This is a genomic window from Candidatus Nanohalobium constans (genome assembly GCF_009617975.1).
Classification (GTDB): Archaea; Nanohalarchaeota; Nanosalinia; order Nanosalinales; family Nanosalinaceae; genus Nanohalobium; species Nanohalobium constans.
In genome coordinates this window covers 1-56,742 of record NZ_CP040089.1, presented here as the reverse complement: position 1 = coordinate 56,742, position 56,742 = coordinate 1, and the positions used below count along the sequence as shown (strand labels likewise).

Annotated in this window: 58 protein-coding genes and 1 tRNA gene (1 of these 59 only partly in view); 22 read left to right on the top strand and 37 right to left on the bottom strand. The window is 43.9% G+C overall.

Translation table 11 applies throughout. The features are described 5' to 3' along the window. A protein-coding gene (locus LC1Nh_RS00295; protein ID WP_153549705.1) for an acetate--CoA ligase family protein crosses the window boundary here: on the bottom strand, nt 1-1,096 show its 5' portion. Its footprint begins 941 nt before the window's first position; the window shows 1,096 of its 2,037 coding nt (coding positions 1-1,096); its start codon is at nt 1,094-1,096; its stop codon lies beyond the left edge, outside the window. 111 nt (nt 1,097-1,207) lie between these two features. On the opposite strand from LC1Nh_RS00295, the gene LC1Nh_RS00290 reads away from it, so the two are divergent. Next, nucleotides 1,208-1,357 (top strand): hypothetical protein, encoded by a 150-nt coding sequence (locus LC1Nh_RS00290; RefSeq protein ID WP_153549704.1) that lies wholly within the window; start codon nt 1,208-1,210, stop codon nt 1,355-1,357. Here the strand turns inward: LC1Nh_RS00290 and LC1Nh_RS00285 are convergent. Next, nucleotides 1,320-1,658, bottom strand: coding sequence for a hypothetical protein (locus LC1Nh_RS00285; protein WP_153549703.1), 339 nt, complete (start codon nt 1,656-1,658; stop codon nt 1,320-1,322). The genes LC1Nh_RS00290 and LC1Nh_RS00285 overlap by 38 nt on opposite strands. A gap of 275 nt (nt 1,659-1,933) precedes the next feature. Between LC1Nh_RS00285 and pdhA the strand changes: the two genes are divergently transcribed. From pdhA to LC1Nh_RS00260, 5 genes are read left to right on the top strand one after another with little or no spacing between them, the layout of a single operon-like run. Continuing rightward, nucleotides 1,934-2,986 (top strand): pyruvate dehydrogenase (acetyl-transferring) E1 component subunit alpha, encoded by a 1,053-nt coding sequence (gene pdhA / locus LC1Nh_RS00280; RefSeq protein ID WP_153549702.1) that lies wholly within the window; start codon nt 1,934-1,936, stop codon nt 2,984-2,986. 1 nt (nt 2,987) lies between these two features. Next, nucleotides 2,988-3,956: an alpha-ketoacid dehydrogenase subunit beta gene (locus LC1Nh_RS00275; protein ID WP_153549701.1), complete on the top strand. Its 969-nt coding sequence runs from the start codon at nt 2,988-2,990 to the stop codon at nt 3,954-3,956. A gap of 10 nt (nt 3,957-3,966) precedes the next feature. Continuing rightward, nucleotides 3,967-5,361, top strand: coding sequence for a dihydrolipoamide acetyltransferase family protein (locus LC1Nh_RS00270; RefSeq protein WP_256727660.1), 1,395 nt, complete (start codon nt 3,967-3,969; stop codon nt 5,359-5,361). Next, complete coding sequence (gene lpdA / locus LC1Nh_RS00265) at nt 5,362-6,768, top strand: dihydrolipoyl dehydrogenase (RefSeq protein WP_153549699.1); 1,407 nt, start codon at nt 5,362-5,364, stop codon at nt 6,766-6,768. It begins immediately after the preceding gene. A 44-nt stretch (nt 6,769-6,812) separates the two neighbouring features. Continuing rightward, nucleotides 6,813-7,616 carry a DsbA family protein gene (locus LC1Nh_RS00260; protein ID WP_153549698.1) on the top strand — a complete coding sequence of 268 codons (804 nt, stop codon included), beginning with the start codon at nt 6,813-6,815 and terminating at the stop codon, nt 7,614-7,616. A 27-nt stretch (nt 7,617-7,643) separates the two neighbouring features. Here LC1Nh_RS00260 and LC1Nh_RS00255 read toward each other — a convergent pair whose 3' ends face one another. Genes LC1Nh_RS00255 through LC1Nh_RS00245 form a run of 3 tightly spaced genes read right to left on the bottom strand, consistent with a single transcriptional unit; the run spans nt 7,644 to nt 13,032 of the window. After that, nucleotides 7,644-7,832 carry a hypothetical protein gene (locus tag LC1Nh_RS00255; RefSeq protein ID WP_153549697.1) on the bottom strand — a complete coding sequence of 63 codons (189 nt, stop codon included), beginning with the start codon at nt 7,830-7,832 and terminating at the stop codon, nt 7,644-7,646. 6 nt (nt 7,833-7,838) lie between these two features. Next, nucleotides 7,839-9,083 carry a sodium:calcium antiporter gene (locus tag LC1Nh_RS00250; RefSeq protein ID WP_153549696.1) on the bottom strand — a complete coding sequence of 415 codons (1,245 nt, stop codon included), beginning with the start codon at nt 9,081-9,083 and terminating at the stop codon, nt 7,839-7,841. A gap of 37 nt (nt 9,084-9,120) precedes the next feature. Beyond that, a complete protein-coding gene (locus LC1Nh_RS00245) occupies nt 9,121-13,032 on the bottom strand; it encodes a DNA polymerase domain-containing protein (RefSeq protein WP_153549695.1) in 3,912 nt (1,303 codons plus the stop codon). Between the two features lie 217 nt (nt 13,033-13,249). Here LC1Nh_RS00245 and LC1Nh_RS00240 point away from each other — a divergent pair, with 217 nt between their 5' ends. Both LC1Nh_RS00240 and LC1Nh_RS00235 read left to right on the top strand, forming a co-directional pair. Continuing rightward, nucleotides 13,250-13,447 (top strand): histone family protein, encoded by a 198-nt coding sequence (locus tag LC1Nh_RS00240; protein ID WP_153549694.1) that lies wholly within the window; start codon nt 13,250-13,252, stop codon nt 13,445-13,447. A 64-nt stretch (nt 13,448-13,511) separates the two neighbouring features. Then, nucleotides 13,512-14,267, top strand: a complete 756-nt coding sequence (locus LC1Nh_RS00235; protein WP_153549693.1) for a ribonuclease H-like domain-containing protein — start codon at nt 13,512-13,514, stop codon at nt 14,265-14,267. Between the two features lie 573 nt (nt 14,268-14,840). Here the strand turns inward: LC1Nh_RS00235 and LC1Nh_RS00230 are convergent. Then, nucleotides 14,841-15,317: a hypothetical protein gene (locus LC1Nh_RS00230; RefSeq protein WP_153549692.1), complete on the bottom strand. Its 477-nt coding sequence runs from the start codon at nt 15,315-15,317 to the stop codon at nt 14,841-14,843. A 71-nt stretch (nt 15,318-15,388) separates the two neighbouring features. On the opposite strand from LC1Nh_RS00230, the gene LC1Nh_RS00225 reads away from it, so the two are divergent. Further along, on the top strand, nt 15,389-16,675 hold the full coding sequence (locus LC1Nh_RS00225) for an archaellin/type IV pilin N-terminal domain-containing protein (protein ID WP_217907046.1): 1,287 nt from the start codon (nt 15,389-15,391) through the stop codon (nt 16,673-16,675). Between the two features lie 96 nt (nt 16,676-16,771). After that, nucleotides 16,772-17,266 (top strand): nucleotide exchange factor GrpE, encoded by a 495-nt coding sequence (locus tag LC1Nh_RS00220; RefSeq protein WP_153549690.1) that lies wholly within the window; start codon nt 16,772-16,774, stop codon nt 17,264-17,266. A 35-nt stretch (nt 17,267-17,301) separates the two neighbouring features. Here LC1Nh_RS00220 and LC1Nh_RS00215 read toward each other — a convergent pair whose 3' ends face one another. Then, nucleotides 17,302-18,030 (bottom strand): class I SAM-dependent methyltransferase, encoded by a 729-nt coding sequence (locus LC1Nh_RS00215; protein ID WP_153549689.1) that lies wholly within the window; start codon nt 18,028-18,030, stop codon nt 17,302-17,304. Between the two features lie 120 nt (nt 18,031-18,150). Between LC1Nh_RS00215 and dnaK the strand changes: the two genes are divergently transcribed. Continuing rightward, the gene (gene dnaK / locus LC1Nh_RS00210; protein ID WP_153549688.1) at nt 18,151-20,067 is read left to right on the top strand and encodes a molecular chaperone DnaK; all 1,917 of its coding nucleotides are present in this window, start codon (nt 18,151-18,153) and stop codon (nt 20,065-20,067) included. Between the two features lie 76 nt (nt 20,068-20,143). Here dnaK and LC1Nh_RS00205 read toward each other — a convergent pair whose 3' ends face one another. Further along, on the bottom strand, nt 20,144-20,755 hold the full coding sequence (locus LC1Nh_RS00205) for a hypothetical protein (RefSeq protein WP_153549687.1): 612 nt from the start codon (nt 20,753-20,755) through the stop codon (nt 20,144-20,146). A gap of 97 nt (nt 20,756-20,852) precedes the next feature. On the opposite strand from LC1Nh_RS00205, the gene dnaJ reads away from it, so the two are divergent. After that, the gene (dnaJ, locus tag LC1Nh_RS00200) at nt 20,853-21,923 is read left to right on the top strand and encodes a molecular chaperone DnaJ (RefSeq protein WP_153549686.1); all 1,071 of its coding nucleotides are present in this window, start codon (nt 20,853-20,855) and stop codon (nt 21,921-21,923) included. On the opposite strand, the gene LC1Nh_RS00195 is transcribed toward dnaJ, so the two are convergent. Together LC1Nh_RS00195 and LC1Nh_RS00190 are read right to left on the bottom strand one after the other, a co-directional pair. Next, nucleotides 21,920-22,552: a hypothetical protein gene (locus tag LC1Nh_RS00195; RefSeq protein ID WP_153549685.1), complete on the bottom strand. Its 633-nt coding sequence runs from the start codon at nt 22,550-22,552 to the stop codon at nt 21,920-21,922. The genes dnaJ and LC1Nh_RS00195 overlap by 4 nt on opposite strands. A 57-nt stretch (nt 22,553-22,609) precedes the next feature. Next, nucleotides 22,610-22,762: transfer RNA gene (locus tag LC1Nh_RS00190), tRNA-Thr, on the bottom strand. Nucleotides 22,763-22,945: 183 nt separating this feature from the next. Here LC1Nh_RS00190 and LC1Nh_RS00185 point away from each other — a divergent pair. Continuing rightward, the gene (locus LC1Nh_RS00185) at nt 22,946-23,644 is read left to right on the top strand and encodes a DUF5794 domain-containing protein (RefSeq protein ID WP_153549684.1); all 699 of its coding nucleotides are present in this window, start codon (nt 22,946-22,948) and stop codon (nt 23,642-23,644) included. Here LC1Nh_RS00185 and LC1Nh_RS00180 read toward each other — a convergent pair. After that, a complete protein-coding gene (locus LC1Nh_RS00180) occupies nt 23,641-24,021 on the bottom strand; it encodes an FxsA family protein (protein WP_217907045.1) in 381 nt (126 codons plus the stop codon). The genes LC1Nh_RS00185 and LC1Nh_RS00180 overlap by 4 nt on opposite strands. A gap of 53 nt (nt 24,022-24,074) precedes the next feature. Here LC1Nh_RS00180 and LC1Nh_RS00175 point away from each other — a divergent pair, with 53 nt between their 5' ends. Both LC1Nh_RS00175 and pepF read left to right on the top strand, forming a co-directional pair. Beyond that, nucleotides 24,075-25,112 (top strand): M42 family metallopeptidase, encoded by a 1,038-nt coding sequence (locus tag LC1Nh_RS00175; RefSeq protein WP_153549682.1) that lies wholly within the window; start codon nt 24,075-24,077, stop codon nt 25,110-25,112. 12 nt (nt 25,113-25,124) lie between these two features. Then, nucleotides 25,125-26,906: an oligoendopeptidase F gene (gene pepF / locus LC1Nh_RS00170; RefSeq protein ID WP_153549681.1), complete on the top strand. Its 1,782-nt coding sequence runs from the start codon at nt 25,125-25,127 to the stop codon at nt 26,904-26,906. On the opposite strand, the gene LC1Nh_RS00165 is transcribed toward pepF, so the two are convergent. After that, nucleotides 26,903-28,012, bottom strand: a complete 1,110-nt coding sequence (locus tag LC1Nh_RS00165) for an aminopeptidase (RefSeq protein WP_153549680.1) — start codon at nt 28,010-28,012, stop codon at nt 26,903-26,905. The two genes, pepF and LC1Nh_RS00165, sit on opposite strands and share 4 nt — an antisense overlap. A 56-nt stretch (nt 28,013-28,068) precedes the next feature. Here LC1Nh_RS00165 and LC1Nh_RS00160 point away from each other — a divergent pair, with 56 nt between their 5' ends. Next, entirely contained in the window at nt 28,069-29,556 is a 1,488-nt protein-coding gene (locus tag LC1Nh_RS00160; protein WP_153549679.1) for a carboxypeptidase M32, read from the top strand. A gap of 7 nt (nt 29,557-29,563) precedes the next feature. Here the strand turns inward: LC1Nh_RS00160 and LC1Nh_RS00155 are convergent, their stop codons facing one another. Genes LC1Nh_RS00155 through thpR form a run of 6 tightly spaced genes read right to left on the bottom strand, consistent with a single transcriptional unit; the run spans nt 29,564 to nt 34,790 of the window. After that, nucleotides 29,564-30,766, bottom strand: a complete 1,203-nt coding sequence (locus LC1Nh_RS00155) for an ABC transporter permease (protein WP_153549678.1) — start codon at nt 30,764-30,766, stop codon at nt 29,564-29,566. Beyond that, nucleotides 30,763-31,971, bottom strand: coding sequence for an ABC transporter permease (locus LC1Nh_RS00150; protein WP_153549677.1), 1,209 nt, complete (start codon nt 31,969-31,971; stop codon nt 30,763-30,765). The genes LC1Nh_RS00155 and LC1Nh_RS00150 overlap by 4 nt, the downstream gene beginning before the upstream one ends. Nucleotides 31,972-31,978: 7 nt before the next feature. Then, on the bottom strand, nt 31,979-33,172 hold the full coding sequence (locus LC1Nh_RS00145; RefSeq protein WP_153549676.1) for a COG1361 S-layer family protein: 1,194 nt from the start codon (nt 33,170-33,172) through the stop codon (nt 31,979-31,981). 6 nt (nt 33,173-33,178) lie between these two features. Next, on the bottom strand, nt 33,179-33,880 hold the full coding sequence (locus LC1Nh_RS00140; RefSeq protein ID WP_153549675.1) for an ABC transporter ATP-binding protein: 702 nt from the start codon (nt 33,878-33,880) through the stop codon (nt 33,179-33,181). A 38-nt stretch (nt 33,881-33,918) separates the two neighbouring features. Next, on the bottom strand, nt 33,919-34,260 hold the full coding sequence (locus LC1Nh_RS00135) for an OB-fold nucleic acid binding domain-containing protein (protein ID WP_217907044.1): 342 nt from the start codon (nt 34,258-34,260) through the stop codon (nt 33,919-33,921). Continuing rightward, nucleotides 34,257-34,790 (bottom strand): RNA 2',3'-cyclic phosphodiesterase, encoded by a 534-nt coding sequence (thpR, locus tag LC1Nh_RS00130; RefSeq protein ID WP_153549673.1) that lies wholly within the window; start codon nt 34,788-34,790, stop codon nt 34,257-34,259. Before thpR ends, LC1Nh_RS00135 begins: the two co-directional genes overlap by 4 nt. Nucleotides 34,791-34,845: 55 nt before the next feature. Here thpR and LC1Nh_RS00125 point away from each other — a divergent pair, with 55 nt between their 5' ends. Both LC1Nh_RS00125 and LC1Nh_RS00120 read left to right on the top strand, forming a co-directional pair. Continuing rightward, nucleotides 34,846-35,106: a PRC-barrel domain-containing protein gene (locus LC1Nh_RS00125; RefSeq protein WP_153549672.1), complete on the top strand. Its 261-nt coding sequence runs from the start codon at nt 34,846-34,848 to the stop codon at nt 35,104-35,106. Nucleotides 35,107-35,193: 87 nt separating this feature from the next. Beyond that, nucleotides 35,194-35,622, top strand: a complete 429-nt coding sequence (locus LC1Nh_RS00120; RefSeq protein ID WP_153549671.1) for a hypothetical protein — start codon at nt 35,194-35,196, stop codon at nt 35,620-35,622. Here the strand turns inward: LC1Nh_RS00120 and radA are convergent. The 4 genes from radA to LC1Nh_RS00100 all read right to left on the bottom strand — a co-directional run bounded on the left by radA (nt 35,619) and on the right by LC1Nh_RS00100 (nt 39,245). Continuing rightward, the gene (radA, locus tag LC1Nh_RS00115) at nt 35,619-36,575 is read right to left on the bottom strand and encodes a DNA repair and recombination protein RadA (RefSeq protein WP_153549670.1); all 957 of its coding nucleotides are present in this window, start codon (nt 36,573-36,575) and stop codon (nt 35,619-35,621) included. The genes LC1Nh_RS00120 and radA overlap by 4 nt on opposite strands. Before the next feature lie 20 nt (nt 36,576-36,595). Next, nucleotides 36,596-37,597 (bottom strand): OB-fold nucleic acid binding domain-containing protein, encoded by a 1,002-nt coding sequence (locus tag LC1Nh_RS00110; RefSeq protein WP_153549669.1) that lies wholly within the window; start codon nt 37,595-37,597, stop codon nt 36,596-36,598. A gap of 196 nt (nt 37,598-37,793) precedes the next feature. Next, entirely contained in the window at nt 37,794-37,991 is a 198-nt protein-coding gene (locus LC1Nh_RS00105; protein WP_153550820.1) for a histone, read from the bottom strand. A gap of 1,044 nt (nt 37,992-39,035) precedes the next feature. Next, on the bottom strand, nt 39,036-39,245 hold the full coding sequence (locus LC1Nh_RS00100) for a hypothetical protein (protein WP_153549668.1): 210 nt from the start codon (nt 39,243-39,245) through the stop codon (nt 39,036-39,038). Between the two features lie 231 nt (nt 39,246-39,476). On the opposite strand from LC1Nh_RS00100, the gene LC1Nh_RS00095 reads away from it, so the two are divergent. Then, nucleotides 39,477-39,827: a hypothetical protein gene (locus LC1Nh_RS00095; protein ID WP_153549667.1), complete on the top strand. Its 351-nt coding sequence runs from the start codon at nt 39,477-39,479 to the stop codon at nt 39,825-39,827. Here the strand turns inward: LC1Nh_RS00095 and LC1Nh_RS00090 are convergent. Together LC1Nh_RS00090 and LC1Nh_RS00085 are read right to left on the bottom strand one after the other, a co-directional pair. After that, a complete protein-coding gene (locus LC1Nh_RS00090) occupies nt 39,820-40,335 on the bottom strand; it encodes a signal peptidase I (protein ID WP_217907043.1) in 516 nt (171 codons plus the stop codon). The genes LC1Nh_RS00095 and LC1Nh_RS00090 overlap by 8 nt on opposite strands. A gap of 75 nt (nt 40,336-40,410) precedes the next feature. Next, nucleotides 40,411-41,265, bottom strand: coding sequence for a hypothetical protein (locus tag LC1Nh_RS00085; protein ID WP_153549665.1), 855 nt, complete (start codon nt 41,263-41,265; stop codon nt 40,411-40,413). Between the two features lie 432 nt (nt 41,266-41,697). On the opposite strand from LC1Nh_RS00085, the gene LC1Nh_RS00080 reads away from it, so the two are divergent. Then, on the top strand, nt 41,698-42,792 hold the full coding sequence (locus tag LC1Nh_RS00080; RefSeq protein ID WP_153549664.1) for a hypothetical protein: 1,095 nt from the start codon (nt 41,698-41,700) through the stop codon (nt 42,790-42,792). After that, nucleotides 42,789-43,373 (top strand): hypothetical protein, encoded by a 585-nt coding sequence (locus LC1Nh_RS00075; protein ID WP_153549663.1) that lies wholly within the window; start codon nt 42,789-42,791, stop codon nt 43,371-43,373. The genes LC1Nh_RS00080 and LC1Nh_RS00075 overlap by 4 nt, the downstream gene beginning before the upstream one ends. Here the strand turns inward: LC1Nh_RS00075 and LC1Nh_RS00070 are convergent. From LC1Nh_RS00070 to LC1Nh_RS00060, 3 genes are all read right to left on the bottom strand, one after another. Then, nucleotides 43,370-43,738 (bottom strand): VOC family protein, encoded by a 369-nt coding sequence (locus LC1Nh_RS00070; RefSeq protein WP_153549662.1) that lies wholly within the window; start codon nt 43,736-43,738, stop codon nt 43,370-43,372. The two genes, LC1Nh_RS00075 and LC1Nh_RS00070, sit on opposite strands and share 4 nt — an antisense overlap. Nucleotides 43,739-43,795: 57 nt before the next feature. Next, the gene (locus LC1Nh_RS00065; protein ID WP_153549661.1) at nt 43,796-44,116 is read right to left on the bottom strand and encodes a hypothetical protein; all 321 of its coding nucleotides are present in this window, start codon (nt 44,114-44,116) and stop codon (nt 43,796-43,798) included. A gap of 63 nt (nt 44,117-44,179) precedes the next feature. Continuing rightward, entirely contained in the window at nt 44,180-44,566 is a 387-nt protein-coding gene (locus LC1Nh_RS00060) for a CopG family ribbon-helix-helix protein (protein ID WP_153550819.1), read from the bottom strand. A 52-nt stretch (nt 44,567-44,618) separates the two neighbouring features. On the opposite strand from LC1Nh_RS00060, the gene LC1Nh_RS00055 reads away from it, so the two are divergent. Next, nucleotides 44,619-45,362, top strand: coding sequence for a ZIP family metal transporter (locus LC1Nh_RS00055; RefSeq protein WP_153549660.1), 744 nt, complete (start codon nt 44,619-44,621; stop codon nt 45,360-45,362). On the opposite strand, the gene LC1Nh_RS00050 is transcribed toward LC1Nh_RS00055, so the two are convergent. The 10 genes from LC1Nh_RS00050 to LC1Nh_RS00005 all read right to left on the bottom strand — a co-directional run bounded on the left by LC1Nh_RS00050 (nt 45,359) and on the right by LC1Nh_RS00005 (nt 56,608). After that, the gene (locus LC1Nh_RS00050; protein ID WP_153549659.1) at nt 45,359-45,604 is read right to left on the bottom strand and encodes a DUF167 domain-containing protein; all 246 of its coding nucleotides are present in this window, start codon (nt 45,602-45,604) and stop codon (nt 45,359-45,361) included. The two genes, LC1Nh_RS00055 and LC1Nh_RS00050, sit on opposite strands and share 4 nt — an antisense overlap. 4 nt (nt 45,605-45,608) lie before the next feature. Then, complete coding sequence (locus LC1Nh_RS00045) at nt 45,609-45,860, bottom strand: hypothetical protein (RefSeq protein ID WP_153549658.1); 252 nt, start codon at nt 45,858-45,860, stop codon at nt 45,609-45,611. A 466-nt stretch (nt 45,861-46,326) separates the two neighbouring features. Continuing rightward, nucleotides 46,327-47,574, bottom strand: a complete 1,248-nt coding sequence (locus tag LC1Nh_RS00040; protein ID WP_153549657.1) for an SUMF1/EgtB/PvdO family nonheme iron enzyme — start codon at nt 47,572-47,574, stop codon at nt 46,327-46,329. Nucleotides 47,575-47,605: 31 nt separating this feature from the next. Further along, on the bottom strand, nt 47,606-48,319 hold the full coding sequence (locus LC1Nh_RS00035) for a hypothetical protein (protein WP_153549656.1): 714 nt from the start codon (nt 48,317-48,319) through the stop codon (nt 47,606-47,608). Nucleotides 48,320-48,327: 8 nt separating this feature from the next. Further along, complete coding sequence (locus LC1Nh_RS00030; protein WP_153549655.1) at nt 48,328-48,951, bottom strand: hypothetical protein; 624 nt, start codon at nt 48,949-48,951, stop codon at nt 48,328-48,330. Nucleotides 48,952-48,990: 39 nt separating this feature from the next. Next, nucleotides 48,991-49,446: a hypothetical protein gene (locus LC1Nh_RS00025; RefSeq protein ID WP_153549654.1), complete on the bottom strand. Its 456-nt coding sequence runs from the start codon at nt 49,444-49,446 to the stop codon at nt 48,991-48,993. 81 nt (nt 49,447-49,527) lie between these two features. After that, the gene (locus LC1Nh_RS00020) at nt 49,528-50,058 is read right to left on the bottom strand and encodes a CBS domain-containing protein (RefSeq protein ID WP_153549653.1); all 531 of its coding nucleotides are present in this window, start codon (nt 50,056-50,058) and stop codon (nt 49,528-49,530) included. A 59-nt stretch (nt 50,059-50,117) separates the two neighbouring features. Further along, on the bottom strand, nt 50,118-53,603 hold the full coding sequence (locus tag LC1Nh_RS00015; protein WP_153549652.1) for a DNA polymerase II large subunit: 3,486 nt from the start codon (nt 53,601-53,603) through the stop codon (nt 50,118-50,120). Nucleotides 53,604-53,665: 62 nt separating this feature from the next. Continuing rightward, nucleotides 53,666-55,351: a DNA-directed DNA polymerase II small subunit gene (locus LC1Nh_RS00010; RefSeq protein WP_153549651.1), complete on the bottom strand. Its 1,686-nt coding sequence runs from the start codon at nt 55,349-55,351 to the stop codon at nt 53,666-53,668. Nucleotides 55,352-55,393: 42 nt separating this feature from the next. Then, the gene (locus LC1Nh_RS00005; RefSeq protein WP_256727641.1) at nt 55,394-56,608 is read right to left on the bottom strand and encodes an ORC1-type DNA replication protein; all 1,215 of its coding nucleotides are present in this window, start codon (nt 56,606-56,608) and stop codon (nt 55,394-55,396) included. Nucleotides 56,609-56,742: the final 134 nt, after the last annotated feature.

Genomic DNA, 56,742 nt, shown 5'->3' with positions numbered 1-56,742 from the left:
CTTCTTCATCTTCTAGTATTATATCTAGGGCTTTCCTGTACCGTGTGTGACCTGCGTCACCGATGACATCCAAGGGGTTATGTGGTGTTGATTCATCCGGCATCTCCTCTTCTAACTTTTTCTTGATTTCATCTGAGAACTCTGCCAGTTCTAATCCTTTCTGACTGATTTCATCTGTTGTTATAACCCCAGGTCCGCCGGCGTTCGTTATTATAGCTATTTTTCCTCCTTCAGGAACTTCTTGATATGAGAAGGCTCTTCCATAATCCAGTAGTTCTCGGTTGGACTCTGCTTCTATTATACCTGCTTTTCTGAAAGCTGCCTGATAGGCCTGGTAGCTCCCCGCTATGCTTCCTGTGTGGCTTGAGGCTGCGTCGCCTCCTTTGTCTGTTCTACCAGATTTAACCATGACTATTGGTTTCTCTCTAGAAGTTTTCTCTGCTTCTTCCATAAATTCTCTGCCGTTCTCTATTCCTTCTGTGTAAGATATTATTGCGTCGGTTTCGTCTTCTCGCCATTTTCTGAGGAAGTCTACTTCGTTCAAAATGGATTTATTGCCGAGTGAGACGAAGTGGCGGAAGCCAATGTGCTCAGCCTTCGAATAATCCAATATCGCTGTACAGAATGCCCCTGACTGACTCATAAATGAGATATTCCCTGCCTCAGGCATCTTGGAAGCAAATGAAGCATTCATCGAGTTCTCTGTATTGATTAGCCCCAGTACATTTGGTCCGAGGAGATCTATATCGGCTTCTTCCGCTTTCTCAACTACCTGTCGCTCCAGGTTTTCTTCCCCGACTTCTGAGAATCCGGCCGAAATCACTATGGCGGCTTCAACATTTTTGTCAGCTGCATCCTCCATCACCTGTGGAACTATTTTGCCTGGGACAGAGATAACTATGAGTTCTGTTCCTTCTGGTATTTCGTCTTTTGCCTTTACTCCTTCTATCTCTTCGGCTTTAGGATTTACCGGCGTTACTTCGCCCTCGAAGTCGTGGAGAAGGTTCTCGAATATTTCGTGACCTGTCTTACCTTCCTTTCTTGATGCGCCCACAACTGCTATAGAATCAGGTGTGAAGAGTTTATCCAAAGTCATGTTCAGATTTTACTGAAGGTCGTTATTTAGGTTGTCGGCTTTACTCAAGGATTACAAATTTTGCTGTAGGGCAGGGTTAATCTTAAGAGAATTCATCCACTAATACTTATTATGCCAAAGACTGTTGAAAAGTCCGACAGGAGTATTGAGGACCTGATGGAAGGTATGAAGGAAGGTGCCAAGGACATGGTTGAAGGCAATACAGAGTCTGATAATTCTAAGATTAGAGATCGGATTCGAAAATTGAGAGAGGATCTCTGATTTTGCCTGTCAGTTTCTTAGCCTCTTTTTTATTTAGAACTCTCCAACCATAGATTTTGTCATCTTCTAAGTTCTCTATGTACTCTCCTTCTATAAACCATGCTCTGTAATCTCTACCAAGGTTGATTTGAAGCACAGGATGCATATTTCCAGATAGAAACTTGTCGAAAGCCTGTCTAGGTGTAGCGCCTATATTCAGGCTTTTCTCCATTGCATCCTTCTTACTTAGATAAGTTTCAACCACTTCATCCGGAAGATCAACTAAATCTTTCATCGCTCTATCAGAAACTTCAATGCCCATACAGGACATTTACCAAAACGCGTATTTAAGCCTTCTGCAGGCCTTAATCGTACACCATAGAGGTTAACGGCGTACTCCCTTTATAAGGGGCTGTACACCAACTTCACATCGCGATGAACATTTAGAATATTTAGACCTCAATACATGCAATAAAGCCAACTTTAGGTGTATACACCTCCCTGAGTCATGCTGTACAGAAGTACGCTTCCTTCATAATTCACCGAAGGGTTGCAAACGATTCTTTATATGCGAGCTTTGATTGTTTCCCTATTATAATGAGAGAAGAAGTTTACAGTGGTTCTATCCAGCGGATCGAAGTGATGGGAACGGATGATGACGACGATTTTCCATGGGTAGAGGAGGACGAATACCGAGAACTTTACAAACAGATGGTTCTAGCCCGTAAATTCGATGAAAAAGCTTTCAGCCTTCAGAGAAGAGGGGAAATTTCTACCTATGCTCCGCACAAGGGTCAGGAAGCGGCTCAAATTGGCGCAATGTTTGCTTTGGATGAAGATGACTGGATGGCTCCTTCTTTCCGTGAAACCGCCGCATTCATCGCAAGAGGAGCACCTCTTGACAAGATTTTCCAGAGATGGATGGGCGACGCCAACGGGCAGGCAGGACTCAGTGAAATGAATACTTTACCGGTCGCAATCCCTGTAGGAACACAGAACCTCCACACAGCGGGAATAGGAATGGCGATGGAGAAGAAAGGTGACGAAAACGCCGTACTAGGATTTACAGGAGATGGAAGTACCTCACAAGGAGATTTCCATGAAAGCCTGAACTTCTCAGGAGTATACAATGCACACTCGATTTTCTTCGTGCAGAATAACCAGTACGCAATTAGTATGCCGAGAGAAAAGCAGACTAAGTCGGAGACAATCGCTCAGAAAGCACTGGCATATGGAATAGACGGAATACAAGTCGATGGAAATGATATACTAGCAGTTATCAAAGCAGTAGAAGAAGCACTGGAGAAAGCCAGAAGCGGCGAACCAGTACTGATAGAAGCCGAAACATACAGGTTAGAGGATCACACAACTTCAGATGACTCCACAAGATACAGAGATGAAGAAGAAGTTGAGGAATGGAGCAAGAAAGACCCGTTGAAGCGTTTCAAAGAATACTTGAAAGATCACGGCATCTGGACTGACGAACTGGAAGAGTTTGAGGAAGAAGCCGAGAATAGGATAGATGAAGCCGCTCAGAAAGCGATCGAGATGGACGATCCGGATATAGAGGAGTTATTTGATTATGTCTATGGAGATAACCCAGATCTGATTGAAAAGCAGAAAGAACAATGGATGGAGGCTCAGAAGTAAGATGACAGAAAAAATGAATATTGTAGAAGCGATTAATGCAGCTCTGCACGACGAGATGGAAGAAAACGAGGATGTAATTGTATACGGAGAGGATGTTGGAGAAGATGGCGGGGTTTTCCGAGCTACGAAAGAGCTTCAGGAAGAGTTTGGAGAGGAAAGATGTTTCTCCAGCCCGCTCGCTGAATCCGGAATCGCCGGTACAGCTATAGGCATGAGTCTATATGGCTTCAACCCTGTTGTGGAGATGCAGTTCTCAGGCTTCTCTTACTTGGCATTCCACCAGATCAAGGAACACGCCGCAAGGTTCCGGATGAGAAGCAGAGGTGACTACACTTCGCCAATTACTGTCAGAGCGCCTTATGGCGGCGGGATCAATGCACTGGAGCACCACCAGGAAAGCCCAGAGACATTCTTTGCACACAGCAAAGGAATCCACACAGTTATTCCAAGCACACCTCAGGATGCATACAGCCTACTGAGAAAATCTATCCAGAAAGAAGACCCAGTAATGTTCCTTGAACCTAAGAAGACCTACAGAGCATTCAAGGAAGAAGTTGACAGAGACAAAAAAGTTGAACTGAACGACTGCAGGATAGCACAGGAAGGAAACGACCTGACATTGATCAGCTGGGGTGCAATGATCCCATTGGCAGAAGAAGCAGCTGAGGAAGTCGACGCAGATATTGAAATAATCGATGTAAGAACAATCCAGCCAAACGACTACGATGAAATAGTTGAATCCATCGAGAAAACAGGTAGAGCAGCGATTCTACACGAAGACTCCAAAACCGGAGGAATGGGTGGAGACATAGCTGGAAAGCTCCAAGAAGATGCAATCCTGCACATGGAGGCACCTGTTGAAAGAATAACAGCTCCGGATGTACCTTACCCGCTTTACACTCTTGAAGAAGAGTACATGCCGGACAAAGACCAAGTTGTTAACGGAATAAGAGAAGTTTTAGAGTTCTAGGTGATAAAAAATTAAATTCGAATTCCCTGACACCGGAGAAGGAGTAACAGAAGGAAAGTTCCTGGACTGGAAAGTAGAAGAAGGAGACGAAGTAGAGGAAGACCAAGTAGTCGGGGAAGCAGAAACAGACAAAGCAGTAGTAGAAATACCAGCACCAGCAGACGGAGCAGTGAAAGAACTTCTCGTAGAACCAGGAGACCAGGTAGAAGTCGGAGAAGTCATAATGGAGCTTGAAGAGGACAAAAGCCAGGCTCCAAAAGAAAATACTAAAGACCAAAAACCCGAGGAAGCATCTACCGCAGAGAAAGACCAAACAAAAGATCTTGATGTAGATCACAATACTGCGGATGTGCTTGCCCTTCCAAAGGTAAGAAAAAAGGCAGAGGAGAAAGGAATCAACCTAGAGGAACTAGATGTGGAAGGAAGAATCAGGATGGAAGATCTAGAAGGAGTTTCAGAAACCAAACAAGAAGAGGTGAAAGAAGCAAATAAAGGCGAGAAAAAGATTAAGACCAATTCTAAACCTGTTTCAACACCTGAAGATGTTAAGGCAACGCCTTCAGTTAGAAAAATAGCTAGAGAGAAAGGAATCGATATTTCCAAGGTTAAGGGCTCAGGAAGAGGAGGAAAAATTACTAGAGAAGATGTACTAAGCTATTCCGAGGAAGAAGAAACCCAAGATAGGCAAGATTCAGAGATCCAGAAAACTGCTGAAGATGTAAGCGGAGAAGAACTTTCCGGGCTCGAAAAGAATGTTGCTCGTAAAATGACTGAGTCTCGGTTCTCTGCCCCACATGTAACACATGTTGAAAAGGTTGATATGACCGAGCTGGTTGAACTACGGGAGAAAGCCAATAGCGAAGTTGATCCGCATCTCACATACATGCCATTCATTATGAAGGCGTCAATACTGGCTATGAAAAGTTATCCACGGACAAATGCACATTTTGACGGTGGAAACATGGAAGTAGACGTCAAAGAAAATTATAACTTCAATGTAGCAGTTGATACCGAGCGAGGACTTCTGGTTCCCAGGATAGATAGTATCGGCGAGAAAAATCTGTTGGAACTCGCCAGAGACATGGGAGAAACAGTAGAAAAAGCTCAGAACGGCGACCTTGAAAGAAGTGATATGTCGCCCGGCAGCTTCTCTATCACAAATCTAGGAGTTATTGGCGGCGAAGAGTTTACTCCTATAATTAACCCGCCTCAAACCTGTATTTTAGGCATTGGAAAAATTCAAGAGACGGCAGAGGTTCTCAATGGCGAGGTTGTTCCCCGGAGGACTATGAAGCTCAGCTTTAGCTATGATCACCGAGTAATCGACGGCGCTACAGCAGCTCGTTTCATCAATGAGATTAAGGAAAACCTTGAGAACCCTGAGGAGATGATGGTGGAGATTTAGATGGTAGTAGGAGATATAGCGACAGGCACAGACCTCCTAGTTATCGGCGGAGGACCGGCAGGTTACGCTGCAGCCATTAGAGCAGCACAGAAAGGCTTAGATGTAACCCTTGTTGAAAAAAATGAGATAGGTGGAACATGCCTGAACAGAGGATGCATACCGGCAAAAGCATTAATACACGCTGCAAAATACCAAAATGACCTTCAGCACTGGGAAGAAATCGGCATACACACAGAAAACCGTGAAGTAGACTTCGATAAGATTCAGGAATGGAAGGAAAGTATTGTCGAGAGACTGGACTCCGGAGTAGAAACAATGCTGAAGAAAAACGGCGTAAACTATATTATTGGAGAAGCACGGTTTGAATCATCCGGCACAGCAAGAATAGAGGAAGAACACAACGCAGAAAAGATAGAGTTTGACCACGCCGTAATCGCCACAGGAAGCAAACCTATCGAAATTCCTGGACTAGAGTTCGAGAAAGACAAGATAATATCATCTAAAGAGCTTTTGAACCTGGAGGAGGTTCCTGACGAGATTGTAGTCGTTGGAGGCGGCTATATCGGGATGGAGGCTGTCACAAAGTTCTGCAAGTTTGGTGCCAAAGTCAAAGTAGTTGAGGCTCGCGACCGAGTCCTCCAAAACTTCTCAAAAGAAATAATAGATGAAATACAGGAGACATCAGACTGCTACAACGACGAAATATACGAAAACCACAAGGCAGAAGAAGTAAAATATAGAAACGGTAAAGCAGTCCTGGTTGCCGATCACAAAGGTGAAAAAGTTGAGATTGAAGGAGACAAGATCCTTGTAGCTGCTGGCAGAACCGCCAAACCTAACCTGGAAAAACTCGGACTGGAGAGCACCGAGGTCGAAGTAGAAGAAGGGTTTGTCAAACACGATAAACAGATGAGAACAGACGACGACAATATCTTTGTGGTTGGAGATACTGCAGGACAGCCTATGCTCGCTCACAAAGGCTACAGAGAAGGTAAAGTTGCTGGAGCAGTCGCTGCAGGAGAACCCGCAGCTTTCGACAACCAGTACATCCCAAAAGTCATCTACACCGACCCCGAGGTAGCTGTAGTCGGAAAGACACAGGAAGAAGCAGAAGAAGAGTTCAACGAGGTTAAAGTCGGGAAGTTCAAGATGTCTGCTTCAGGAAGAGCCTTGACAACTAACCACGAATCCGGCTTTGTGAAAGTCGTGGCTTCTGGAGACAAAAAGATTCAAGGCATTCAGATTGTGGCGCCACGAGCCTCAGACATGATTGCTGAAGCCACCTTGGCTCTAGAAATGCAAGCATACCTAGAAGACATCGCAAACACCATCCACGCCCACCCAACATTCCCTGAGGCGCTGACAGAAGCATGTGAAGCCGCCTTGGATGAGTGTATCCACCAGTAAATGGGGAAACTGGTTTAAGTTGTCAGACTTGTTGATTATATATTATGGTAGACTGCGATTTCTGTGATGAAAGCTTTGAAAGTGAGGAAGAGCTTCATGTTCACTGGTTAGAGGAGCATGAGGACAAGCTTAACTCGCATCAGAAGGATGATGCTAAAAAATCTAAAAGAGAAGTTGAAGAAAGAGAGAAACAGGTAAAACAGCGTAGAAAGACCCAGATGTTCCAAGGTATAGGAATAGTTGTCTTACTGGGGATAGGAGCAGTTTTAGGACCTCAAATAGCGGATGCAGTTCTGCCTAACAACGCATCAAATATTACTGTAGAAGGAGAACCTGTTCTAGGAAGTGAGAATGCTTCTGTGACTGTTGTAGAGTACGGTGATTTCCAGTGCCCTGCATGTAACAGCTTCGAGCAGAGAACATTTTCGAAGCTCAAAACAAACTATATCGATACTGATAAAGCTAGGTTCGTCTGGAAGGATTATTCATTGACACAGATACACGAATGGGCTGAGCCGGGCGCCGAAGCAATGGAATGCGTCTACAGAGAAGATGAAGAGGCTTTCTGGAATGTTAAAAGCACCCTGTTCAACCAGCAAGAGACAATCGGTATAAACAACGTCGAAAGCAACATCATAGACTGGGCTGGACAGGAAGGAGTAAACACCACAGAAGTCGAAAGCTGCATTGAAGATGGAGACGCAAGAGAAGAAGTAAGACAGGATAAAACAGAAGGTCAGGCAAACGGCGTGACAGGAACACCGACAGTATTCGTCAACGGTGAACAGGTGGACTCAAGCTACGCTTCGATAAGCCAAGCCATTGACAAAGAGCTTAACTCAGAATAATCTTCCTTTCTTCTCCTTTCTCTCTTCTTATGTTAGGCGGCTCATCTCTTTAAGCCCATAAGTAGTGATGATAGACGCCATCAATGCAGGGAATACCTCCCAAAGCCTGTAGTTCTGTACTTGAGAACCATCTAGGTAAGCTATGAGTGCTAGAACCGATAGTAATGCTGCAGCTTCTATGTAAATCATTATTCCGAGTTTTTGGTTCATTTTCATTGTTTTTTATGCCTCCACGAAGTCATACTGGAAGTACTTGAACCTTACATACAGGTAGACAAAGTACAGTAGGATAAGCAGGAATGCTCCTGCGATTGAAATCACACGGTTTTCCATCGCCTCAAATCTTTCGGCCAAGCCATCCATACCGAACTTTCGAGCTATTACAGCCAGGTGATCTCCTATTGCATCTTTGGAGAACATGTATGTTAACAGGATGCCTGCGGTGGCTGTCTCTACTGGTAGATCCCATAGGACTAACGGACCTGGTACTGCATAGGTTGAAATCAATGATCCTGCTCCTATAGCCAGTAACGGGTTTGTGATATTGCTGCCTATCAATGTTCCGAGCGATATCCCCTCACTTCCTTGTCTGAGGCCTGAAATTGCTGTTATCATCTCAGGGAAGGCTGAGACTACTCCCACTGAGGCAACTCCTATCATTGATCCAGAGAGTCCGGTTTGAGCTATAGCCATCTCAACTACCTCGAGGAATATTTCTGCTGATCCTATTACTGCGAACATCGCCAGTATTCCTACTGCGAAATCGATTCTTGGCCGGGTCGAAGGATCAGAGCTTCCCTGTTCGGCGAGCTCTTCCTTCCTGGTTGTGTAGAGGTAGAATATGTATGCTACAAAGCTTCCGACTAAGACAAGTCCGTCCAGGCGAGTAAGTGTTCCTCCTGCAGCAAGTTGCCCTCCATTAAATAGGAAGTTGATTATGTTAGGCCAGTTCAAAGCTAAAATCAGTGTCATCAGAGTAGTGCCCATCATCGGGGCGTAATCCCTTATCAGGAATTTTCTGGAAAAATTAAAGCTATGCTTGTCAGCTAGAAGAGCTGAAGAGAAAATAACCAGTCCAAGCACCAGTGTCTGTTGAACAACATCACTACCAATATTAGAGCCGAGTACTGTAGCAGAGACATCCTGAAAGCCCTTGACAGATTCAGGACTTGAAAGAACAACTTGGAAACCATCAAGCAAAAATGAAATAGGCTGACTGAAGATATAAGGAAACAAATTTCCATCAGATAAAAGTATATTTACTGACCCTACAAGATGCAGCGATAACTCAGGTAGCGAAGTACCTATAGAGACTATTGTCATCGCGATAACGACTTCAGAAACACCATAATACTTAGCCACTCTCTGCATCCTAGATACAACAATCTCTGCAGCATAAACTAAGAACACTATAGATGCTATCCCAATTAATGTGACCGGTAGTGTCGATGTAAAACCGAGTACCACAGCTACACTTGAAGGACTTTTGACTTATAACTCCTGTCTAGTTGAACCTTCCAAGACCGCTCTGCCTGCCCTTACCCAGCAACTGTCCCTCAGTATAACCGAATACCTTCAATACTCTGAGAGAAACCGGGATAATCTGATTCTCAATATAATACTCAGCATCATAGTCCTCAGCATACTTAGTAAGCTCAGCCCGGCTAGAAATATTACCAGGACCACGAGTAACTACATAACTAATAGTAGTTTCAGCCTCAATGCTATCACCACGCTCCTTAGCTTTCTTCACCGCTTCCACATGCGGAGCAGTCGAATCATACTCCTCAGGTGGCTTAGTCAAAGTAGTGTAAATCCTCAACTCCTCAGGCGGAACCTCACCCTCCTTCAAACGCTGAATAGTATCCTTCACCAGTTGAGCCGCTTCCTCAACCTCCTCATTCAACACCTTTCTCAAAACCTTCTTCTGAGTCTCCTTAGCAATAGGACTCCAGTCCCTTCTAACCTGCTCAAAACCAGTGATCTTCATCGAACCATCTTCAGAGAGAAGAGCATACTTCTTCTTTGCCCCCTCACCAGAATCAGTAGAGGTAAAGAAGCCTCGTTCAAAGAAGCCCTCAAACTCCAACTGCATAAACTCCGGTAGATTTTCATTCACATCATCCAAGAACTCATCCATGTTCTCCCGAATATTCTCCTTCTTAAGGAAGACCGAATCTGTATCCCCGTAGACAACTTCATAGCCGCGTTCTTCCGCTTCCTCAATAGTCTCCTGTATATGTTTTCTGCCTAGATATGTTGTGGCTTCCGCAGCCTCTCTTGAGTACCATCTAGCGCCGTTATATCCAAGATAACCGTAGAATGAATTATGCAGGACTAGTCCTTCGGCTGTTACAAATTTCTCAGTGTCTTTAACAGATAAGTCATAGACTTTTTCCGGTTTTTCTATCTGCTTAATTTCTATTGGAGTCTGTCCGTATAAGTCTCCTGACACTATTTTCTGTCCTTGTGTCTTGGTTCTCTTTGACACTCTGTATGTTTCGGTGTCATATCCATTATGCAGGATTGTGTCTTGTTCTTTGAGAAGTGTTGAAAGTCCGGACTGCAACTGTTTGCTTATTGTAGAGAATCTTCTGCCATCTTCGTCTCCATCTCCCAGCGAGTATGACTTCAAAAATGCTTCTCTAACAGACTTCTCACAGTTAAATATAGGTTTTGGAACCCTCTTTGTCTCAGCTTTATCTCCGCATAGTTCTGCGAGTAGTCTTGCTATTGTTGATGTGCAGCATGAGACCTGTCTACCATTCACACTAGCATCATAGTTAAATACTTCTTTGAACAATCTTTGAACTTCTTTCCTTTGTTGAGGTTCATCCGAGGCTATGGCAGAATCCGTATAACTGGAAGTATCTGTTCCATCTTTTCTGAAATGTCCTTCTGCTACAAACCAGCCAAGAAGAGAGGCAAAATCCTCATCTAATTCGATGACTGCAGGTATTTTGTTTCGAGCCCGACCGCTCTTGTTTGCTACATATGATTTTTCAAGTATTTCTCTAGGGGGTAGCTCATCTAATTCTTCAAGAGGTACTAGGTAGTGCTTAGCATTTTTCTCACTCTTCTGAAAAGTATCAAAGAATTTTCTGTATTCTTTACCTTTCTCAGTAACTTCACATTCATAGCTGTTACCTCTGCTGCCAACAATTTGTGTCTTTTTGACTAAACCTTCGTTTCTAGCATTGGCAAGAATCTTATTTCCAAAATCATCGCTAGAATTTATATCAGAAGATAGCATACCCTCATCAATCGCTTCAATTAGCCTTACCCTTCTCTCATACCAGTTTCTTTTGTCCAAGTTTTCAGACTTCGGGACGTACAAATAGAAATCTTCAGGACAGTCTTTCAGAATTTCCGGCACAGTAACCTTCTGTTCGGACTCATTTAACCGCAAATCATTGACCTGAGCTATTACATCATCCTTAGTTATCTCTGAGCCTTTTACTTCATCCAACCCCTCAAAGTTTGAATCACGGATTCTGTTACTTGACTCTCCACTCATTGAAATAAGACTGTGATCTCCTGTAACGGTGACTTCTCCCATCCTTGTTCTAACTTGATAAGCATCTATAGGCTCGTGACAACTGGCAGCATAAACAGGCTTAAATGCTGCTTTATCTCCTTCAACCGATAAAACCTCCCATTTCTCAACCTCCTTCACTTCACTTTCTCCTACCACCTTCTCATCAGAATTTAATGAATTGTAGAAATCTTCAATAGATTCTACTATAATTTGGCTATTAGGATTCCTTAGAATAAGATGAGTTTCAGGTCCGACACTATTGGCTAGTACTTTTTCAGCTTGTTGACGGTTGTCTAAGGCTTGATAATCCTGTGAATCTCCTCCAGTTTTCTTCATCTCTTCCTTGATTTCAGAACGATCCTGCACTAATTCTTCTACTAGTTCAGGGAAGAAACCTTGTTCATCCTGGCAGAAATCATAGTCGAACTCTTCTAGTTCTAATCGATCGTTGCAATCCTCTAAATTCAGTGTGTCTGGAGAGATGTTGTGGGCGACCATTACTGTTGGGTATAGGCTCTTGAAGTCGAACAAGGCTAGATTTTCGTATAATCCTGCTTCGGGCGTGTAGACGAATCCTCCTGAGTAAGCTCCCTGTCTCTGCCTCTTCCTCCGCTTATCCTGAGAAGGTCGATTAAGAGCCAACATGTCTCTCTCATGTGCCTCCCGAAGCAGGTAGTTCTCCGTTAGCTGACCATACGTCAGGCGGCAGGCATCGAATGGAATCAGACCTGTTATTCGTGAAAGTTCCAGCATCTGCGGCACTAGTTCTTCTGCCAACTTGAAAGCAACTTCGGAATCCCTCAAAGCGTAGTCCGCAAATTTCTCAAGATTCTCCTTGTTGCTCCATGCTTCTTTCATCTCTTCCCAGGAGAAGTCGTCTTTGTTCTCTCCAAGGAGCTCTTCGGCCACGGAGTCAAGGTCAAGTGTCTCCGAGTCCAGTCCTGGTGAGATAACATGCTCTACAAACGGATAGAGATCGAGATGCATCTTCCCCTTCAATCTTGCACCCTTGAAACGACCTCTACGGTTAAACTTCATCCTCTCTCCTGCCTGGCCTAGGGAAAGCGTGATATTGTATTCGTTAGATCTTTCCCTCAGTACATCGAAGTCAAACTCATCAGTATTGTATCCTGTAAGTATTTCCACATCTCGCTGATTAACTATCTCTACAAATCTTTCGATAAGCTCTCTTTCAGATCCTACAGTTTCGACATAGTCTCTATCTATTTCCTCTGTGGTAAGTAGTTTCCTGAAATCGTTGCCGTAGAATGAAGCCATTATAATCTGGTCTTCGTAGACTTCAAGGTCGAAAGCGACTGTCTTCCAGTCGAGATCATTCTCGTTTCCGTCAGCAGAGTTTTTCTCCATCGGTTTTTCTTCAAGTATATTTATCTGTTCTGCTTCGACAGCGAGGTCAAAACCATCTTCTTCAACTTCCTCTCCCTCAACCTCTATCCATGAGACAGGTCTGATGCCTTTGTCAATGAGGTAGCGGCGGTAGAAAGGTATATCGAACTCACGGCACTCCTCTACCTCTGGCAGATCCCAGAACTTGTTCTTTAGTTTTGGGATGTTTGCCGGTATGTTGGAGTATGCTTTCAGTACTTCTTTCTCCTGGTCCAGATCTGAGAGATGCTGTTTTTCGACTTTTCTGACAGGTAGTTCTTCGTCTTCTTCCTCCCATTCCCCTGTCTCTACTTTTTCCTTCAATTCTTCAATATCTGCATCTTCTGCCGGAACGACGTAGATATATGGAAGGAATTGTCTGTCTTTGTAGAGGATGTTTTCCCCGTTCTCTGTCTTTCCGAAGCAACGGACTGTTACTTCTCCTTCTTCTATCTGGTAGTCTGCATCAGTGATTTGGAGCTTTGTTTTCACAGTTGGTAGTTTGATTGTGAATTGTTTTTAGTGTGGATAAGTTTCCAGGTTTATCTATCTGCCAGGGTTTTGTCGCAGGGCTATTTGTGTTCGGGAGTGTTTTTCATGGTTTTGAGTGTTCAAGAGTACTGGATAAGGGGGAATGTTTTTATAGGAGGGCTTGTATTAATTGTTTTATAGAAAGCGTAACGCTTCAACCACGGAGGTGACAATCACAATGGCAGAATTACCACTAGCACCTGTAAAGAGAATCATCAAACAGTCAGGCGCATCAAGAGTTTCAGAAGATGCAGTCAGAGAACTCAGAGACGAGCTAGAATCTCATGCAGAAGAAAGAGCAAGAGACTCCAAGCAGCTCGCAGAGCACGCTGACAGAAAGACTGTACAGGCAGACGACGTCAGAGCATCCCGATAATTCATTCGGGAACCAATTTTTAACTCCTTCTTTCCCTTTACTTTCTTACAAAAGTGATTCCTTCTTGAGAATAGAAAACAGCTTCATAATGGCTCCAGGCGTAGGCGAAAAAACAGAGAAAAAACTCTGGAAAAACGGATACACACACTGGGAAGACATAGAAGACGGTAACCCCAACATCAGAAGCGAAGACAAAGTCAGAAACTTCATAGAAAAAGCCAGGAAAAACCTGGAAGTAAACAACGAAGCATTCTTCGGAACACAGTTTCCCAACAAAAGTCTATGGAGATCATACAGAAACTTTGAAGACTCAGTCTGCTTCTTCGACATCGAAACCACAGGACTAGACAAAGACAGAAACAAAGTTACCACAATCGCCCTCCATCGAGGCGGAGAAACCAAGACACTGGTAAGAGGAGAAAACCTGACACGAGAAAACCTGCAGAAAGAATTCTTCAACTCTTCATTACTGGTTTCATTCAACGGAAAACGATTCGATCAACCATTCCTAGAACACAGCTTCGACATGAACATCGAGAATCCTCATATCGACCTGATGTACATGTTCAAACGGCTCGGCTATTCAGGCGGTTTGAAGCAGATTGAGAAAAATCTCGGAGTGGAAAGAGAACTGGAAGATCTGGACGGCAGGGAAGCGGTCAAGCTCTGGAAAAAGTACGAGAAGACAGGTAACCGAGAACATCTAGACAAACTTCTCAAATACAATAAATACGACACAGTGAATCTCCAGGAACTGCTTGAAATCGCTCATCAAAGGCTGAGAGCCGAAGTTTTCGAACCACATCTTGATTCGGAGTAAAGTTTTTAAAGGTCGTTTTCGTATACTAGCTTGAAAGTCAATGACCTTGGCTCAACATACTACACTCACTGGAAACATGTGGAAGGCTCCGGTGAGATGCAACTATAACTTTAGAGCCAAGGGAATGTATTCTACTATTTACCACCTGGCAGAGTAAAGCGGGATGAAGCCTCTAAACCAAAACGGTTTGGATGGTTGACCGCGAAAATACACGGTCTAAGGTGAAGCAAATTCGGTTCCTCTATCTCTACAAGACATAGAGCCGGATTGCTTCTGGGAACAGTTCTTGCTTATAACAACGGTGAGGGCTGTTCCACGGAAATATCTCAATTCAAACAACCTACCTAAATCAGGTTTACAGGACAACACCAGGTGAACACAAAAAATGGACGCAAACGCACGCCACTTCGCAGCCGAGTTAGAAGCACAGCACTTAGAACACGAACAAGAAGCAACACGAGTTCACGCAGACACCGAAGTCGCAGCAGTAACAGCTCTCTAACAAAGATAGAAGTCTTGCAGGACTAACCAATAATCCTCCGGAAGATTAAAGAAAACTATAAGTGAAAAAGTTTAGTCCTGATACGCTGCAGACTCGAAAGCAGCCCAACCATTAGCCATAGAATCAAGTATCGAAGTAAAAGACTTAGCAGGCTTCACAACTTTGCGTCGACCCTGTTTGCCTTCACGCTGACTACGATACTCCAGGTACTCGTACTGAATAATACCTAAACGCCGCAGTTTCGGCAGAATATTGTTCTTCAAATTAGACTTTCCCTTCTCATGACCCCATTCATCGAAAGCATTCAATTTTTCCGAATCAATCTCGCCTTCTTTCTTGAGCTCTCTAAGGAATATCTTAGCATACTTAGATCTCCTAGGCGACTGCTCAGGCGGGAAAACCAAGTCAATTATTTTCTCCCAGTTCCAAGCCCTATCACTCTTCTTGTACTTCTGTTCGTCCTCAGGAATAGCAATCGAATGTTTGGTAACTATTGTGGAGGTTTTACGAGCTGTTTCATCAACGAAAGGATGATCTTCTTCTGCCATACCTTCTTTATTCTCAGCCTGGTTTTTGAATGCCCCCGAACGATAAAAAGCAGAGAACCCTTATCCAACATATGCGTAAAGGAGTGACACCTGTAGTAGCAACTGTCCTGCTCATATCAGTAACCGTGGCGAGCGCTGGCACACTGTACACTCTTGTTGAAGACGCCCAAAATAACGCCAAAACTTCTTCTAACGAAATCAACTTCCAGGAAGGCGATTTCCGGATGGAAAGCTGCTGGATATCAAACAGTAAACCCAAGATGCAGCTCAGAAACTACGGAACCGACGCGGCAAATGTAAGCACCATCACCCCTGTGATAGATGGTGTTATAGCAGAAAACTACAGCATATCAAAAGAGATAGTTGACCCTCAGGAAACATTCAGACTCAGCTTCGATCAACCTGTATACAGAAGCTCGAGAATCCAGCTAGCTGGTCCAGGTTCAAACAAGGACTTAGGATGCTCAAAATTCCCTATCGACAAGCCAAAACTAGAGGCAGGAAGCATCCAGATATCCGACACTATAGACAACGGAGCAAGTGAAACAGTAGAGTTCGAAAACTTTTACTTTAACGCTGCAGCCGTACTCTTCATCGGATCAGACTCCGGGACAGGTGAAACCGATGCAAGAGTACAGGAATTGAACAGAGAAAACATGAGTTTAATACTTGAAAACGCCAACGGAGGATCAAGCCCCACAGAAACAGTAAACTACCTTGTAGCCCGTGAAGGCGCCTACGAAATAAATGGAGTCAAGTTTGAATCAAGAAAAACTGAACTGAATTCCTCAGCAGTCCACAGAAAAGATGACGGCATCGGCAATTACCAAGGAAAGAAAGTAGAATTCAAACAGGATTTCTCCAACCCTCCAACACTTTTCCACAGCCTAAACAGTTACAACAACGGCAACTTCATGACCACGGCAGTATCAGGACCTGACTCAGACTGCCAAGAAATAGACTGTAAGCCAACAAAAGAAGGATTTGACCTAGAGCAAGAAGCCGCAGACACCGGAAACACAGCAGCCAGAGAAGAAGCAGGATGGATTGCAGTTGAAGAAGCCAATAGATTCGAGATAGAAGGATTAAATGCTGAGACCGGTGCCTTCAGCGACTCCAGCGAAGACGGACTCTCACAGCCAAGACACACAATCAGCTACCAACAAGAATACTCACAACCGCCGATAACAATCGCTGACGGTTATTCAGCCAGCGGTCCAGACGGATACTGGACAAGAACAGATGGAACACAAAGCAAAGATACCATCGAAATCTACGCACAGGAATCATACGACGACTACCACCAAAACGAAGTCTTCTCATACATAAGCTTCGAACAAGAGTTTACCTACCCATAAACATTTGGAAGCCTATCCCAGAGCATCAACTTTGACATATAGTTCGGACCCGCCAAGATATTTACAAACTTAAATCTAGTCAACTCCTGGAAATATATGTACGACGAACTCTCCCGAGAACAGTTGGAAGAAGCTCTTCAGGAAATGGAAAAAGAAGCAGAAGAACTGAAGGATGAACGAGACGAGTGGGAGTCGAAAGCCAAGAAAATCAAGGCCGACTTCGAGAACTACAAGAAGAAACAGGACGAGCGAAAACAGAAATGGCAGAGAAGAGCAGAAGAGAAATTGGCTGAGGACATGATCCAAATAATGGACAACCTGGAAAGAGCAATCCTATCAGCAGACGAAGACTCCACAATAGTGAAAGGTGTGAAAATGGTTTCAGACCAGCTCTACGAAGAACTGGAGAAAAGAGGGTTGGAAAGAATCAACGCAGAAGGAGAAGAATTCGACCCAAACCTGCACAAAGCAGTCGACACACGAGAACACGAAGAAGAAAGAAAAATACTTGAACAGAAAAGAAAAGGCTACATGTTCGACGACAAAGTCCTGCGAGAAGCAGAAGTGGTTGTCGGTGAAAACAAGAAATAAAATACTAAACTACCAGGCCCCTGAGCTAACATAAATCAAGCTATTTGTCTCAGTTGTGGATCAGTATCATAAATCATTTCCTGCTTCTCCCAGAGAACAGGAACATAGCTATGATTTAATTCAACAGTATTATAGTTAAGCTCTTCGGGAATTCCTCCTCCGTCTATCATAAGCAGATAATCAGGTCTCTCAGAGTGTTCTAAGCCGTCAAGTATTTCAAAAACATCAATAGCATCGAGAGAGTGTTCACTACTATAAGGAAGATTAGCAACCGCCATATCATACTTAGAAAGACAAGAAGATCCTTCCTCCAGCACATCACCCTTAACAAGAGTGACGTCTCCCACAAGACACATATCGTCTCCTTCAGAAATCTCATTATAAGCTTCAATAGCTCTTTTATGCAACAAATCATCTCTTTCAATGCCTTTAGCATCACAGCCAAGCTCAGCGAAAGCAAAGACAACAGAACCTATCCCAGAACCCAAATCAACCACGGACGGCAGTCCGTTTTTATAACCTTCAGACAAGCTGTGGTCCACGCCCACACCACCATGAAGAACCTCCGAAGCAGCCTGAACCACGCTTTCAAAACCGCGAGAATTGTGGGCAGATCTAAAACATGAACCCCTCCCATAATCACTTGGGTTGACTCCATCACTGCGGGCTGCGTCCTCAAAGAGCTTCCTAAAATGGTCATCCATAGCTCTCCTAAAATCGACACTCAAAGACCATTGAGAGCCATTTATTTCCTCATGAGTCATAACAAACAATACCTAGACAACAATAAAAACCTAGAAAACTCGTGCCTCAGACACCCATCCTTTCAGTTTAAAAATTTTTAATCACCTCAACAAAAATGTAGTATAGGTGAAAACAAAAAAATGGCTAAGATAGTTGGAATTGATCTCGGTACAACAAGAAGCGCAGTAGCATCCGTAGAGGATGGCGAACCAAAAATGCTGGAAAACAGTGAAGGAGAAAGAGTAACACCCTCCATAGTAGGATTCGACGACGGAGAAAGACTCGTCGGAAAACCAGCAAAAAACCAGCTATTGACAAACGAAGAAAACACAGTCAAATCCATCAAAAGACACATGGGTGCCGACTACGAAGTCACATTGGATGGAGACGACTACACACCACAGCAGATCTCCTCCATGATTCTACAGAAACTGAAAAACGATGCCGAAGACAAACTCGGAGACGATGTCGAGAAAGCAGTCATAACAGTACCAGCACACTTCAACGACGCACAAAGACAAGCAACCAAGGACGCAGGAGAGATCGCAGGGCTTGAAGTAGAGAGAATACTTAACGAACCAACTGCAGCCGCACTAGCATATGGATTAGACGACGAAAGCGAGAAAACAGTGCTTGTATACGACTTCGGAGGAGGAACCTTCGATGTAACAGTCCTAGAGATGGGAGACGGAATCTACGAAGTACAATCCACCGAAGGAGACAACGACCTAGGTGGCGACGACTTCGACCAGGAAATAATTGACTGGGTTGTCGAGAAGTTCAAGGAAGAGAATGGAATCGACCTGTCAGATGAAGACGAAGCTATGCAGAGAATTAGAGAGAACGCAGAAGAAGCCAAGAAAGAACTATCCAGCAGAAAACAGACAACTATCAACATTCCCTTCATTCACCAGGAAGACGGCGAAACATACAATGTAGACTACGAACTAACAAGAAGCAAGTTCGAAGACCTGGTAGAAAGTCTAGTTCAAAGAACCACTCAGCCTACTGAGACCGCCATCGAGGATGCGGGAATCAGCAAGGGAGAAATCGACGATGTGATTCTAGTCGGAGGAACAACTAGAGTGCCTGCAGTCAGAGAACATGTCCAAGCAATCACCGGAATGCAGCCCGACCAGTCAGTCAATCCTGCTGAAGCAGTCGCACAGGGCGCAGCAATCCAGGCAGGAAGCATCTCCGGAGAAATGGACGACCTGCTACTACTAGATGTAGCACCTCTCAGCCTCGGAGTAGAAGTCAAAGGAGGCCTAACAGAAACACTAATCGAGAAAAACACCACCATCCCTGCAGAAGAATCCAAGACTTTCACCACAGCCCAGAACAACCAGTCTACAGTAACTGTCCATGTTCTACAGGGAGAAAGAGAGATGGCGCAGGACAACAAGTCTCTGGGACAGTTCAACCTTCAGGGACTTCCTCCAGCACCAGCAGGACAGCCACAAATCGAAGTAACATTCGAAATCGACGCCGACGGCATACTTAATGTATCAGCAAAAGAACAACAGAGTGGAGAAGAAGCATCAATCTCCATTGACGACACATCAAGACTTGACGAAGACGAAATCGAAGAGATGAAAGAAGAAGCAGAGAAACACGAGGAAGAAGACGAACTGAAGAGAGAGTTCATCGAGACCAAGAACAAAGCAGACCAGATGACTTCACAGGCAGAAACCCAGATGGATAACTTCGAAGACCAAGTCAACGAAGAAGTGATAGAATCCATCGAAGACGCAATCGAAGAAGTAAGAGAGGCTAAAGAAGAAGCAGAAGAGATGGACGACCTAGAAGAAGCGTCGGAACATATTGACTCGGCGATCGAAGACCTGGAAAAAGAACTTCAGGAGATTGGACAGGAAATGTATGATGGGCAGCAAGGCGGACCAGGCGGAATGGGCGGATTCGACCCATCAAACATGAGTGAAGAAGAAGTTAGACAAGCAGCCCAGAACATGGGCGGTGGAGCTGGAAATCCTACAGGAGATGATGAAGTAGTCGACGCAGACTATGAAGAAGTAGACGAAGAGGGAGAAAAATAGGTTTTCCCAGTACAATCTCTACTTACTTCTTATTTCTCATTTCTTAATGAATAAAATAAGGAAAGAAAATGGGGAATTAACCTAAAATTCTTTCAAACAGGCCAGATTCCTCTTCTAATTCAAAATCTCCTTCTTCAAATTCAGAGTGAGGAGATTCAAGTACCTGATCGAAGTTCTCAGCAGCTTCTTTACCAATAGTTACATATTCTGCCTTCTCTTCTTCATCTTTGTACTGGTTTAATTCCGGAATATTTGAAACGGCATCCCACATAAGCCCCTCATAGTCCGGCGATCCCGGTGTATCTGGTCCTAACTTATCATGCTTGACCCCAGCGAGAGCAAGTCCTATTTCTGCGGCCACTGATGCTTTCTCATCATAGTTGCTTTCTGAACCAGGGATTGCATCTCTAATCGTCTGATTGAAATTATCATCATTGTAGAAACCTGACTTAAAACCACCTCTTGGATCAAAGTCGTAGAGAGCATCACTCATTGATTGAGCAAATTCAACAACATTTTGATCGCTTACTACAACTTTTCCGTCTACAGTTTCAGTTCCAGGCACTTCATAAAAATTGGAATCATCAAAATCCTCAGCCTCTGGATCTCCGCCATCAGCTATGACGATTTGATCTCCGTTTTCATATGCTGCAGAGTCGTCTTCCAAAATTGAGTAGTTTTCTTTCATATGTTGTTATTGATAAGTAACAATTATAAATGTTTGGTTGATTGCCATAAAATTAAACCTGTCTTAAAAATTTTTATACACGACAATAAAACAAGGGATGCCCAAAGAATACTACGAACTTCTAGGAGTCTCAGAAGACGCAAGTCAGGAAGAAATCAAGAAAGCATACAGAAAGAAGGCGAAGAAATATCATCCTGATAGTAACGGCGATGAGGCTGATGAGGAGAAGTTCAAGAAAATTAACAAGGCGTACGATGTTCTTTCTGACGAGGATAAGAGGAAGAAATACGATCAGTTTGGTAAGCAAGGCGTAGAAGGTCATGCTGGTAGAGGTCAGCGCCAGGCCGCATCCAATTTCCAGGATCTTTTCGAGGAAATTTTCGGTGGAGGGGGAAGAGGAGGTCAGCGAAGAAGGAGATCTCGTGGCCAGGACATGAAGATGTCCACAACAGTGACCCTAGAAGATGCGTACAACGGAGTTGAGAAGACCTTCGAAGTAGAGAGGAAACAACAGTGCTCAGACTGCGGTGGAAACGGTTCGGAAACCGGAGAGACTAATACATGTGCGGAGTGTAACGGGCAGGGCAGAGTCCGAAAAATTGAGCAAAGCATCTTCGGCCGGACACAAACAGTACAAGAATGTCCAAAATGCAACGGCACAGGCGAAGTGCCGGAAGAAAAATGCTCAGAATGTAACGGAGACGGTCTAACAGATCAAACCGAGACAATAACAGTCGATATTCCTGCAGGAGTACGAGACGGTCAGAGACTGAAACTGAACGGCAAAGGTCACGAAAGCCGGAAAGGCAGGAACGGAGACCTATATCTCGTGGTCAAAGTCAAGACACACTCAAAGATCGAACGCAGAGATAACGACCTCTTTACAACCCTGAAAGTCGGAGTAGGAGACGCAGCAACAGGAACAGAAGCCAAGATAGAACACCCGGAGGGTAAGTTGAAAGTAGATGTTCCTGCTGGAACACAACCAGGACAAGTACTCCGAGTCAGAGGAAAAGGCATGCCCGGACGACGAGGAAACGGCGACCTATATATCAAAATCGATGTAGAAATACCTGTAAACTCAGAAGGAGACGAAAAAGTAGAAGAGTTAACTAAAGAACCAGAACAGAAGAAGAACTTCTTTGAAACCGTGAAGGACTTTATCTAGTAAACGGATTGCTGCAATCTCCTGTTCGCATAAGGTTGTTTATCTTCATCCATCAAATCTTCAACTGACTGCAGAAGAACCAATCCTAAGAAGTTCACTGCATCAGGGCAATAATCACCGTCATCAAAATCTGCTCCTGTATCACGCACCCACACCCTGACAGATTCACAAACCGATTCAGCAGGCTCAGGTTCGTTAAACACATTCAAGAAATTTACACTATTTAACTCCTTCAATTTATCGGACACTTCGCCTCTCTGAGCGCCCGAATCCTGATCCACAAAACTCAAGATCTGATTCGGCGAAATATCTCTCTGCCAGCCCCTATGCCTTTCATCTAAATCATTACAAGCAGTAAGCAAGTCAACCGTACGCTTAGTAGAAAGACCCTCATCAATAACCTGCGTGACCTGGTCAAGACCTCGTTCAAAACCTTCGACTATCTTCGCCTCCCGTCTATTTGAAGAATGTTCGGCATCTTGTTCAATCTTACTTACAGCTTCTAGAACCTCCTCTAAAACAGATGCAAAATAATAGTTCAACTCACTATCCCTTCTAGAAACATTAGCCAACTCACTAATCTCTTTATGGACCTTTCTCTCACCTTCCTTCAACCGTTCAGGATTCATAACAAAACAATATAATATCCTCAAATAAAAAAGAGGCAAACAGAAGACCAGAAAATAAGCCCCGACCGGGATTTGAACCCGGGACCTGTCCCTCACTCGCTTTTTGTCAATTTTTCTGAGAGCCATTTTTTGAATGGTTCAACGCATGTCGAGCTCTGCGTTAGGAGTCGCTACGAGGGGACCGCTCTAGCCAAGCTGAGCCATCGAGGCCTATGTGATGATTTAGAAGAAAATACTTAAAATCTGCTATGCATATCCTTTGGTATGTCTGCAGCGACCGATTTTTCAACTAGTATTGAGGTTTTGAGAGTCGCTGCTGTTTCTAAGTTTAAGTTTGGGGCAAAGTTTAATTGGAAATAGACGCCCCAGAACCGCTAACTAAAGGTTTTGTGTATGGTTCTGGATCAGTTAACTGATGGCGCCCCATGGCATGTGCTGGAATTTGATGAGAAGACGCGGCAACTCGCCTATATATTGATGCTTCCGCTGGTTGACGGTGTTTTCGCCACAATGCTTGTCTCTGGCTATCTTCAGTCCTTTACCAGTATTTTGAATGTTGCTTTCACTGTTTTCGCTGGTGCTGGAGCGTTAGCTGTCCTGTATTCCGAAGCTGAGACAACCAGGGAAGCTAGAAGTATGGTGAAGAAAGTGGCACCTTATCTAATATTAGCTGGAGGTGTTGTCGGAGTCTTAGCCCCTATTTTCAGCCAGTTGTTCCATGTTCAGAGACTTCAGTATGCTACAGGATTGGCTATACTGGTTATTGCTTTGCAGATAGCTGATATTGATTTTGTGGAAGGTTTTTCAGTACCGGCTGTAATCATTACAGGCTTGCTTTTATCTGTAAAGTCTCCTTCAAGCATTCAAGCGACAACAGAATATCTGCTGCCTGCTTTGGCAACTGTTGGAGTTGCTTGCGGAGGATTGTATTTGCTTGCAGGGCTTGAGGACAGGATTAATGTTGATACTGTTAGAAAGGGCGGTGTTCTGGTTCTTGGATTGATTTCTGCTTCTTTATTTGGGTTCAGTGTTCCTTCTGAGGCAGGGTTAGCTGTCCTGACCGCCTCAGTCATACTCTCATTGAGAAATTAGAATCTCTGGAATTCTACTTCAAATGCCGTGTTTTTGCTGTTCATTAGTTTTGCGACCAGTCTTTCTCTGACGGGTCTTACTGCTATAACTGCTCCGAGTATATCTGTTACGAATCCTGGGCTTAGAAGCATCAAACCTGCTAGAACCAAGATAAATCCTTCCATGAAGTTTCTGGTGATTTCTCCTCCTGTTACGCTTCTCTGTAGTTTTTGGAATACATGTCTTCCTTCTCTACGCACTAGTTCTGCTCCTATCAATCCTGTAACTATACTAATCAGTAGTGTTTTCAGTATTCCGATGCTTCCGGCTACTTCTACGAGTATGTAGAAGTCAATGAATGGAAGAAGTAATACTGTTATCAGGATGTATCGGAGCATGTACATGTTGAGGTATGGTTAGCGTTTAAAGTTTCAAAGTCGTATTCTCAGCTATGAAACAACTGCTTAAAGAACTAGTTGAAACACCCGGAGTATCCGGCAAAGAAGAAAAAGTAAGAGAACTAATTTCTGAAAAGATAGAGGATGAAGCAGATTCTATCGAGACGGATAACTTCGGTAACCTGATCGCACGGAAGGGGAGCGGCGACAAAACCTTGATGATAGACGCACACATGGACCAAATTGGCATGGGCGTCAGACGAATCACGGAAGATGGATTTATCCGAATCTCCAAAATCGGAGGAGCTTACCCCATCTCACTTGTAAACCAAAGAGTGATTGTTCATACCTCTGAAGGCGAGAACCTGACAGGCGTTATAGGGGCTAAACCTTCCCACCTAGTAGATGGTCCCGGGGAAGGAGACCTACCACAGATGGAGAAAGCTTTCGTCGATGTAGGAGCCGAAGACAGAGAAGACTTGAAAGATAGAGGAGTTCGTGTCGGAGACTACATCACATTCGACAGAGACTTCAAAGAGATGATTAACGGATATGTCACAGGCCCAGCCATGGATAACCGCATAGGATGCGCGATGGCTATCAAAGCCTTCAACGACTTTGACGAAGACTATGAACTGGTAGCTGTTTTCTCAGCTCAGGAAGAAGTAGGAAGGAAAGGCGCCAAGATATCAAGCCGAAACATCAATCCTGACGCCGCCATAGTGCTGGAAACAGCCAGAGCAGGCGACACACCGAACATGGATCTGGATGAATCCGACGAATTTACCGGAGACGGATTCGGCATAACCATGATAGAAGCAAGCGGCAGAGGAGTGATAACACCGGAAAAGGTACGGAACTGGCTGATAGAAAATGCAGAAGACGATTTCAACTACCACAGAAAGCTCTACAACAAAGGAGTAACCAACGCCGGACACATCAACACCAGTAACTCAGGCATACCGACAGGCGTAGTAGTTATACCAACCAGGCACCTACACACTGCCATAGAAGTGTTGAAGATGTCTGATGCCGAGGAAGCAGTAGAATTCCTGGATAAAACATTTTCTAACTTCGAGGAGTACTTCTGAGGAGATCAAGCAATGGTTAAAGAAAGAAATGAGATAGAAGAAAGATACAAATGGGACATCAAAAGCATGTTTTCCTCAATAGAGGAAGCAGAGAGAGAAGCAGAAGAGCTCAAGGAAGAAGCAAGCAAATTGGAGGAATATGAGGGCAAAGTCACAAGTTCAGCCAAGAATCTGGCGGCAGTTCTGGAGTTGAAGTTTGATATCTCAAGGCGAATGATGCATCTAAGCAGGTTTGCCAGCATGTTAAAAGACCAAGACACTAGAAATCAAGATGCTCAAAGACTTGTCGCAAATATGAATGCCTTAAGTACCGATATCAGTAATAAAACAGGATTTATACGACCAGAGATAGCTGAAGCCGGCAAACAAAAGATAGAACAGTTTATTGAAGAGGAAGAAAGCCTTGAAAGATTTGAACATTACTTTGAGGACCTCTTCCGCATGGAAGAACATATCTTGGATGCTGATAAAGAATCAATGCTGGCAGGGCTTGGAGATGTGCTAGACAGTCCGCACGAGACTTATTCTACCTTTACCAATGCCGATCTGACATTCCCAAAGGTTGAGAAACCATCAGGCGAAGAAGTAGAGTTAACGACCAGCAACTTCACCAAGTTCCAACAGAATCCTGATAGAGATTTCCGGAAGGAAACATACGAGAAGATGTACGACACCTTCGGAAACTATAGAAACACTATTACAACGACCCTGCAGAAAAATATAAGGAAGAATGTGCGGATGGCTGAGATCAGAGGCTTTGATTCAGCTAGAGAATCTGCCATGAAACCTGATAATATCCCTGGAGAGGTTTACGATAACCTGGTTGAAACAGTTAGAGATAACCTCGATCTTCTACACAGGCATGCGGAGCTCAAGAAAAAAGTCCTTGGACTTGAAGAATTGACTCCTTACGACCTCTATATGCCTGTAACTGAGACTGAAAGCCCTGAAATCAGTTTTGAGGAAGCGAAAGATCATGTGCTTGAAGCATTACAGCCTCTAGGCAAAGATTATGTCGAAAAGGTTAGAGAGGCTTTGGGAGACGAAAGATGGGTAGATGTGTATGAGAACAAAGGTAAAAGAAGCGGCGCATACTCTGGAGGTAGCTACGACTCCCGGCCGTTCACCCTGATGAACTATCAGAACGACATGAGCTCGATGTACACTTTAATCCACGAACTAGGACATTCAATGCACAGCCACCACACCAACAGCTCCCAGCCATATCACTACAGCGACTACACCATCTTCCAGGCAGAAGTTGCCTCCACAACCAATGAAGCACTATTAACAAGGCATCTGCTCGATACTGTTGAAGATGAAGAGTTCAGAAAGCATGTTTTGAGTCATGCATTGGAAAACTTCCGAAGTACACTGTTCCGGCAGACAATGTTCTCTGAGTTCGAGCATTGGCTACACAGAGAACTTGAAAAAGGAGATGCGATCACTCCAGATAAAGCTGATCAGAAATACGGAGAATTAAAGTCCAGATATTATTCAAACCTGGAATTAGATGACAGGATTAAGAAGGAGTGGATGAGGATACCGCACTTCTACTATAACTACTATGTCTATCAGTACGCAACCGGGATCAGCGCAGGAAACACATTGGCGGAGAAAATAGTGGATGAAGGGCCTGAAGACTACCTGAACTTCCTGAGGACAGGGAGTAGCGAGTACAGCATCGAGTCATTGAGGAAGGCTGGCGCAGACATGAGTTCACCTGAGCCAATTGAGAAAGCGCTTGGAAAGTACGAAGAGTATTTAGAGAGGGCGGAACGGTTAAACAGTTAGAACTGCCACTCTCCACCTTCTTGAACTACTTCATCATCCAGGATTATTTTGCCTCCGTCTCCTTCTTGTTTCCTAAGGTCTTTGACTATATCCCAATGAATAGATGAATCATTTGGCTCTACTTCTTCGGGAACGGCCTGTGGAAAAGCACTTCCGAGAGCCAGGTGTATTGTGCCTCCAATTTTTTCATCAAGAGCTAATTCATTGGTAAATCGATCTATCTGCCAATTTGTTCCTATTCCAAACTCTCCGAAGTAACGGGCGCCTTCGTCCGTGTTGAGCTGTTCTCTCAGGAAGTCTTCGTTCTTCTCTGCGCTGAATTCAACAACCTTTCCATCCTCCAGTTCCAGATAGACTTCTGTGACTTCGTTTCCCTGTTTTCTACCAGGATATGTGAACTGGATGTGGCCTTCAACTGATTCTTTGACTGGTGTGTAGAATACTTCTCCGTCAGGCAAGTTCTTCTCACCGTTACATGGAACTCCCTTTCTTCCTTTGATGCTGAACCTTAGATCAGTGTTTTCTGATGTAATCCTAACTTCTTGTCCGCCATCAAACTTTTGTTTGATTTTTTCGTTCTTTTGTTCAAGTTTTTCCCAGTCTATGTTGGCTGCATCGAAGAAGAACTCTGTAAATTTCTGTGTCGGCATACCTGCTTTCTGTGCTTTCCCATTTGTTGGATAAGTTACTAGGGACCACTTCATATCTCTCCTGATCTCAGCGAGTTCTTTCGTCTCCTGTTTCCTTAAAGAGATTTTTTCCGGGTCGGCTCCGTTAAGCTCATTTTCGTTTTCGCGGCCAGTGATACATATGTAGGCATCCATCTGCTCAAGTTCTTTCTTTTTAGCACCTGATACTTCTGAAAGCTGTTTATCCGAGGCTTTGGTTATCCATTCATAATCCATTCCTGCTCTCCCGAGCTGAGAATCATAGAGCAGATGTTCGTGTGGAAATGCTCCTTTCTCTATGATTTTGTTTCTTACTTTTTCGAATAGCGGAAGTGTTTCAGTCGAATAAGTACTCAAGTAGACATAATCTCCTTCTTCTATCTTTGTAGATCTTTCGACTATAGTTTCTGCGAACTTCTCCAGTTCCTCTTCGTTCATGTTTAGCTAATTACTCATTGTAAGTTTTATTTCTGTTACCAGCAAAATACCGTATTATGAGCTACTCTGATTTCGAGGATGAGGTTAAGACTTTAACAAATCTTGAAGAAGCATCAAAGTTCTTGAACTGGGATGAAGAAGTGATGATGCCTGAGAACGGCGTAATGCCTCGTTCAAGGCAGAAAAGCACCTTGTCAAAAGTTAGACATGAAAAACTTACATCAGATAATTTAGGAGAGATAATCGATTCGATTGATGAGAATGAGCTTGACGAAGATCAAAAGGCAAATATGCGAGAGTTAAAGCGTGAAAGAGAGAAGATGTTGAAGGTTCCAGGAAAACTGATAGAAAAGATCTCTCAGAAGGAATCAGAGTGTGTAGATGTCTGGAAAAAAGCCAGAGAGGAAGATGATTTCGAAAGTTTTGCAGAAGAACTGAGAGAGCTAGTTGAACTAAAAAGAGAATATGCTGCAGCACTTAACGAAGGTGAGGAACCATACAAGGTTCTGTACAAGGATTACGAACCTTACCTCAGCTTCGAAAGGATGGAAAAAATTCTACAGAAGCTAAAAGAAGAGTTAAACCCTTTAATCGATGAGATACAGGAGAGTAACCCAGATCTATGTACTGATGCTTTCAAAGGCAGTTTTGAAGAAGATAAGGAAATGAGGTTCAACAAGGAGATAGCCCAGGAACTAGGCTTCCCTGATGAGAAAGGGCGTTTGGACTTCTCTGCACATCCCTTCACTGTTGGAAACTCATATGACACAAGGATAACGACGAGGACTAAAGATAACGATATAACGGGTTCTTTGATGCCTACTATACACGAAGCAGGGCATGCACTGTACAACCTTGGAGTGCCTGAAAAGTTCTATGGAACACCTAGAGGCCAGCCAAGAGAGCTTTCAATCCATGAATCACAGTCTAGACTTTGGGAAAACCATGTAGGAAGATCAAAGGCATTCTCCAAGTATCTGCTTCCAAAACTGGAGGAGAAGTTCCCGGAAGAATTCAGTGATACTTCCGTAGAGGATTGCTACGAATCACTCAATCAGGTCTATGATGACAATCTGATCCGTGTAGAGGCTGATGAACTAACCTACCATATGCATATCATAATCAGATTCGAGATAGGTAGAAAACTCATAAACGGAGATATAGAGGTAGAAGAACTTCCAGAAATCTGGGATCAGAAGATGGAAAAATATCTAGGTATAACTCCGGAGACAGATTCCGAAGGGGTGATGCAGGACATTCACTGGGCGTGGGGATCCTTCGGATACTTCTCAACCTATACACTGGGAAGCGTGATATCAGCACAGCTCTACGAAAAAATAGAAGAAGACATAGAAAAACCGGAAAACAAGATAGAGAACGGAAACTTCGAACCAATTCTAAACTGGCTGAGAGAAAACATCCACAAAAAAGGAAGACTGCTCAAAACAGAAGAACTTGTAGAAGAAGCAACAGGACAGAAACCCACCGCAGAACCATTCTTAGAATATATTGAGGAGAAGTACAGCGAGCTCTACAACCTCTAACTTTTCTTTATTCATATCTTAGTGCTTCTGCAGGAGGCATCTTAGCTGCTCTCCTAGCTGGCAAGACACCAGATAGTATTCCTACAATGAACGAGAATGCTGTAGCTCCGATCAGTAGTTCTGGTCCTAGGTATGGATTGATCTGTATTTCGATTGCCTGTGTTGCTGCGTAGGATGCTATTGTTGAGAGTGTTGCGCCTACTGTTACGCCAAGTATGCCGCCTATCATTCCTATTATGCCTGCTTCAAAGATAAACAGCGTCATTATCTGTTTTCTGGTGGCTCCTATTGCTTTCATCACTCCTATTTCGCTTGTTCTCTGTGTTACTGAGGTGTACATCGTGTTCATGATGTTGACGGCACCGACTAGGAGGGAGATCGAGGCTATTCCGATTACTACCCCTCTGACTATTGAGAGTATGCTGTTGAATGATGAGACAAGGTCTTCCTGCGTGGAGACTGAGAAGCTTTCCTCTCCTTCGTCTACTCCTCTTTCATTTCTCAGGTTTTTCTCTACTTCTTTTTTGGCTTCATCGGATTCAAATCCTTCCTGTATCTGGGCGAAAACCCAGTCATAGGTTTCTCCATCTCTGTCTACAAGGTCTGCTGAGGTTTGGTATGGCATTACTACCGCCTGGTCAATGCTGGGATCTCCTGTAGATTTGTAGATTCCGACAACCCTGAATTTTTTCCCATTCACTGTTAGACTGTTTCTGAGGCTGATTTCTTCTCCAAAGAGTCTTTCCGCGACCTGGCTTCCTATGACTATGCTGGATGTGTCGGTTGACTGTATTTCTCGTCCTTCTTCTATCTCCAACGCCCAGCTTTCCTTGATTAGGTCCTGAGACTCTCCTGTCGGCGTTCCAAGCACTGTGACAAACTCCTGTCGGTCATTGTATTTTGAAGTGGTTGTGGCGAAGATTACTCCGTCCGCCGTACCTACTGATTGGCTTCTTCTGACTGTACGCAGATCATCGTTGTCGAGCCTTTCAGCCGATGTTGATGTGGCGCTTCCTGCTGAGTTTATGAAGAGTTTGTCGCTGCCGATCTGCTCGAACTCTTGTTCGACTGATGTCTGGAGTCCTTGTCCTAGTGAGACTAGTGATACAACGGCTGCGATGCCTATGAATACTCCTATCACTGTGAGCCATGATCTTCTGCCTCTGTGGCGTATGTTGCGGTAGGCGATGTAGAACAGGTCTCTTATCATCCTGATCTCAACGCCTCCACAGGTTCTTTCTTAGATGCTTTTCTCGCTGGCAGTGCTCCGGAGATCATGCCGACGATGAATGAGAAAAATATGGCTCCGAACACGAGTTCTGGTGAAACGTAAGGCTGGAATGGCAGAGAGACTGAGGATTTTATGAGAGCTGCTGCGACGTAGCTGAGACCTATTCCTACTGTTGCGCCGAGGAGTCCTCCTATCATTCCTACCATTCCGGATTCGATCATGAATAGTGCAAGTATCTGTTTTTTGGTCGCTCCTATTGCTTTCATTACTCCTATTTCTCTTTCACGTTCGGAGACGGAGGTGTACATGGTGTTCATTATTCCAACACCTCCTACAAGCAGTGATATTGCTCCTATGCCTAGTAGAACTGCTCTTATTATGCTTAGCTGGTTTTTGAATGAGTCTATTATGTCTTGTGCGGTTTCTATCTGGAAGGTTTCCTCTCCTTTTTCTATTCCTCTTTCGTTTCTCAGCTCTTTCCTGACTTTTTCTGCTACTTCTGATGTTGTTTCTCCGTCTGAGACTTCGGCTGTCACGAAGTCGTATCCTTCTGGTCTGTTCAGAACGTCTCTGGTTTCTTCAAGTGGCCCTACAAGCCCCTGGAAGTTTCCTACTGTCTGAGAGGTGCTTATCACTCCTACAACTTTGTAGTCGGTTCCGTTGATATCTATTTTTGAGTTTAGTATTATTTCATCTTCAAATATGTCGTTTTTTGCGTCTTCTGCTATCACTACCGAGCTTGTGTCTCCTGTGGCAAGGTATCTCCCCTCGACAACTTCTATATCGTATATTTCTTTTGCTATATCTGCGTTTCTTCCTGTTGTGATTCCTCTTAGGCTGGTTTTTTCGGTGTCTCTTCTGTATTTGGCGTCTATTCCTCCTGATATTCCGCCTGCGACTCCTTTTATTTCTTTGACTCTTTCGATTGCTTGTTTGTCGTCTTCGTTTAGTCCGAAGGTTGTTTCTGCGAATCTTCCTGATACTCCTCCTGATGAGGATATGAATAGTTTGTTGCCTCCCAGTTCTTCTAGTTCTGAGGCTACTGAGTTTTCTAGTCCTTGTCCTATTGATATCAGTGAGACTACTGCCATTATTCCTATGAGTGTTCCTATTATGGTGAGCCATGAACGCCGTTTTCTGTGGCGCAGATTGTTTATTGAGAGTCTGAAGAAGTCGAGGAACATGGGGTGGTTACTCCTTTCTTTTTCTTCTCCAGTAGTAGATTCCTCCTCCAATGAGTAGGACAGCTACGATGATTAGTGGTAGTGGGCTTCCACTTGAGGTTAGGCCGTATTTCTTGGCTTCTTCTTTTGTGTAGAATTCTGCTGCTATGTTCTGTGTGCTTGTTTGTTTGCCGTCTTGGTCATTGTATTCAAGAGTTACGGGAAGTTCTAGCTGGTCTACGTTGATGCTTTCAGTTTCTGCTTCGATGTGTGTCTGGAATGATGCTGTTTGGAAGTCGTCAGAGTCCATGGATCCGATGTATTCGTCGTTACTGCCGATTACTTCTATGTTGTCGGTTTCCTGCAGCTCCATGGAGACGAAGTCTGCTGATCCGTGTCCCTTGTTGACTAGGCGGAAGTTTAGTTCTTTTCTGCCTTCTGTCAGTGAGTCTTCTGTGTCTAGGGCTACTTTGAGGTCTGGTTTTCCTCCAACGTTTATTCCTGTGGTTGTTGATTGTTCGAATTCTGTTCCTGCTTCATTTTCGAAGCTGATGTCTATTGGCAGTTTGTATACAGAGTTTTCAGCTGATTCATCGATGTTTAATGTGTAGTTGATGGTTTGTGTCTGTCCTGCTTCTATGCTTACCAGGTTTTTGTCGGATGCGCCTGATGTTGCCATTGGGATGTCGCCGGACAGGTCTAGACCTGTTTGAATGTTTTTGAGTTGTGAGTCAGCTAGATTTCTTAGTTTTAGCTGCATCTGTTGTCTTGTTCCTGGGGCTGCTTTGTCAGGGAAGTTTACCTCCTCTATGGATAGTACGTTTCTGTCGCTTCGTACTTCCACAGGAACTTCCTTTGTGTATGACATGTCTCCTGTCTCTACCCGGAATTTCAGTGTGTTGTTTCCTTGTAGTGCGTTTCTGTCGACTCTTGTCTGAAGATGTAGTTGGTATTCTTCACCCGGAATAATCTCTCCGATCGTCCAGTTGGTCTTATCTCCTCTCTCAACTGAGAAAGGATAGTTTTCTTCAAAAGTGAGTTCTATGTTGTCTGCGTTGGCTGTGCCTTCGTTGGTTACTTCGAGCCATATGTCGGCATATTCTGATGTCTGTAGGGGTACTGGTTCTGTTTTCTTTAGGTCTATTTGGATGTTTGATGATGTCTGTGCTGCTGTGAATGATAGGAACAGCAGAAGTGTTGTGATTAGTGCTAGTTGTTTCATATTATATCAATTTTCGAGTTCTTCTTGGTTTGTTTCTTTTTTCGGGTCTGTTACACCGTCTACTATTTGAATTGTTCTGTCAGCGTACTCTGCGTCGTTTGGATCGTGTGTAACCATGATTATGGTTTTGCCTCGGTCGTTAAGGTCTGTAAGCAGATCCATTATTTTGCCGCCGGTTTCTGTGTCCAGGTTTCCTGTTGGTTCGTCGGCTAGAAGTATGTCTGGATCATTTGCTAGGGATCTAGCTATTGATACTCTCTGTCTTTGTCCTCCGGAAAGTTCGCTTGGTCTGTGTTCGGTTCTGTCGCCGAGTCCGACATCTTCGAGGAGTTTTATTGCTCTTTCTTTTCTCTCAGCTTTGCTTTTGCCTCTGAATACCATTGGAAGGGCTACGTTCTGCCAGGCATTCATTGAGTTGATTAAGTTGAACTCTTGGAATACAAAGCCTATTTTCCGGCTTCTTAGTAGTGCTAGTTCGTCTTCTGTCATGCCTCCTATTTGTTCTCCGCCTACGTTGACTTCTCCGGTTGTCGGTATGTCTAGTGCGCCGATCATGTTCATCAACGTGGATTTACCTGAGCCTGATGGTCCCATAATGGCTACGAATTCTCCTTCTTCTATTTCTGCATCTGAGCCTCGCAGTGCTTTTACTTCAGTTTCACCTAGCTGGTATATTTTTTCTACGTTTTCCAGGGTTATAGCCGGCATGTGTTTTAGTTTGAAGTCCGAAGCGTTTAAATTAATCTTTAGTTCTGTTCGATTTCAGTCGAAACAATCTGTAAACTGCCTTGATGGAGTTCAGCTTTGCCCAGAACAGTAATGGTGTCTCCGGAACTGACTTCCGGTTGGTTGAAAGATGTGACCTGGATCTTGTCTGTGGAGTCAGTTAGAGTGAAGAAAGATGCTGAACCAGTGGAGTAAAAACCTGAGACATTGCCTTTTACTTTGACGATCTGACCGACTTTAGAACTATCAACAGAGTTGATGTCAGTTACATCAGGCTTGAGGTGAGCGGTTGAGAACTGAAGAATTCCCAGACCTAGAACTGATAGAAAAAGACATAGATACGTAAAACGTTCTCTGTTCACAGCTCCTTCTCCTCCAATACACTGTAAACCATGGCTTTTCCGGTATGTTTGCTTTTGAATAGTTTAACTGATTTGACGGTCGTCTGAGCTATCTCCTCGTCCTCCAGTTTCTCAAGTTTTCTTCTGAAATCTTTTTTGTCTCTTCTGGCGATGTTTTTTACTCTGGATAACGTGATATGAGGATGGAACTTGTGATCGTTGTCCTCTTCAACCGAGTGTTTTGAAACCTGGTTCTTTAATTCGAATACTTCTTCAGACTCAATCCCTGCCCAGACAACTCGTACATAGTCTTTTGACGGAAATACGCCTACGCCTTTAATCTTCAATTTGAAAGGCTCCATCTCAATTTTGTTCAGTCCTGTCTTTATTTCTTCTAGTTCATTCCTATCAACATTTTTGAAAAATTGGAGAGTTAGATGCATTTTCCCTGGTTTTACTTTGTTGAAGCCGTAGTCCAGTTCCTTCTGCATCTCCTCCAGTTTGTCTAGTACTTTTTCGTTTTCTATGTTGACTGCGGTGAAGACACGCATGGAAAGTTTTTAACTCTCCCTCCCTAAAAACCACTTGTAAAGGTGCCCTAAAACAATGCCAGCAACACCACGTGGAAGCGAGATCACAGGTAAAACAGTAGTATCCGAAGAACACGGTAAAAAATTCGGGACAGTCAACGACATCTCATTCGTCGGAGACACAGGCGAACTAATGAACCTGCTCGTCACAGATACAACCCAACACCTAGACGACGAACAACTCCAAAGCGACAAAAAAGGCAGAAACATAATCCCATTCTCCGCAGTCAGAAGCGTAGGAGACTTCGTCATCGTCAGCGAAGACGACATTCTATAATTTCTACTTTTCTACTACTTATGGCATATTGATATCTACAATTTCTCAACCACAACATTTATATTCTGTTGTTACTAATTGGTAAACATGACAGAACTTAACCTTTCCAGTCACTACTCCAGATTATCAGAGGAAGATCCATTTACACATCTATATGAATCAAAAAACAAAGAAGGTGAGATAGCCACAAGGCTATTTTGGACAGATGACAGTCTGAAATTTGTAAAACATTACGATTTCAATAATTGCGCAGAAGTTCTGGAAATAAACAGAGACAGTGAAGAAGTAGATTTCTACACAGTAGGAGGACCTACAATGTACGATGGAGAAGATGTAAGAGAAAGCTTTGAAATCTCGATCAACGGTGCACCTCCAGAGAATGCAATTGAGTACCTTGAACAGGCTAATGGAACCGTACACGCAGCTGATTCACAAGAAGAAGTAAGCCAAGCGCTCGAGGAAGTAACAGATGAATTAAGGGAGGAAATTCCCCCAAAATCCTACTTAGAAAATTAACCGTCGATAATTCCTTGGTCCTCAATGCTGTAGACGGCTTCTCCTTCTGGCAGGTATGGTGAGTCTTCTAGTCTTGCGACTCTTGTGTCTTTCTTGCCTTTTCTGAGGTAGATTATGACTGCGCAGTTGTGTGCTACGATGTTTCCTCCGATCGCTTTGGTTGGGTCGCCGAACATCTGGTCTGGGTTGTCCATGACCTGGTTGGTTACTACTACTGCTGTGTTGTGGGTGTTGGCTACTCTGAGGAGTGTTGCCATGTGTTTGTTGAGTTTTTGCTGTCTCTTGGCTAGTTCTCCTCTTCCTACATACTCTGATCGGAAGTGTGCCATTAGTGAGTCGACTATGATTAGTCCGATGTCGTTGTCTTGGCAGATCTGTTTGGCTTCTTCGGCTAGAAGCATCTGGTGGTCTGAGTTGAATGCTCTTGCTACGTGGATGTTGTCAAGTACTTCGTCTACATCCATTCCTGCTTCTTCAGCCATCTGTTCAACTCTTTCCGGGATGAAAGTGTCTTCTGTGTCGATGTATACTGCTCCTTTGCCCATTCCACCTTCTTCTTCAGGTTTCTGGACGTTTACTGCGAGGTGGTGTGCGATCTGTGTCTTTCCTGCTCCGAACTCCCCGTAGAGTTCTGTGATGCACTGTGTTTCGATTCCACCATCAAGCAGTTCGTTGAACTGTTCGCTGTTTGTCCCTATTTTCCGCATGTCTTTACGGGCTTCTCGCTTGTCTGTTGCTGTTTCGAAGCCTCCGACATCTGCGTGTTCTTTCGCCGATTTTACAATTGATTCTGCTGCGGATTCTCCTATTCCATCGACTTTTCCTGAGAGTTCACCGGCTTTCATGTTAGCTAGCTCCATCAAATTGGCTAGGCCTTCGTCTCTCAGTCTTTCTGCGGTTTTTCCTCCTACTCCTTTCAAGTCTTCTAAGTCAACTTCTTGTTCTTGGCTCATAGTATTCTATTACCTCGTTTTTATGCTTCCATGACTTCGAGCATACGCTCGATCTCTTCCTTGGTTTCAACTTCTTCCAGGCTGTTGCATAGAATTTCCAGTCGGTCAAAGTAGTCGTTGAATCGTGTTCTTCCTTCGATTACAAGTTCTTTGCCCTGTGCTTCTACAGCTGCTTCTTCTACTGTGTCTGTGTCCATTTCTTTTTCTGTTTCTTCGTCGACTTCTAGTACTTCTCGTGCTTGGTCTCCGAAGAATACTGTTCGGATGGTTTCTGTTCCATCGTCGATGACTCCTGATACCGCTAGTCTTCCTTCCGGATCCTCGACTTCCTCGCCGTCATCGGTGACATAGTCTCCGTCATCATTCTCCCTGACTGTGTCTCCTGTTTCGGGGTGTACTCTGTAGAACGGGTTGGATGTGTAGACCTTCATCAACATGCCGCGAACCCTGTACGAGTTGCCTTCCTGGTTGACTTCTTTGATGGATACTTCCTTTGTGGACATTGAGCTTGAATCATCTACCTCTGGTACTTCATCATCGTCCAGCATCTTGACCTGTACATCATCGCCAAGCCGGAGTTCGGCTTCTCCTTGGTTGTCCTCTACCGTGTATGCTCCTGCGATTTCGATTCCGTTTCCTTCATCGATTTTTTCCGCAATCTCGGTCTGTTCATCCCAGAGTGTTACCCGGATCGTACCTGTCTCATCACCGAGCACCATGTTCTGAACTCTTCCATCTTCCTCGTCATCGTCTCGTTCAAACGTGTTTACATCGGAAATGTTGAGTACTTTGGATTTGACATGGACTTTCCGCATGTCCGGCACTATATTATCTATTTTTAGGTCTTCGTTCTGCTCTTCTGCTATCTGTACGCCGTGTTCTTTTGCGACTAGGTGTGATGCTCCTTCTTCGCTGACTAGTCCGGAGAATTCTTCCATCTTGTCTTCCAGTTTTTCCTGTACTTCGTCTTCGTCCATCTCTGTTTCGTCGACAATTTTCTCTACGACTTCCTCTGCACTCATGTATTAGAAGACGGATGTAATCATTAAATTCATGGTGGAGTTGGACCTTCGGCAGCATGAATACGGATGCTGATAGGTGCCGGAAATGGTTTTCTACAGCTCTAAACAGAGGAGCAAGGTGATTGGTATTATATTATACATGATATGCTGTTCGGTACAAGGAGAAATAAAAATAGTGGAAAAATAGAAGTAGCTCTTATTTCAGGGCGTCTCTGATGTCTTCGCCACGGACAGTTTTTCTTCCTTTGTCATTTGCTACTGCGATCGCTTCTTCTGATACATCCCCTGCGAATGTTTCTAGTACATCTGCTAGTTCTTCTGCACTGTCTTCTGATACTCTTTTGCTGCCCTGACTTTTGATCATTTCCTTCATTTTAGATACTGAGAATTCCATTGTTACCACAGACAATTTTCGACCGGAACGGTTTTAAATAAAGCCATCATGCCGCATAACCATCCAGTAACCTATTTGACAACTCACATTTTCACTTCAAAACAAATTAATGACCCGAACCACGATATAACCCAAGAGCTTTCCAAACTGACAGACATAGAGGAGTTTTTCACCCCTCAATCTCTGCCACATTCTAGCCCAACTCAACCCTCCTGGGAAGACCACTATACCTCACACTCACAGCAACACAGAATCGACTAACAGACACACCGTAAAAGTCATACAGAAACCGAGGGAAACAGACCCAGTCAAGACCCACAAAGAAGGCAGAAAAAGGATAGTAGAACTCACACCCAAAGAAGAAAAGATAGTTGAACCTCTCAGCGAACTACTCCATGTACTCCAAAACACCTAGGCTCGTAAAAAGAGTGTTCAAAAAATACACACATCAGTTAATATTAAGCGAACATTCATGCCTTTTTAAAAACTTTCGACACTACCACCAAGTAACTTCAATGAGTGTGTAAAATCAAAGAACACTCATGGAGAAAAGAGTGTTCAAACAAGGCAAACATTCGTGGTTTTAGGACAGAAGAAGCAAAACGCCCCAACACAAAGAAGGTATGTGAGGCAATGGGTGAATCATGCCAGGCAGTTCACACAGTGAAAATATACCTTCTTTATTTAGAACCTTATCTGGATCGCGACCCCTGGCTAAAACCCCAAACGACATACTAAAACCACATACCCCGACATTTGCGATATACCTTCTTTATTATGAGGTTTTTCTAGTATAAGGAAAAACAATGAGCCAGAGTTCTATGAGTGTTCAATAATAGCAAACACTCATGGTTTCCTGAAGACAGAGTACAAAAAATCGGAAACTATCTTCCCTTCATAACCTGCTAATGCAAAGATTGAACTTCTTTAAATCCGACAATGTCAGTAAAACCTTGCTGCATGGGGTAGCCTAAAGCAAATAGAAGTAGCAAGAAACAGGTGCGACCCACTGATGACGGGTCTTACGGACCAATTAAACTCTGTCTATGTAGAATTTGTTCTTTCATCAAGAACTCTCAGTACTATATCTCGGTTATTTTCAGTGTAGAGTATATTGGCAACCCCGGAATCAGACTCGGTTACGGAGATGCCTAAGCCCATTTGGTCGAATACCTCCTTTAATTTTTGGTATAAGTGACTGTCGCCGTGTATGATGAATCTTTCTCCGTCGTCCTGGATCTTTGTGATTCTCACAGTATCTGTTTAGAAGCAGGTATTAATCAAAGTTAGAGGTTGTTCGTTCAGAGAAAACACTCGTCTAATTAAATTTTAATGGAAAAGTAACGACAAAAGGTTTTAAAATATGTTGAATGTTGGTATTTTTTGAACATAAGTTTGTTCGTGTATATCGAACAGTCATAAGTTGTTTGTGAGTCTTCTGACGGGTATTTTCCATCTGGGTGTATAAGCAGAGGTGTTTAATGAGTGAGTATGTGGGTTGAGTATTCTGATGAGCAGGTGTTGGAGATGTTTGAGGGCTTGGAGTCTGAGGACAAGTGGCATTTGCGTAAGTTCGGTGTCCTGGTTTTGGATGTAAGTGAGAAGTATCTGGAAGATGAGGATTCTGGCTATGTGTCTGCATCTGAGTTGGAGAATGATTGTTGCTTGAGTTCTACCGAGATAGGTTTGGGTCTGAGTGCTGTTGAAAAATTGTATGGTGTGAATATGAGAGAGGGTAGGGGAGAGTATGAAGAAGTTATATGGGATGTATCCGTTCTGGAGTATGTGAATACTGATGCTTTGAGTTCTCTGCTTGAACCAGGTTCAATTAGTTGAAGGATTGTTTGGATTGGGTTAGTTCTTCATGTAGTTTCTCTATGTGAGTTTTGAGCATTATAGCTGAGGGAACGATTAGGAGCAGTATTAGTGTGATAGGGGATGATAGGAATTTTACCATGTAGCCTAGGTATGGTATTGTGAATAGTTCTTGTCCTATTACCTGGTAGTCTGATACCCATCCGGGATCGGGGTCGACATTGGCGTCTCCCTGAGTTTTGAACTGGCGTGAGTTCTCTGTTTGATTCACCTGTATTATTCTATGTGTGATTCTGTCAGCATCGCTCTGATTGGGGTTAGGCACGTAAGTGACTATATCACCTACCTCGAGTTGTGAGGTTTCAGAATTCTGGTTGTACAGTATTGCTCCTTCAGGAACCCGAGGTTCCATCGAACCAGAGGTAACTACGTAGGCTTCTAAGCCCAGAAGCTGTGGAACTATGAATACTACAAGCGGCGTAGCAACCAATACTATGAGCAGTGTCGTAGCTATTTCCATTCTTTCCATCATGCTAAATCCTCTTTAAGTTGGAAGATGTGAGGAAGGAAATAACCCTTCCTCATGTAGCTGAGCATCGCTCAGTTACTTCTTCCCTTTCTTGTGTTCATCGTCTTCTTCTTTTTCTTCATCTTTGCTGTCTTTCTCTGTTTCGTTGGAACTTTCTGACTCTTTCTCGTGCTTCCCTTCTTCGTAACTCTTCTCAGAGTCCTTTTCGTAGTCAGATTCTTTCTCTTTCTCTTTCTCATACTCGGATGATTCTGACTTGTAATCGGTTTTCTCCTTCTTACTGCTTCTGTTGTCGCTCTCTCCAGATTCGTAGCCTTTCTTGCTGCTGGAATCTGCAGATGAGTTACTCTGATGATCTTTCTCCTTGTAAGAGCTTGAGTTAGCGCTCTTCTCAGAATCGCTTTCTGAAGTCTTCTTGTGGTCCTTGTAGGTCTTCTTGTAGTCAACTGAATACTCTACAGCACCTTCTTGAAGATGGTTGAGAGACTGCTCTGACTTCTGTTTGTAGGTCTGAGCCTTCTGCTTCTGTTTCAAGTACTTATCACGGTACTCTTCAACTTGATCGCTCTGCTTCTGGTACTTGTCCTTGTACTCATGAGTCTTCTGCTTCTGCTTTTCGTACAAGTCCTTGTACTCAGTAGCGTCTTCAACTGCTGTCTCGTGCTCTTTCTTCATCTCCTCAAAGTCTTTGCTGATCTTCTGGTACTTATCCTTGTACTCAGAAGATGTAGACTTCTTCTCCTGGAGAGTCTGCTTCAATGAATCGCGCTTCTCACGAAGATCCTCAATGCGGTCCTGCATCATCTGCTTGTCATAGTCACCAGCCTTCTTATCATCCCAGCTAGTGTTCGAAGCAGCTACAGTACCGACACCGGTAATTGAAGCAATAAGACCGATAGCAATGAATGAAGCTAAAACTTGTCTATTCATATCAAAAATTCACCTCCTTAGTTCTGAAACCCTGTTTAATTAGGAAATTAACAGGAAACCCTTGGGAATCATCGCTCCCGTAGCTCAGATTTTCACAAAAAACCAGTAAATCAAACCTAGTCCAAATCAGCATACACATAAAACCGGCTACAGATTATAAACCCATATTTTTCGTTTAAAATATACTTTAAGGAACACAAGTTCTTAGAACAAGCTAAAAAATTGAAATCAAGACGTTAACCAGAAAAAAGACAAATATATAGTATCAAATCCTATAGAAAAAGATTAAAATGAAAAATGAGTTAATTAACAAGTCCTAAAGTAAACATGAAAATTTGTTACATTTGAGAACACTTATTCAGTTCTTTACAGCTTTAGAAACGTAATAAATGGTTTTTATACAGAGTTGGAATCTGAAGTTAGGTAATTAGAATGGTGTTAAGCTATGCGAAAAATCTGGTTGGCAAAGCGAAAGAAAAACTAGGTATAGGCTCCAGCAACGACTTTGAGCAGGTAGATTCTGCTGTTGACAGCATTTTCGAACAGGAAAATGAGATTAACCAGAAGTTTGAGGACATCAACGAAAAATATGAGCTGAAGGCTGAGAGGGCTTACGAAAAAATGCTTGAGCCTGGCGAGGAATCTTACTCGCTTGAGGATGAGGAGATTGACGTTTCCGGCGTACAGGTTAACAGAGGCGTAGAAGGACTGACCAAAGGACTTTTCTCAGAGAGCGACACCATAAATATAGGGGCAGACAACCTGTTAGACTACGTCAATGAACTAGGGGAGAAGATCACTGCCCGTGAATCAGAGATAGAGAGAAGCGAAGCAGCACTAAAGGAATTCGGCTCAGAGACAGTTGGAGAACTTCTAGGTGCAGAAGAAGCAGACACATACGCTCAGTCAGTAGTCCAATCAGCAAACGCCAAAAGCATACTCGACACAAAGAACTCACAACTAGAAGCAGAAACAAACGCACTCAAAGAGGAACTATCAGGCGCCGTCGAACAGTACACACAGCAAATATACGATGACGCCCGAAAACTATCAGAACAGCTAGGAGGAACCGCAAGAGCAAATGAAGGTGAATTCGACATACTTAGAAACATCGCAGACTCAAGGCAAAACCTGCTTGAAAAAACCCACAACAACACGTTAATCGACCGGTCCTCAGCAATAAAAACAAGCGGAGAAGCAATAAGCGCACAGTCCAAACTCGTCAAACAGTATCTAGACAAACTAGACTCCTACCAAGAAAGCATGGAAAAACTAGTCAACACCGCAACACCTTACCTCGACGACCAAAACCTTTCAAACGCATCAGAAAGAGCAGAAGCAATGAAACAAGGACTGGAAGGGCTTTCAAACGTAGTAAACGAGAACAACTACGAAACAGTTGAAGAAGCACTGACAGACACAGTCAACAAAGGACTTACACCGGAAGAAACATCCCCCGAACACTACTTCAACGACAAAAACCCCTCAAAAACAGACAAAGACCCAAAACCAGTGGCACCACAGTGAAAAAACCTGACCCTGAAGAATTCACAGGACAGGCAGAACAAAAAACAAGTGAAAACACCAAAATACCTGGCTACAACCAAATCAAGGAAGCAGGAAACAAGCTAAGACACAGCACATACAAACACCTAGGAATCGAAGATGAAGAAGGAGAAGTAAATAAAAGGAGAAGAAACATTCTAGTAGCAGTAGGCGCTTCAGGAATAGGGACTACAGTAGTAGACGCCAGCATACTAAAAGAACTAGATATCAAAACCAAAAAATTCCCGTACAGCATAGAAAAGCGACAAGAACAGATCGAACAAGAATTTCAGGAAGAATGCAGACTAGCATACGGCATCGACAACACCATAGTCGAAGAACATAACCTTGCGGATACACAAGAACTACATCCACATACAGGACAGCAATACCTCGCCACATACAACCAGACCCAAGAAAACTGGACACTACAAGGATACAAAGACAGAAAACACGAAGAACCCAAAACAGTCAACGTAAACAACGATGAAATCAACCAGCTGCTGAACAACGCCGACGAAGAATGGGGAGAAGAAATAATCGAATACTGCCATCTAGACTAACCCAAGATCTCAACCTCATACCCTTCCGGATCCTTGACAAAACCATAGTTACCAGGACATTCCCCCGGCGGACGGTAGTCCTCACCGCCAGCATCAACAGCCTTCCGATAGGCATCTTTTAGAGACTGACCCTCATCCGTTCTAATGGCGATATGACCGAAACCTTCACCCTTCTCATACCGGTCGTCCACACCATGATTGTAAGTAAGCTCCAGCACCTCATCCTGACCCGGAATCCGCAGGAAGTACAGTGTGAAAGTATCATTCTCAGATTCCCTAACAAGTTCAAATCCAAAAGCCTCTTCATAGAACTCAATTACCTTTTCCGGGTTAGAAACCCTCAGCATCGTATGATCTAACTTCATAAAGACAGATATGCATCTGAAGATTAATCAGTCTAACCAAGCGGGAAAAAATAATCCTTACCTGAGATCAGAAAGCTCACTAGACTCCTTCCACTGCTCAATCTCACCAAAAACAACACTTAACTGGCGGCGAATATCCTCAACAACTTCCTCAACCTGCTGAAGCTCCTGATCAGCATCCTCAATATCACTCACAATAGTATCAAACTCCTCCTGCTTCTCCTCAACAGTCTCCGCATTAGCAAGATTATCAGCCTGCTGAAACGCCCGAGCAACCCTACTCTTCACATCCCTCAAATCACCTTCAACCTGGACAATCTCATCATCAGCAAACTGCAAATTATCAATCGCCTCAAACAACTTTTGCTCATTCTCCATAACCAGAATATAACATCCCGATTTTTTATTCTTTCACAACCCAACAAACTGAAAATAAACCTACTAATTCTGAGGCAGCATGTTCACCGACTCCGTATGCTTACTGCCCTCCAGCTCGTTATAGAAGTTAATCACTCTCTCAGCTTTCCCATTAGTATGGAACACCTCAAGACATACCTGACCATCCAGCTTACTGTGGAGCTGCGTGGTTACAACATCATCAAAATCATGTGAAATATGTGCAATCCTTTCCTCCTTCTTATGCGGATGCCTCACCACAATAACAGCATTTAACTCTCCCTCTAAACTCTGGTTATCCTCTACTTCCTGATGCAGATTCTCAACAGCCTTCCTGATAAGTTCGCTACGACCATTGAAACTAGCTTCCTCCTGTATCTCATCGATTTTCTCCAATGTTTCTTCATCCAGAGATAGACTTATTATTTCCATAACACTAAATTAATAGGAAACTTCAAAAACTTAATAACATGTATGTTTTAACATGAGTACTTTAACTGACATCGGCACGGCATTACTACTTACCTCCATACTTTCAGCAATAGGAGCATTCTTCCTATTCCTCAGCAAAGACAAAGTAGACAACCTAGTAGAATACCTGATCAGCCTCTCAGCAGGCACAATATTCGGAGGCGTATTCATACACCTAATCTACAGACTAGCCAATCCAATCGGCTACACACGAGAAACCGGATTACTCGTAATGGCAGGAATAGCATTCTCACTGATACTGGAGAGAACAGTCCACTGGCACTGCCACAACCAAGACCTACACGAAGAACCATTCAGCTACGTACTACTGGCTGGAGATGGAGTGCATAATGTTTTGGATGGCATCTTGATTACAACCAGTTTCCTGGCATCAACGTCTGCAGGGATCGCATCAACGGTAGCAATAGCTGCACACAAAGTACCGAAAGAAGTAGGAGACTTCGGAGTACTACTAGAAGGTGGATTCTCGAGAGAGAAAGCAATCGGAGCCAACATACTAGTCAGCCTATTCATGTTCCTAGGAGCAGGACTAGTCCTGGCTCTTTCAACAGTTTCAGGAAACATAGTAGCACTACTACTTCCACTAGTCATCGGCAACTTCATCTACATCGCAGGAAGCGACCTACTACCGAGGTTCAAAGAATCAGACACACACATCGCACCACACCTAGTCATGTTTACCATAGGAACAGCGATAATGTACGCAATACCATTCATCAAACAAGCAATTGCCTAAAAACTCCTTAATTTTTCCTCTACTTTTTCTTCAGAAATATCAACCTTCAACTTCTTCCTCCTAGAACGATGTCCAGAAATTATCGCTGGTTTCTCACCTAGAATACTCTCAAGTTCTCTTATTAGTTCGGCGTTTGCTCTACCATTCTCAGCAGGCTCAGTAAGAGAAACCTTCGTAATATATGCTTGCTCAACGCTGAAAGACTCAGAACCTGGTTCAACCTTTACATAGAACTCTGCCATTTATTCAACCAAAAAGACTCATTATCATAGATAAAAACCCTTCAGACTTTTGCTCCGTAGCCTTACCTGTAACCTTCTGAGACTCTTCCTGCTTAATCTTCCTAATCTCCTCATTAGTCCGTTCCTCAATCTCCTCCGTCACATTAACACTCTCAGACTCGGACGAAATATTAACCCTCTCCTTAATCTCCTGCTCAACATCCCTGCTGGAGCCCTCAGAATAATTATCCAAAACCTCAGAACCAGAAGACTCCAAACTAACAGACACCGCAGACCCAGAAAAGCCCACAGCCAACAAAAATACCACCGCCAAACCATAAAATCTTCTTACCATCTAAACAACAATAGAATCAAATAGTTTATATTACTACAACACACCACAAAACCAAAAACAAGATTTGGCTGCCTGGTAACACAGACGCACTCATCCAGGGTCCCTTTCCCGTCATGCCTGCTGACCAATAGGCAGCCAAAAAAAAATACCAAGTAAAAACAAGTTATGTCCGAAGCCTTTTATTGGAAGAACACAGACACCCAATTCTCACAGGGCTGCAAACCAGTAAAATCCACTTCACCCATTCTGATCACCTCGCAACCCAGCATTCCAAAATCGAAGATTTTGTGCATTCACAGAAAATCACTCAGTGATTTTCGAGCACTCAGCAATCAGGACTCGAAATTCTCTGGGAGAATTTCTGCGACATGAAAACCCTACAGAGTTTTCAACTCAAAGAACACCGGAACCCGGTGCCCCTGCCCGAGCCCGAAGGATCGTCGCGCAGGATCATGGAGAACACGCCGGCGTCCGCACCACTGCGCGCGTAACCACCGCGCCGAACGGCACGAGTATCATTACTCGAAGACCAGTAGTAGTCACCCCCGAAATCGGAATTACTGCTACCAAGAGATTCAGGGTAACCATTATTGTTCCAAGACGAGACATGACCCTCACTACCGCCTTTATGCATCGGATGTGATTGGTCAACCACAGTAGATGTCCACTCCCACACATTACCATTCAAATCATGAACTCCAATAGTATTAGCCCATGTATCCGGACCAGAACCGGTTAATGTTCTGTCTTTCTCTCCATCATTGTTCCAGTCATGACTTGTTGGATCTATCGTTCCCTGATCCCCATTACTGTCCTCATTATTGTTTGTGTTACCTAAAGGCTGAGAAGATTCATTACCAATCTCCGCCATCGTAGCAGCCTGCCACTGCCTATTACTTGGCAAATTGAAGCCTGCTGCTTCACAGGCCTCCAAAGCCCCAGGATCTGTACCCGGATCTGCCCTACTGGAATCATAGTTCATACTTATCTCAGTCCACGGGACAACGCCCTGTTGAGAAGCCGGAACATCGCTTGTACCTTCGCTGCTATCAGTCGCATCACTCCGAGAAGCCTCATACTTCATAATATAGAAATCAGACATACCACTAGTATCAACAGTCGACTGATTAACCTCAGAAACATCAACAAACACCCATTCGCCATTCCCAGGTTCTGCTTGTTCAGTATCCAGAGAGAAGGCGCCGGTGATACTGCCGTTAACCGCTAAATTATCCAAACCGCCACTATCATAAGTAATCTCAACATTAACACTGTTTTGTCCACTGGTTTCAGCTAAGCCGATTGTATTAAATGTTTTTTCTTCTCCAACTGGCAAGGTTTTGTCTGGTCGGGCAACAACCTTGTTTCCTTCTTCATTGGTTAAAGTTATTTTTTCCACCTGTATTTCCTCAGCTTCTTGGTTACGTAAAGCCATTTGAAAACTATTGCTGCTGGTTAAACCACCTTCAACAAAGGCAACACCACTACCAGCATCAAAACCACTAGAATCCAAACTAGAACCACCTTGAACAGTTGTAAAAACAGCACCACCAACAATAGCGACTACAAGAAGCATCCAACCATAGGTTGTGAGATACTCAATCGCAGACTGCCCCTTAGAAGTTCTAAATTTCATGATATGTTATATCCTTTGTTAGGTTATAACTTTATTGGAAGAAGACTCCGTCTTCGACTGCTGGTTTGAATACTGCTTGGCGGCTTTTGGTTTGTAGGGGTTCTTCGCCGTGGTATTTTCTGAGGTATTGGAAGTATTCGTTTACTTTTTCTCTGACGTATTCTCCGTCGTATTCGATTTGTTCTTCTGCCAGCATTTCCAGGTATGCCCATTTGAAAAACCGGTTTAAGGGGTAGGCGATGAAACGCGGTAGGAAGTCGATGCCTCCCGGAATTTTATCATACTTGAGTTTTCCTTTTACGAAGTATTCGACTGTGCAGGCATCGTTCTCTCCGGAAGGAGCGCCGACACTGTCTATTTCTATGTAAATTCTGTAATCTCCGTTGCCGCTCGGCAAACCATCACCATTAACATACATATGGGACTCAAAATCGCCGTTATCGATCTTTTCAGCATACCATTCTTCGAACGGTCGGTTTAACTGCATGTTCTGTTTCAAAATCTTCTTATGGTTCGCGTATATCTGTGGAACATGCGGGGAATCATACCACTCCTTCTTATTCACGACCTCAACCCAGTCACCATGGAACAGGTGGAAGTCATGCCACACATTGTCTCCTTTCTCAAAGGCTTCCTCTTCATCAAAATTTTTGCCCTCAACCTTGTAGGTGTCCGGAGTATGAAGCCAGGGAAGAATATTTCGAGAAAACCAGCCAACATTATTATCTTTACCTGAGTCTGACATTGTTTAAATCACTGCCATGGCGGCGTGTAGTGACCTGCGCCTGTTCTTCCGATAGATTTTTCGACACCGAACTTCTCCCTCATCAAATCATGGATGTGAAGACAGGTCTCTTTAGCCTCCTCTTCATACATATGGAACTCCTTAGAATAAAACTTGTTGTGCCACAAGCCTACGATTATCTCATACAGCTTTGAGCGCTGGAAACGAGACTTGTGCTCCGCCTCCAAACCGGTTATGCTACCCCAGTTAGAAGTTGGTTCTTCTCTAAGACCTTTAGGAAGCCAGGCGATATCCTCTCCGCCCGGATAGACAGACACCACTTCAGCATATGTTGATACACGCGCCTTCAAAATATCCTGACCATGCTCCATCTTGTAAATATTCTTAGGACTCTTAACACGAAACTGCAGATTATAATGAATAACAGTGTGCGGAGACTTCTCCTTAAACGCATGCATACGGATCTTGTCCTTCGGGCTAGAAACAGAGAACTCGGACTTTCCTTCTTCAATCCTATCCATATCAAACTCTTCAACCAGGAGATCCTTCAAACCTCTGTAGATCCTAGCAGGATCATCCTTGACAAAAAAGTGGTCCTGCTTACTGAAAGCATCATGATCGAACTTAACCATTCGAAAATCGCCTCGATTTTCTACAAACCAGCTTATAATTCATAAGCTGCTAGTCTCCAGGGTTTCACGCACCCTCTCCATTATAGTATCAAGCTTTTCCTCAGCAGCATGCTCAAAACCATGCCGGACGCTACCGTACAAGAACTTGTCGAATAGTGAGCGGTAGGCATAGTACCAGAGAGTGCCCTGCCATGCCTTTTCAGTAGGATATTCTGTTACGAGCTTTGCTTTAACCTGCATATCCAGCTCCGACTTCTTCTCATCAATAGTAAGATAAATCTCATACTTAGCCGCTGTATGGGCATCAAAACCTTCCTCACAGTTGATTCTGGCTCTGATCTGGTTCTTCTCCAGGTCGTTAAAGTATTTCTCCTCATGTGCGCCGTCAAGAGCAATTCTGTTCTCAAGAAGATCTTTTAACTCAGCATAGGCTCTGCTCGGATCCCGGATCTTCAAGGTTTGGCGGCGCCGATCAACTTCCTCAACAATATTCATACAACGACTCAGAGAAAAATTAGGTTGGCTCGGCTAAAAAACCCTAGGAGAAAAAAGCTCAAAGAAGAGAATAGAAAAAATTTACTTGCACTCAGGGCATACCATCATACCATTGATGTTCTCCAGCTCCTCACTGTAGTTCTCACAGCTCTCACAGTAACCATCCTGTGACTCCGGATTAGGTGTGGCAGGAGCATCCATCTCCCTTTCCTCACCGATAACCTCGGCAAATCCAGGCCAAGCTCTTAGGATATCACTCTGAGTCAATATGCCGACAAGCATGTCGCCCCTGACAACCGGTACACGGGAGACATTGTTCCTGACCATCGCCATCGCCACATCATTAAGGACTTCATCCTCCTCAGCGACAATAAGATCACTGCTCATAATATCCTTCACCTGATGACCAGAAGGATCCTTCCCTTCCGATACAAGCTGGTAAACAATATCACGACAAACAACAATCCCAACAGCCTCACCATTATCGACAACCACCAAACCCCTGATCTCTTCCTCTTCAAGGAGCTGAGCTGCCTCAACAACAGATTTATCTTGTTCAACGGCAATAACGCCCTCAGTCATCACGTCCGAAATCTCAACTTCATTTGTCATAACACAATAATTAACCTCACACGACTAAAAATCCTGTGCACCAAGAAACCTCAGAAAAACTAAGTAAACTGTCCTAGACCACTCTGCCTTTCATCCTTCCCAAACAAGCTCTGGAGCGTACCATTCAACATTGTTACCTGCTGCCTGAGGTACGGAGTGATCTCATACTCATCAATTATATCCTTAGACGGCTGCATATACTTCTTAATCGTACCATAAGAAATTGTCAGGAGAACCTTTCCATCACATTCAGGGCACTGCGCAGTAGTCTTCCCAGAAGGCGCAATAGTCTGATTTGTCAAGGGTACACGCCTGAACTTGGTGTTACAGTCCACACAACGCATCTCCTGGCTGGAGAAACTTCTTAGGTTACCTCTGATATCTGGCAGGAAGTGCTTCTGAAGGAGAAGTTCGGCGGTAGCATCCTCATCGGCAGCCTTGGTCTTCTCACCAAGACCCAACTGTGCTGAAGTCTTATCACTCATCGAATCCAATGTAACATACTCAGACTGGCTTGGACCATCCTCAACATCCGTACAACCATGAGTAAAACCATGCTTAAACGGCTCATCACTATGAACAACATCCTCACCAATCTCAATATCAGTATCCAAATTCCACGGCTTCTTATACTCCAAACTCTCCTCATAAAAACTCAAAGGATACTCAGAAACAGTCTCAACCGCCCAAGCCTCATCATCCACCTCATCAGGATTCAAAACAGTAGAGAGAATTAACGGCGCATCCATGGTCCTTGCACCTGTCATGTCCGGGAGGAACTGTCGTGAGAAATTCAGTAAGCCATCCATCATCATCAGAATGGCGTCCTCATCTCCATCCGCGTTCCTTCTTTTCGCTGCGTGCCAGTATGGGTGTGCGTAGATTCCTTTGGCGTCTGTAAAGCCTATTATGCGTCCTACTGTTCCTCCACTGGTGTGTGGTGCTAGTCCGATTACTAGTTCTCCTACGAGGTCTTCTTTTTCTTCTACTTGGTAGAATGGGTCGACTTCGTAGAATTCTGTTAGTAGTTCGTCTGTGAAGTTGCAGACTCTCATCATGTATTCTGCTGCGGAGAGTGTTTTGTCGCTGTCAGGTATGATTATATCCTGTGGCTTAAGCTCTACTACCTGGTCTTTTCTTTCCAGTGGTTCTCCGTTGTGATCTTCAGTATAGCCTATCTCGTTGAGTTTTTCGACTGAGACGCTGATTTCTTCTGGTTTGAAGTGTGTCATTGGGATGTCTGATGCATCATATCTTACTGTTGCGTCCTTGTTAACATAGAGGTCGTGTTTCTCTCTGAGTAAGCCTTTTTCGATCGGTTCTACATGTTTGTGTTCCGAGGTCATTCCACGGAAGGATTTCAGTAGTTCAGGTGGCTTGGGCATGTCTAGGTTCTCTAATGCGTTGTCCATCAGGTTCTCGATGTCTATATTCTCATTTTTGTGTCTCTGGAATCTTTCGTTGCCGCAGCTATCGCAGCTCTCCGACTCTTCCACATACTCCTCCCTACATTCTGTGCAGTACCAGACAGGTTCTGCAGGATTTCCTGTATCAGGATTGTAGGCAAAGTAGGTTTTCTCTCCTGTTTCCTGATCCTTGTTAACCACAATATTTTCCTGGACACTTCCATAGTTGTAGGATGCTGTAAGATTTCTCATCCTGCCGCCTTCCTGCTTTCCGCAAGGGAATAGCAGCTGAGGCTTTCCGTTCAAAGTTCTTCTCTCCGCTTTCTCCGGTCGGCCCATCCTAGCACCAAGATAATGAGGTGCTTGATCTCTTAGCTCGTATCCTGAGATTTCCTGAACAAAATTATGGATCTCATTTCCATTTTCTAGCTGTTCAATCTTATCTGTATGGCTTTCTTCCATTACAAGAAGTTTTTTCAGAACTTTCAGGTCGTCTTCAGGAACATTTATTTTGTCTTCTCCGGTCTTGTGCTGTACTAGTATGTCCTCAAGACATTTCTTTGCTTCCTGGCTTCGAATCTCTCCATCATTGATTTCCTCATATAGTGCCTGGAATTTTTCTGAACTGGTTTCGTCCCAGTGGTATTGCCATCTTGGATGGAGCGGAATACCAAGTACATCGCTTATCTTGAATGCTTCTTTTGGTGTGGGTTCTCTATCGCTGAAGTCTTTGCCAAGCTTGACATCCTGTTCTTCAAGCTCTTTTTCCAGTTCTTTTTCCCACCATTCTTCTACATAAGGCGATGGCAGCAGCTTTTTACCGTTTTCAACGAATTCACCATAAGTTACAAGCATGTCGCCGAGGAAGAGTATTTCTTCAATATCATTTTCTAGTTCTCGGGCTTTTTCCCGTGTCTCTACCTTGATCACATCACCGTTTTCCAATCTGACAACAGGAGGATGAATGCTGTCGCATGGCGTTGCCACCGTTGCTTTTCCAGGATACTCTATCTTCATCTGCGTGCCTATGGCCATGAAACGCTCTGTAATCTCCATAGTGGCAGGATGAAATGAGTTAGCCGCTAATCCATTCGTTCTTGAGTGGCCGTATCTCAGTCGGAAACCTCCTTTTTTTCCGGGATGGGCGAATATAGGCCTTCCAGCAGTTAGAGATCCTAGGTATTTGTCGCTTGGAGTGTAACCTGGTTTTTTCTCTTTTTCCTCATCTTCATCGTCGTCATCGTCTCCTGAGCTGTGTATTTCTTTCTGTAGTTTGAGGTATTCCTCAACCCAGTCCCAGTGCTCTAATCCGAAGTCTTCTCCCCATTTCTCGATTCTTTTCTCAATCTTTGACGCCTTCAATGGCAGGCCATCAAGGTAGACGAGGCACATACCGCCTCTGATAGCATTAGTTTCTACTCTGTCGAGGTCCTTATAGTTTGAGACATCTAAATCTTCCGTAGCTGATCCTGTGACCTCTACAGGGACATTCTCCGCAATCTTCTTCGTTTCCTCACGAGTAGGATTGTATTGTTTGGCTGTGACACGGTTGTAGTAATCCTCAACCTCTGTAGCATATCTTTTGACAACTGTGTCAGAAGGCTTGAACCTGTCCAGACCTACTCCTATCCTTACATAGTCTGCTAGAAGCACTGACATTGCGGAGGCTGTCCCTCCTGCCGAGCGGATAGGTCCTGCATAATACATTGCCAAGTATTCAGAGCCATCATCGTTGGTTCTGACCTTGACATCTGCAATTCCTTCTAGAGGAGCTGTAGTTATCCCTCCAGTCATGTAGGATGCTCCTACCCTGATGCCTGCATCACAGGCTCTCTCAACATCTTCGAACTCGTAGAAATCTCCTTCAGCTATCTCACGGGCGATCTGGAAGGCAACTCTCTCATCGTTCTTGCCGTACTCATCTTCAAGTTCTCTGATTCTCTCAGGAACACCTTGATCCTCCAGTTCTTCGAACATAGCTGCTATAACCAGGCTGGAAGCCTTCTCAGGGAGGTCAGTAGCAACCGGGATATCAATCTTTCTCTCTGGATCCTTGGATTGTTCTCTTGCTTTCTCAGCTAGTTCATAGGCTTTATCTGTCTCGTCTGAGATTCTTTCAAAGTATTTTTCTACTTTCATTGTTTTTCTTGCCTCTTGTGGTGCTTTCTCTGAATGCTCTGTTCTCGTCGCGAAACTGCGGCTTAGAACTGCTTTACCTGTGTTTTTCGGGTTTTGTAGTCCACTATTGTTACTTTTCCGGGGTCTGGTTCGTGGCCCATTCTTTTCTGGAAGTCGGTCTGTGCCTGGAATGTGGAGGAGTTGATGACATTGACTCCTTTGTATGTGGTGTTGGCGTGGCTGTGGAAGTGGCCTGAAACCATAACATCCGGCTGCTCCTCGATTACCAACTGGTCTTCCATCTCAGGGCTCAGCATGTTATCGCCGTAGGTAGGCGCGAGATGTCTTCTCTTGAGTAGGTCTATCATGACATGGTGAGGTTCTTCGTATGCTTTTTCTCTCAGGTCTTGGATTTTGTCGACATGGTCGTCGAAGCTGTAACCGTGGTACATCAGGTTCTTGATACCCTTACTTCTGATCGCGTGAAGTCGGACCATCTGCGGATTTTGGACTCTGTGGAAGTTGTTGTAGTCATCGATGTCCGGGAAGACTTTTTTCGGCAGTCGTGGCTGTGGCTCCGCTAACCGGGTTATTTCGTGGTTTCCTGGTCCGACAATTACCTGTATATCTTCTGGAATCTTCTGGAACCATTCCTCGAAAAGTTGGTACTGTTTGTAGATATCTTCTACCTCTAGTTCTTCCTTCTGTCCTGGATATACTCCTACGCCTTCTACTAGGTCTCCGGGCATCACAAGATAGCCGATATGTTTGGCTTCTTCGGTTGACAGCCAGTCTCCGAATCGGTCAAGCCTTTTGTGGAGTGTGTCCTGGCTTCCCATGTGGAGATCTGAGATGTATGCTGCCTGTACTTTGTCTTGTGTTGAGTTGGTGCCCTGTGGTATCGGGAGGTCTGGCCGTATCACAGAGTTGGCATAGATTATGTCGCCACCCATGCTACCTGAGACACCAATCACCTCATCTGGAACCAATCTGTCGCCCTCCCTTTCATCCACGAGCGCCTTGAAAGTCCCGGTCTTATCCTCGAGCTCAACAATATACTTGCCAGAGTTAGTCGAGTACTTGTCGTTGACGAATCCGATAGTGGTGGCTTCCTCACCCTCACTTCTTCCCTCTAACCGGTTGATGGTTGTAGCTGACTTCATCTCCTGTCTGCGAGTCAGCAGCTTCTTCATCTTGTCGTAGCGATCATTGTAGTATCCTAGGAACTCAGGTACATCTTTTTCCTCCTGAGTAATCTGTTTCTCATCCATGATCTCGACTTTAGTATCTTTTTCATCCCTAGAACCTGTGTCCTTGATTTCTACCGTCTTGTTCTTGTCGAAGTATGAGGACTTGGTTTCAAACTCTTCTTCCAGATCCTTACTCATTTCTTCGGAGGTTTCTGGAGCAGGTTCAGTTGTTTCTTCAGAAGATGTTTGTGTATTTGGAGATTCTTCAGCATCTTTTTCTTGTGAGACAGTTTCTTCATGTTCCTGTATTTCTTCAGGTTCTGTCTCTGTTGTACTTGTGCCCTCCCCTTGTTTCACAGCCATTTTTTGTTTCTGAACTGTTTTAACACCGTTATTTCCAGTTGAAACACTGGTCTCCATTTTTTCTCTTAAGTTCTCCACCATCTTGCGAGAAACAAACATAGGAGTAACATCAAGCTGTTCGATCAACTCGACATCTTCTTTAGATATACTTTCAGCTGCATCCTTCTCAACCATGCAACCTTGCTTCGTTAGCTGTTTAACTGCTTCTTCATTCATTCAACAAGCCCCTCCCAAAAGGCAAAAACCTTAAAATCATCTTCACTCATCTTCAAGGTAGAAATTATCCTCTACCATCTTCTCAAGTTGCCCACGAATACTCTCAGACAAATCAACACTTATCTGTCGAGTACGACCGTAACGACCTTTGCTAATCACTTTTGCATTGATAACACCAAGCATGTCCAATTCAGAGATTAATCCTGAAACCCTTCTTTGAGTAAGCTCAGAGACATCAACTTCTGTACAGAGATCTTTATATTCTGAATAGACATCTCCTGTCGCAATTTTATCCTCATCTTCTGTCATATCTAGGATAGTGTATAATACTAGTTTGGAGTGTTTTGGCTGGCTTCTTACAGTCTCAACAACTCGATCTCTCTCGATCTTATCCTGTGCTCTATCCACATGCTCTTTCTCGATAAGATCTGTTTCCGATCTTTCAGCTAATTCTCCTGCGACCCTGAGAAGGTCAAGAGCTCTTCTAGCATCGCCGTGCTCCTGAGCGGCCAGTGCAGAACACTTGGAAATCACTCCATCCTTCAGTGCATCGTCGACAAAGGCCTTATCAGTCCTCTCCTTCAAAATTTCTCTGAGTTCAATAGCATTGTAAGGAGGGAAGATAATCTCTTCCTCCGACAGAGAAGACTTAACTCTGGAATCCATATATTCAGTGAAGTTAAGATCATTGGAAATACCTAGAATAGAGACCTTAGTTTCATCTAAGTCATCATTGATCCTGGTAAGGTTGTAAAGGAACTCATCCCCCACCTTCTTGACTAAAGCATCGATCTCGTCCAGTGCAATTATTACGACGCCTTTCTGTTCCTTGAGAGCCTCGAAAAATCTATTATAGATTTCATCCGTTGGTAGACCAGTAGAAGGCACATCCTCTCCCAGCTGTCTAGCTAGTTTAGCTAGAAGCCGGTACTCTGTGTCTGCTACCTTCTTCATCTTACAGTTAATATACAGAACATTCAGGTCGATATCCTTATCCTTTGCAACCGTCTTTAATTCTCCTTTAACATGCTTTACGATAAGAGTCTTACCTGTACCTACAGAGCCGTATAGAAACACATTACTAGGATCGTTTCCTTTCAGGCTAGGTGCAAGAATAGAACCTAAATCATTAATCTGCTGTTCCCTATGCAGAATATTGTCGGGCTTATAGTTAGTGGTAAGTGCATCCTTGTTTTTGAAAACTGATTCCTTATCGACGTAGTTAGAAAACATTGATTTGAGATTGCTTTGACTCAAAGTGATGCACCCGTGCTGAAAGATATATTCATTTTGCTTTACCCCTCGCCCGTGTTTATTCCAACTGAAACCAAGGTTTATAATCCCTTCCATGTGAAGCCAAGGTGAACACCACCCCCACCCCCTGATTTCAT

Bases quoted from the DNA above. Each gene is read 5' to 3' on its own strand.
- LC1Nh_RS00290 (WP_153549704.1), top strand. From the start codon at position 1,208: ATGCCAAAGACTGTTGAAAAGTCCGACAGGAGTATTGAGGACCTGATG.
- LC1Nh_RS00285 (WP_153549703.1), bottom strand. From the start codon at position 1,658: ATGGGCATTGAAGTTTCTGATAGAGCGATGAAAGATTTAGTTGATCTT.
- pdhA (WP_153549702.1), top strand. From the start codon at position 1,934: ATGAGAGAAGAAGTTTACAGTGGTTCTATCCAGCGGATCGAAGTGATG.
- LC1Nh_RS00275 (WP_153549701.1), top strand. From the start codon at position 2,988: ATGACAGAAAAAATGAATATTGTAGAAGCGATTAATGCAGCTCTGCAC.
- lpdA (WP_153549699.1), top strand. From the start codon at position 5,362: ATGGTAGTAGGAGATATAGCGACAGGCACAGACCTCCTAGTTATCGGC.
- LC1Nh_RS00260 (WP_153549698.1), top strand. From the start codon at position 6,813: ATGGTAGACTGCGATTTCTGTGATGAAAGCTTTGAAAGTGAGGAAGAG.
- LC1Nh_RS00255 (WP_153549697.1), bottom strand. From the start codon at position 7,832: ATGAAAATGAACCAAAAACTCGGAATAATGATTTACATAGAAGCTGCA.
- LC1Nh_RS00240 (WP_153549694.1), top strand. From the start codon at position 13,250: ATGGCAGAATTACCACTAGCACCTGTAAAGAGAATCATCAAACAGTCA.
- LC1Nh_RS00230 (WP_153549692.1), bottom strand. From the start codon at position 15,317: ATGGCAGAAGAAGATCATCCTTTCGTTGATGAAACAGCTCGTAAAACC.
- LC1Nh_RS00225 (WP_217907046.1), top strand. From the start codon at position 15,389: ATGCGTAAAGGAGTGACACCTGTAGTAGCAACTGTCCTGCTCATATCA.
- LC1Nh_RS00220 (WP_153549690.1), top strand. From the start codon at position 16,772: ATGTACGACGAACTCTCCCGAGAACAGTTGGAAGAAGCTCTTCAGGAA.
- LC1Nh_RS00215 (WP_153549689.1), bottom strand. From the start codon at position 18,030: ATGACTCATGAGGAAATAAATGGCTCTCAATGGTCTTTGAGTGTCGAT.
- dnaK (WP_153549688.1), top strand. From the start codon at position 18,151: ATGGCTAAGATAGTTGGAATTGATCTCGGTACAACAAGAAGCGCAGTA.
- LC1Nh_RS00205 (WP_153549687.1), bottom strand. From the start codon at position 20,755: ATGAAAGAAAACTACTCAATTTTGGAAGACGACTCTGCAGCATATGAA.
- dnaJ (WP_153549686.1), top strand. From the start codon at position 20,853: ATGCCCAAAGAATACTACGAACTTCTAGGAGTCTCAGAAGACGCAAGT.
- LC1Nh_RS00195 (WP_153549685.1), bottom strand. From the start codon at position 22,552: ATGAATCCTGAACGGTTGAAGGAAGGTGAGAGAAAGGTCCATAAAGAG.
- LC1Nh_RS00185 (WP_153549684.1), top strand. From the start codon at position 22,946: ATGGTTCTGGATCAGTTAACTGATGGCGCCCCATGGCATGTGCTGGAA.
- LC1Nh_RS00180 (WP_217907045.1), bottom strand. From the start codon at position 24,021: ATGCTCCGATACATCCTGATAACAGTATTACTTCTTCCATTCATTGAC.
- LC1Nh_RS00175 (WP_153549682.1), top strand. From the start codon at position 24,075: ATGAAACAACTGCTTAAAGAACTAGTTGAAACACCCGGAGTATCCGGC.
- pepF (WP_153549681.1), top strand. From the start codon at position 25,125: ATGGTTAAAGAAAGAAATGAGATAGAAGAAAGATACAAATGGGACATC.
- LC1Nh_RS00165 (WP_153549680.1), bottom strand. From the start codon at position 28,012: ATGAACGAAGAGGAACTGGAGAAGTTCGCAGAAACTATAGTCGAAAGA.
- LC1Nh_RS00160 (WP_153549679.1), top strand. From the start codon at position 28,069: ATGAGCTACTCTGATTTCGAGGATGAGGTTAAGACTTTAACAAATCTT.
- LC1Nh_RS00155 (WP_153549678.1), bottom strand. From the start codon at position 30,766: ATGATAAGAGACCTGTTCTACATCGCCTACCGCAACATACGCCACAGA.
- LC1Nh_RS00150 (WP_153549677.1), bottom strand. From the start codon at position 31,971: ATGTTCCTCGACTTCTTCAGACTCTCAATAAACAATCTGCGCCACAGA.
- LC1Nh_RS00145 (WP_153549676.1), bottom strand. From the start codon at position 33,172: ATGAAACAACTAGCACTAATCACAACACTTCTGCTGTTCCTATCATTC.
- LC1Nh_RS00140 (WP_153549675.1), bottom strand. From the start codon at position 33,880: ATGCCGGCTATAACCCTGGAAAACGTAGAAAAAATATACCAGCTAGGT.
- thpR (WP_153549673.1), bottom strand. From the start codon at position 34,790: ATGCGTGTCTTCACCGCAGTCAACATAGAAAACGAAAAAGTACTAGAC.
- LC1Nh_RS00125 (WP_153549672.1), top strand. From the start codon at position 34,846: ATGCCAGCAACACCACGTGGAAGCGAGATCACAGGTAAAACAGTAGTA.
- LC1Nh_RS00120 (WP_153549671.1), top strand. From the start codon at position 35,194: ATGACAGAACTTAACCTTTCCAGTCACTACTCCAGATTATCAGAGGAA.
- radA (WP_153549670.1), bottom strand. From the start codon at position 36,575: ATGAGCCAAGAACAAGAAGTTGACTTAGAAGACTTGAAAGGAGTAGGA.
- LC1Nh_RS00110 (WP_153549669.1), bottom strand. From the start codon at position 37,597: ATGAGTGCAGAGGAAGTCGTAGAGAAAATTGTCGACGAAACAGAGATG.
- LC1Nh_RS00105 (WP_153550820.1), bottom strand. From the start codon at position 37,991: ATGGAATTCTCAGTATCTAAAATGAAGGAAATGATCAAAAGTCAGGGC.
- LC1Nh_RS00090 (WP_217907043.1), bottom strand. From the start codon at position 40,335: ATGGAAAGAATGGAAATAGCTACGACACTGCTCATAGTATTGGTTGCT.
- LC1Nh_RS00085 (WP_153549665.1), bottom strand. From the start codon at position 41,265: ATGAATAGACAAGTTTTAGCTTCATTCATTGCTATCGGTCTTATTGCT.
- LC1Nh_RS00080 (WP_153549664.1), top strand. From the start codon at position 41,698: ATGGTGTTAAGCTATGCGAAAAATCTGGTTGGCAAAGCGAAAGAAAAA.
- LC1Nh_RS00070 (WP_153549662.1), bottom strand. From the start codon at position 43,738: ATGAAGTTAGATCATACGATGCTGAGGGTTTCTAACCCGGAAAAGGTA.
- LC1Nh_RS00065 (WP_153549661.1), bottom strand. From the start codon at position 44,116: ATGGAGAATGAGCAAAAGTTGTTTGAGGCGATTGATAATTTGCAGTTT.
- LC1Nh_RS00060 (WP_153550819.1), bottom strand. From the start codon at position 44,566: ATGGAAATAATAAGTCTATCTCTGGATGAAGAAACATTGGAGAAAATC.
- LC1Nh_RS00055 (WP_153549660.1), top strand. From the start codon at position 44,619: ATGAGTACTTTAACTGACATCGGCACGGCATTACTACTTACCTCCATA.
- LC1Nh_RS00050 (WP_153549659.1), bottom strand. From the start codon at position 45,604: ATGGCAGAGTTCTATGTAAAGGTTGAACCAGGTTCTGAGTCTTTCAGC.
- LC1Nh_RS00040 (WP_153549657.1), bottom strand. From the start codon at position 47,574: ATGAAATTTAGAACTTCTAAGGGGCAGTCTGCGATTGAGTATCTCACA.
- LC1Nh_RS00035 (WP_153549656.1), bottom strand. From the start codon at position 48,319: ATGTCAGACTCAGGTAAAGATAATAATGTTGGCTGGTTTTCTCGAAAT.
- LC1Nh_RS00030 (WP_153549655.1), bottom strand. From the start codon at position 48,951: ATGGTTAAGTTCGATCATGATGCTTTCAGTAAGCAGGACCACTTTTTT.
- LC1Nh_RS00025 (WP_153549654.1), bottom strand. From the start codon at position 49,446: ATGAATATTGTTGAGGAAGTTGATCGGCGCCGCCAAACCTTGAAGATC.
- LC1Nh_RS00020 (WP_153549653.1), bottom strand. From the start codon at position 50,058: ATGACAAATGAAGTTGAGATTTCGGACGTGATGACTGAGGGCGTTATT.
- LC1Nh_RS00015 (WP_153549652.1), bottom strand. From the start codon at position 53,603: ATGAAAGTAGAAAAATACTTTGAAAGAATCTCAGACGAGACAGATAAA.
- LC1Nh_RS00010 (WP_153549651.1), bottom strand. From the start codon at position 55,351: ATGAATGAAGAAGCAGTTAAACAGCTAACGAAGCAAGGTTGCATGGTT.